We start from the raw sequence: 54,142 nt of genomic DNA, 5'->3' as shown, positions 1-54,142 counted from the left end.
CCCGTCCAGTGGGCGAAGGTGGCCGGGCGGCGCGGCGGCGCGGCCACGGGCCGGGATCTGCTGGCTCCCAGCACACCTCGCGCAAGCTGACCCTGCGCGACGGTGCGCCCGGATGCGACATCCCGAGCATGCCGTGACCACAACGGCGCGAACACCTGAACAACGAGGACCGACTGAACATCTACAAGAGTGCGTGACGGGCGGGCGTTGCGCAAGAGCCAACCGGCACGTGCTTGTGGAGCGGGTGCCGGGGTGGAACGGGACGCTGGACCCGGCGGCCATCGGGAACGCCATCGTTGATCCACTCGTCTCGCGGCGCGCGAGGCGGGAGAGGCGTTCGGCCGCCCGCCCGGCCGCCTGATGGGGCGGCGACCGGGCCGGAAAGGGCGGGCCGGACGGGGGATCAGGTCATGCGGACCCTGTCCCGGTCGAACTCCCCGTCGCGGGCACCGGCGAGGAAGGCGTCCCACTCGGCGCCGGTGAACGCGAGCACGGGGCCCGCCGGGTGCTTGGAGTCGCGCACCGCGATTCCCTCTCCCAGCGGCGCGACCTCCACGCACATACCACCGGCCCCGTTGCTGTAGCTGCTCCGGCGCCAGGCCAGCTCGGCGGGATCGCGCGGATCGGGCTTCGCAATTCTGGTCATCTCAGTTCCTTAGCCACCGAAAGTATCATCCTGACGGACTCCTCCGGCCGCAGCGCGGCGGCCAGCAGATGATCCATCTTCAACTTATAGCGTCGGACATCGGTGGCGCGCTCTATGTACAGGCTGCCGGCGGCTTCCTCTATATAGACCACTTCGTGGTCTTCCGAGTTCGGGAACCCGAGTATGGAGAAGGCACTGCCGAGCCCGGCGTGGGCCCCCACGCTGAACGGGATCACCTGAATGGTGACGTTCGGGAGTTCGGACTGTTTCGCGACGAACTCGAGCTGCGCACGCATCACCGCGGGCCCGCCGATCTCGCGGCGCAGCACCGCCTCGTCCAGAATGACCCACAGGCGGGGATGATCAGGCGTGGTGAGCCGCCGCTGCCGGTCCATCCGCAGCGCGATCTTGCGCTCGATCTCCTCGTCGCCGATGTCCGCGGCGTCGGCGCGGATGACGTGGCGGGCGTAGTCGCTGGTCTGCAGCAGGCCATGCACGAGCTGGGACTCGTACACCTGGATCGACGCGGCGTCACCCTCGAGCCCGATGTAGATCTCGAACCAGGTCGGTACCACATCGTGGTATGAGTGCCACCAGCCGTGGCGGCGCGACTCGCGGGCCAGCGCCATCAGCGCGTCGCGGCGCTCGCCGTCGGCCACGCCGTACAGGCCGAGCAGGTCCGTCACGTCCCGGGTGCGCAGCGGCACCCTGCCGTTCTCCATCCGGCTGACCTTCGAGACGGAGCAGCGCAGGACCTGACAGACGTCCTCGACGGAGACGCCGGCCGCCTCCCGCAGGCGCCGGAGCTCGGCGCCCAGGCGTCGTCGTCGCACGGTCGGACCGCCACTCGTGGCCATGGTTCGTCCCTCGGTCGGTTCGGAGTGTTGGACGCATCCTGCCACTGGATCGCCACTCCTCATCCACAGTGTGCGGCTCTGGGTAGTTGCACTCTTACAGAAGCCGATGCAGATGCGACGGGTGGGGGCGCTTTTGCCTGCCTCACCTCACCATGAGTGGCGAAGTCGAGTCTCTGGGTGAGAGTTTGGGCGGGGGACGGTCCACGAGGAGCGGTTGATGGCGATCAGACGGGGCATGCCGAGCGGCCCGTCCGACCGTGCCCGCCCGCGCCGCGCGGCGACCGACCGCCCTTCCCCGTGCCCGCCCGCCCGAGGGGACCGCCCGGATCGTCGGTGGCGTCGCCGGCGCGGCCGGGTGCCCCGGCGCCGGCCCCGGGCGGTCGCGGGCCGATCTCCCCCCGAGGTCGGCCCAGTCCCGGGACGGGCGGCGCTGGCGCGGTCGCAACCGAGTTATCAGGGCAGTAATGGCTGAAAGGCGCGACAATGGCGACTCGCCGATTTCAGGTCTACGACGGGGACGGTGAGCTGGTGGCCACCTTTCCGGAATGGGAGGCGGCCCACTCCTGGGCACACCGCCGGGCCGCGGAGCCGGCCGCCCGGAATCCGGTGCAGATAGAGGACCGGGTGGAGCGGCGGACCTGGACGATCGACACCGACCAGTGCCGGATGACGGTATGGCGCCGCCGCGTGGAATACGGGTACTGCGGCCGGACGGACGCCCACCCGGCGCCGGACGCGCGCAGGCCGGCCTACCTCTCCTGATCCGCCGGCGGAATTCCGGCCGGACGGAGCTCGCCGCCGGTCTCGTCCCGGACGTTCGCCGGTTGGCCGACGCCCGCGCGCAGCGTCTCGAAGATCGCGACCCCCTGGCCGACGAGGCCACTGGCGATCTCCCCGATGCCGTCCGCGCCGTTGAGGACCGTGACATTCGCGCCGGCGAGCCCGGCCGCCGCCTGCCGGACGATCTCCGGCAGCTGGTCGATGAGCATCCGGTCGAGGGCCACCCGGTTGTGGGACGCGGCCGCCTCGGCCTGGACGCGGATCTTCTCGGCCTCGGCGAGCGCGAGGACGCGGACCTGTTCGGCCTGGGCCTGCGCGGGCCTGACCACCTCGGTGACGAGCTGCTGCTGACGCAGTTCGGCCTCCTGCTCGGCGAGCTGCGTGCGCGCCTCGACGACGGCCCGCTGGGCCTGCGCCTCGGCCAGCGGGCCGGCCTGCCCGGCCTCGGCCTGGGCACGCTCGATCTCGGCCCGGTACTGCGCCTGCACGACCGCGGTCTGGCGGGCGTACTCGGCCTGTGCCCGCTGGGAGCGTTGCTCGGCCTCGGCGGCGGCCTGGTTCGCCTCCGCCTGGGCGACCTGCGCCTGGCGCTGGATGGCCGCGTTGTGCGGCGCGGCGATCGCCGCGATGTAACCGAGCCGGCCGTCGTCGATGGACTGGATCTGCAGCGCGTCGATGGTCAGCCCGATGCGGGCCATCTCCTCCTTGGAGCCGTCGAGCACCTCGGTGGCGAGCTTCTGCCGATCCCGGATGATCTGCTCGACCGTCATCGAGCCGATGATCGAGCGAAGGTGCCCGGAGAAGATCCGCCCGGTCAGTATCTCCATCTGCGCCTGGTCGGACAGGAAGCGCTGCCCCGCGTTGACGATGCTCTCCTGGTCGTTGCCGACCTTGAATGCGATGACGGCTCGCACGTTGAGCGAGATGCCCTGATGGGTCACGCAGGTCTCCTGTACCTCCGCCTCGCGCATGGCGAGCTTCAGGAAGCGCACCTTGCGGAAGAACGGCAGGATGAAGGAGCCGTGGCCGGTGACGACCTTGAAGGGCATTCCGCTGCGACTCTTGCCACCGGAGATGAGCATCGCCTCGTCCGGGGATGGAACACGGTAACCGAACACGACCGCGCGCCTTTCGTCAGAGATCGCCGCCGAAGACGGCGGCGGGATTCAGCCACGGCACCACCTCGACGGTCCGCGGCCCGGCCGACCCGACAACCAGGACAGACGCCCCCCTGGGCAGCGGGGTGTCGGACTGCGCCAGGAAGGTCTCGATCCCCCCGCGGATCCGAACCGCCACCTCACCTGGGCCGTTCTCGCCCCGGGTGGCGACGGTGAGGACACCGACGCGACCGATGACGGCCGGGTCGCCCACCATCAGGTCCCCCTCCTGTGGCAGGTAGCGGGCGCGGAAGGCCGGAATCGAGTGGTCGATGCAGGCGAGAATGAGAGTACAAGTCGTGCTCGTCCGGATCAGGCGGTCGGCCTGTCTGCTTCCCGATTGACCCGCGGCGGCGAGAAGAGCTCGGCCGGCCCTGATCCCGGCGGCCCGGGCACCGCGTGCCGACGCCGTCGGCGTACGGCGGAACACCCGCTGGCTCGAACGTCCGGTGGCGCTGTACGGTGACGCGGTCAGCGTACGGTCGTCCCTGAGGAGGTGAGCCCGATTACCGCGGTATCAGGGCGGGCGCCCACCTCGCGCGATCATCTGGGGTCTGACCGGGCCCGGTGATCGCCGAAGGCGCCCATCGGCGTCTCCGGAAGGTCAACCGTGTCCTCGTTCGCGTCCTCCGCGTCATTCCCCGCACCCGATTCCTCGCCTGACTCCTCACCAGGTCCCACACCCGAGGTCGCGCCGGCTCACGAGCCGGGCGTGGTCGTCCGCCGGCTGCGCGCCGCCGGGTGCGTCTTCGCCGAGGAGGAGGCCGCTCTGCTCGTCGGCGCCGCCCGCGGCCCGGCCGAGCTCGCCGCGATGGTGCGCCGGCGGGTCGCCGGCCAGCCGCTGGAGCACATCCTGGGCTGGGTCTGGTTTCACGGTCTGCGGATCCAGGTCGACGTGGGGGTCTTCGTACCCCGCCGCCGTACCGAGCACCTGGTCCGCCTGGCACTTGATCGACTCGATGCCGGTGCGGGAACCGATCCTGATATCGGCGTCGGCGCGGGCGTGGGCGATCGGGACGGTGCGCGCAAGCGGGAACCGGTCCGGGGGACGGGCGCTGTCGTGGTCGACCTGTGCTGCGGCTCGGGTGCGGTCGCGGCCGCGATCGTGGCCGCCCTGCCCGCTGCCGAGGTGCACGCGGCCGACGTCGAACCCGCCGCGGTGCGCTGCGCCCGGCGCAACCTGCCCGCGCGGGCCGGCCGCGTGCACGAGGGCGACCTGTACGCCGCGCTGCCCACCGGCCTGCGGGGACGGGTGGACGTCCTGATCGCGAACGCGCCGTACGTGCCGACGAACGCGATCGGCCTGATGCCGCCCGAGGCACGCGAGCACGAGCCTCGGATCGCTCTCGACGGCGGTCCGGACGGCCTCGCCGTGCTGCGCCGGGTGGTGGCCGAGGCGCCGCGGTGGCTCGCGCCGGGCGGCTGCGTGCTGCTGGAGACCAGCGGCGGCCAGGCGGGGACGCTGCTCGACGCCGCCGGTCGGTTCGGTCTGACCGGTCGCGTGGTCACCTCCGCCGAGCTGGACGCCACCGTCGTCGTCGCGTCCCGTCCCCGGCCGCCGACGCGCTAGCTCGGGGAGGTGGCACCGGCGGGTCGGGTGGTCCGCGGGGCCAGCGGCAGGCCGCCGGGGGCCAGCCGGCTGCCCACCCAGCCCGCGGCTGCCGCCGCCGGCCACAGCCGGGTCGCGGCGTTACGCGCCCGGATGCCGGTCCACGTCGCCGGAATGAGCAGGTGGGAGGCCTGGTCGACGCCGCGGTGACGGCGGTCGACCAGCCGACGGTGCCTGCCCTCATACCGGCGTAGCGCCGCGCGATGGTCGTTCGGGGTCGCGGCCAGCTCCTCGGCGAGGGCGAACGCGCCCGCCATCGCCAGCGAGGAACCGTCGCCGAACAGGGACACGCAGCAGGCGGCGTCGCCGACCAGCGTCACCCGCCCGCTCGACCAGCTCGGCATCTGCACCTGGCTCACCGCGTCGAAGTACAGGTCCTCGGCGGCGTAGGCCCGCGCCAGCAGCTCCGGCGTGCGCCAGGAACCGGTGCCGAAGGCGGCGGCGAGCAGGAGACGGTGCTGCTCGATGTCGCGATGGTTGAAGTCCGCGAGTTCCGGCCGGCGGAAGGCGAAGAAGGCGGTCTGCCCGTCGGACGTCGGATGCAGCGCGACGGCCCGGCCCGGCGTGTTGTGCATGACCACCTCGCGCTCGTGATGCGCCGCGGGGCCGGCGAACGGCACCGTCGCCAGATACAGGCCGAGATGACGGGCGTAGTTGCGTTCCGGGCCGAAGGCGAGGCCGCGCACCGCCGAGTGCAGCCCGTCGGCGCCGACGACGAGGTCGAACCGGCGCGGCCGGCCGTGTTCGAACGTCACCTCCACGCCGTTGTCGTCCTGCGCGATCCCCGCGACGGAGTCGCCGAAGACGAACTCGGCGTGGTCGGCGCTGGCCTCCTGCAGGATCGCGGCGAGCGCGCCGCGGGGCAGCTCGACGTCCTGCCCGCCGGTGGACCGGGCGAGTGCCCGCAGGTTGATCCGGCCGACGGTGTTGCCGGCCGCGTCGACGAACCGCATGCCGGAGACGTTTGTGCGGGCCGCCCGCAGCCGCGCCGTGATCCCCATCCGCTCGGCGACCCGCAGGGCCTGCCCGCGCACGTCCACCGGGTTGCCACTGGCGCGTTGCCACAGCCCGCGCTCGACGACCGTCGGCCGGAATCCGTGCCACGCCAGCCAGTAGGCGAGCGTCGTCCCGGCGATGCCCGCGCCGGACACCAGCACCGTGCGGTTGCTCACGCGTCCTCCGCAGGTCGATACAGATCGGAAAAGTCAGCGTACGACCCGTTATCAATGCTGATCAAAGAACGATCTGCCGGTGTGATGAACGTCGGCCGGGGGCGCGGCGAATGGTTCGCCGTGCGTGGGGATTCCGCTTGACGGTCTGTTGGCCCGGGGCGAGGGTCGAAGGACGCGCCGGGATGGTCCGGCGGTGTCGGGACTGCCGGGGAGGCGCATCATGCCACGAACCGTTCTGGTACCAGACGCGGTGCATCCGATCACGATCGAGCCGACGGGCCGGCGCGTCGTGGTCCGGGTCGGCGCTCATGTCGTCGCCGACACCTGCGCGGCTCTCACTCTGCGTGAGGCCAGCTACCCGCCCGTCCACTACCTGCCGCTCGCCGACGTCGACGCCAGCGTCCTGCGCCCGAGCGACACCTCGAGCTACTGCCCCTACAAGGGAGAGGCGAACTACCACACCGTCGAGACACCCGACGGCGTCCGGCTCGACGACCTGATCTGGGGCTACGAGCAGCCCTACCCGGCCGTCGCCGCCATCGCCGGCCATGTCGCCTTCTACCCCGACCGCGTCACCATCACCGTCACCGACCCAGCCTCCTGAGTCCGTCGCCGGGCACGGCGAGGAGCTGCCTGCGGCGCCGGTCTCAGGGGTGCTGGTGACAGATCGCTGTCGATCTGCGGGAGGCGTGGACCAGGCCGTATCTGGGCGGCCGTCTCATGTCAGGGCCGCGACGTGGTCGAGGGCGTGGCGCAGGTGGCGGCCGAGGGCGGCGCTGCCGGTATGGCCGGAGTCGGGGACGGCGATGAGCTCGGCGTCCGTCCAGGCATACGCGAGTTCCTCGGCCGTCCGAATGGGCGCGGACAGGTTCTGACTGCCGTGGATCAGCACCCCGGGAATACCGGCCAGGCGGTTCGCCTCACGCAGCAGAACGCCCTCGTCGAGCCAGGCGCCGTGGGAGAAGTAGTGCGCGCAGATCCGGGTCAGCGCCAGACGGGCCCGCGCCGGTCGGCCGCCGTACGCGCCAGGCCGCCCGTTCGATTCCTGGGAGATCACCGCGTCCTCCCAGGCGCACCAGGCGTCGGCGGCCCTCGCCCGCACCGCCGGATCCGGGTCGTTCAGCAGCCGCGCGTACCCGCCGACGAGGCGCAGGCCGGCGCCGGCACCATTCTCGGCGCGGTCGGCGGCCGGTAGCGCGGCGCGGAATCGCTCCCATTCGGTACGGAAATGCCGGGCGACGCCGTGGTAGAGCCAGTCGATCTCCGAGCGGCGGGTCGTGGTCACGCCGACCAGCACGATTCCCGTCACCCGGGACGGATGCCGCTGGGCGTAGGCGAGGGCGAGTGTCGACCCCCACGACGAGCCGTACAACACCCACGTGTCGACGCCGAGGTGCCGGCGCAGCCGCTCCATGTCCGCCAGCAGGTACGCGGTGGTGTTGTGCCGTAGCTCGGTGTCATGGTCGCCGGCGTGCGGGGTGCTGCGACCACAGCCGCGCTGATCGAACAGGATCACGCGATAGCGCCGCGGGTCGAACCAACGACGGACGCCCGCCGAGCATCCCGACCCCGGCCCCCCGTGGACGACGAGCGCGGGCCATCCGTCCGGGTTGCCGCACGCCTCCCAGTACACGAGATCACCATCACCGACGTCGAGAAACCCCGACGCGTACGGCTCGATCGCCGGATATCGCGCGTCCACTCGTCCATTGTCCCGGCACCGGCGGGGCGGGAGCCCGGGTTGCGGGGCGACCTAGGTTGCGTCCTGGGTTGCGATCTTTCCGGGTGTTGTCGCGACCGTTCACGGCAGCCCGTGTCGCATAATCTGGGCAAAACGGACGGGAAGTCGCGAATTCGCGACACGGTACCGCTGCCCCCCGCGCATACTTCCCACCCGCGGGACCTGGCGGTGGGGTAGGCGAAGGAGAGGACGGCGGAATGGGCGCCAGCGTGGTGGAACAGCGGGGTTTCCCGGTGCGGTTCGGATGGGGCGCGGAGGATCTGGCCGTGCTCACGCCGGTGAGCGACGCCGTGGTCATCGTTGACGTGCTGAGCTTCACCTCGGCGGTGTCGGTCGCGGTGGGTCGGGGCGCCCGGGTGTGGCCGTACCGGTTCCGCGACGCCTCCGCGGCCGCGTTCGCCGCCAGCCTCGGTGTCCAGCTGGCCGCGCCCCGTACCGCGGCCAGCAGCCCCGGCCGGTGGACAATCTCGCCGGCCGGCCTCGCCGAGATCCCCGCGGGCACCAGGTTCGTGCTGCCCTCGCCCAACGGCTCGGCGCTGTCGGCCGCTGCCGCCGTGCACCCGAGCGTCACGGTTGTGGCGGGCTGCCTGCGCAACGCCGCCGCGGTAGGCGGTTGGCTGGCGGGCCTGGTCACCGCGAACGCGGCGAACGCGGGGCGCACGGTCGCCGTCATCGCGGCCGGCGAGCGCTGGCCGGATGCCGCCGGGCGCCCGCACGCCGGACCGCTGCGCCCCGCCATCGAGGATCTGCTCGGCGCCGGAGCCGTCCTCGCCCGCACCGTCGAGCGAGCCGCGCTCTCCCCACGCAGGCACCTCTCGCCGGAGGCGCGCGCCGCTCTCGCCGCCTTCCGGGCCGCCGCCGAGGCCGACCCGACGTGCGACGCGGCGGTCGGCGAGACATGCTCCGCCGACGCCCACGCCGTGTCCGCCGACGCAGCGTCCTCCAGCGGCGGTGCCGGGCTGCTCGCGGACCTGCGCGAGTCGGTGTCCGGCCGGGAGCTCGCGGCCGGTGGCTGGGGCGCGGACGTGGTCGCCGCCGCCGACCTCGACGCCGACGACGTCGTCCCCGTCCTCACCGACGGCGCCTACGACCGCCTGCCGGAATGGACCACCAACTGAGCACGGACCACCAACTGAGCACGGACCACCCGCTGAGCCCGAGCTACCCGCTGCGCACGAGCGATCCGCTGATCAGGCCAATAGCTCAGTGGGAGGACGGCGCCCAGGGGCCGACGCCGCCGACCCGTTCGATCGTGTAGCGCACGACGAATCCCGGGCCCTTCGGCGCCGGAAAGGTGGCGTCGGGGGACATGTAGACCTTGGCCAGCCGGTCGAGCAGCGGCCAGGCGTCATCGCCGAAATCCACCGTCGCCCGTGCGTGCACCACGGCGTACTTCCGCAGGAACGCGTCCGGCTCGGGCGGAGCGAGGAAGGACAGCACCACCCGCGGATCACGTTCGATGTTGCGCAGTTTCACGTACCTGGCCATATGGCCGCTGACGATCTCGTCGCCGTCCAGGCCGACCCAGATGACGGTGACCTGGGGGCTGCCGTCGGGATTCGTCGTGCTCAGGTGCGCGAACGGCCCACCCTCGATGACCGTCTTCAGCTCAGGCGACAGATCGCTCACGTCCAGACCCTTCCAGTGCCTCGCGGAAAGAACGATTCTGCGTGCGCGGCGGAGGCAGCGGCGGGTGCCGTCGGTTCTCGGCGCGTCACGCCGGTGGCAACACCCGGATCGGCTCGGTCATTTCGCCCGCGCCCGGTGGCTCGGTGGACGGTGGCCCGCGTTGCCAGGACGCTTGCCACGACGCGCCGCGGCTACGCGCACGACGGCGGTCACAATCGAGACGCCGCCGAGCAGGCCCGGCCCATGCGGTCAGGCCCATGCGGGCTTCTGGGCATCGCGCACCGCGCGAACGGCGGCGACCGCGTCGGCCGCGGTCAGCCCGGTGAAGGCACGGCTGCGGTCGATATCCGCGAGTACTTTTTCAAGGCTCGTGGAGGCGAGGGTTCCTCCTGCGGGCGTAGCGGAGAAACGAGATCCGGTCCGGACTCATCCGTGGGTCTTGGCTCCGCGCGTCGGCGGAACTGGCCGGGTGGGATGCCGAGCTCGCGCTTGAATGTCTTCGCGAAGGCGAACTCGGAAGAGTAGCCGCAGCGCGCGGCCACGGCGGACAGTGCGAGCTCGGTCTCCCGCAACAGCCGCGCGGCCACCGTCATCCGCCACCAGGTCAGATACGCCAGCGGCGAGCGGCCGACGAGGGCGGTGAAGCGCTGGGCGAACACCGTCCGGGACAGCCCGGCGCGGGTGGCGAGATCCCGCACCGTCCACGGCGCGCCCGGCTCGGCATGGATGGCCTGCAGAGCGGCGCTGATAGCGGGATCGGCGAGCGCGGCGGACCAGCCGGTCGCCCGTTCCGCGAACCAGGCGCGCAGCAGGTAGAGCAGCAGTAGGTCCAGCAGTGCCGCCACGCTCGCGCTCGCGCCGGCCTGCGGTGCCTCGGCAACCTCCGCGCCGAGCAGATCCACCGCGGTGCGCAGCCGAGGATGGCGCCCGACTCGCGCGGGCAGGTGGATGACGTCGGGCAGGTCCGCCAGCAGCGGATGCGGCCGGGACTGGTCGAGCACGTAGGCGCCGCAGAGCAGCTCCGTGACGGCGCGACCGGCGCACGGCTCGGCCCCGGCCGTAGGCTTGTCGCCGCCGCCGGTCTCTTTGCGGCTGTCACCCGCTTCGTTGCCGCTGCCGCTGGCCTCGTTGCGGCTGGCCTCGTCGTCGCGTGCGGCTGCGGGCCGTCGGGCGTCAGGCTGGAAGTCGATGAGGGGGCTGGCGGGATCGTCGGCGAGGGCGTGCCCGGCCTCGCGGGGCAGGAACACGATGTCGCCGGTGGACAGCGGCAACGGCTCGGCACCCGACCGCAGCAGCCAGCAGCTGCCACGCAGCACGACGTGGAAACCGGCGCCTTCGGCCGGCGGGAACCGCATGCCCCAAGGCGCCACCAGCCGGGTGGTGGTCGAGTGCGGGCGGCCGGCGCGCATCATCGTCACCGAGTCGCTCAGCACATCCACAGGGCAAGCCTATGCCCGTCCCGGCTCCTTTGTTCGTCCTCGAGTTCGGACGAACGAACAGGAAATCCGAACGTGCTGACATGGATCGTCCGGGTCGCTGCCTCCTACGGTCGATCTCGTCGGGCATTCCCCGGCCTCGACCGACCGCTACAGGGAGACCAGATGACGATCGCGCTGCACGGTGCGAGCGGGTTTACCGGCCGACTCGCCGCCGCCGAGCTGGCCCGCCGCGGACTCGACGCGGTGCTCGTCGGCCGCGACGCCGAGCGGCTGCGCCCGGTCGCGGCGCGGACCGGTTTCGAGGTGCGGATCGCCGACATCGGCGACGAGGATGCGCTGGCGGCCGGGTTCAAGGGCGTCGACGCCGTGGTCAACACCGCCGGGCCGTTCGCCAAGCTCGGCGCTCCGGTCGTGCGGGCCGCGATCGCCGCCGGCGCCCACTACGTCGACACCACCGGCGAGCAGCACTACCTGCGTGACCTCTTCGACACTTTCGGTGGTGCCGCCACCGCCGCCGGGGTGTCGGTTGTGCCGGCGATGGCCGATGACGGCGGCCCGAGCGACTTCCTCGGTCATCTGGTCGGCGAGGCGGCCGGACCGGTGGACGTCATGACGGCCGCCGCCTGGTACCGCGACGGCGTCCTCAGCCGCGGCACGCTGCGCTCGTTCGACCCGGTGCTGATGTTCAGCGGCGCGCTGCGCTACCAGGACGGCTCTTGGCTGGCCTACGGCGACCCCAGCCACGCGAGCTGGCGTTTCCGGGACGCGGAGGCACCCGTGCCGGTCGCCAAGGCGGCGCTGCCGGCGGTCGCTACGGTGCCGAGGCACGTGACGGTCCGGACCCTGGAGGGCGTGCTGGGCGCCTCGTTCGACGGGCTGGCGGACGCGCTCGACCCCGCGGTTCTCGAGACGCTGCCGGAAGGGCCCGACGAGCAGCAGCGGCAGCACGGGAAGTGGACGATCTCCCTGGAGGCGGTCACGGCCGGCGGGCACACCGTGCGGGGCGAGGTCGGTGGCGTGGACGCGTACGGGACGACCGCGGTGATCGCGGTGGAGGCGGCGCGCCGACTGGTGACGGACGGTGCGGCGGCGGGCGTCCTGGCGCCGTCACAGGCCTTCGACCCCGAGTCGTTCCTGGGATTCCTGGCCGACCACGGCGTGCGCTGGCAGCTCGGCGAAGTCTGAACCGGGCTGATCCGGCCGGGGCGGAACGCGCCGGGGTGACCGGCTAGTCGACCTCGCGAAGAACCTTTTCCATGGTTTCCAGCCGGCCGCTCATCTCGGCCAGCTGCTTGTCGATGGCCGTCAGCCGGGTCGATGGTCAATGTCCGCGCGGCGGCTGCCACTGCCTCGGGGGTGAGCGTGAAGGCGAAGGGCGTGACCTCGTAGAACTTCATCGCCTTTCCGTCCTCCGATATCTCCATGCGCGGCTTCACCAGGCCGACGGCCTCCAGCCGCCGAAGGTGAACCTGCAGGAGAGGCCGGCTTATCCGCAGGTCCCGGCGATTTCCTGGCGTCGGGTCGCTGTGCGTGAGGTCGCTGGCAGGGGTTGCGTCACGGCACACCGGAAACCGCGTCCCGCATGGGCGCCGTGCTTCCCTGGATCGCCCTGGCGATCTTCGGGGCCGGGGTTGGACCCTACGGTTGGGTGAGGTCGACCGTCAGGGGGAAGGGAACCGCGGTCTCGACGACGCCGGCGTGGACGTCACCGGCGCGGTAGGTGCGCGACGCAAGGTCGAGCACGTAGGTGTGGACGAGCGGGACGCCGGTCGCGGACGGCTCGATCCGCCAGTAGAACTGGATGCCGGCCCGGGCGTACTGCTCCGGCTTGAAGATGCGGTCGGTGGTCTCGGAGCCGGGCGAGACCACCTCGCCGACCAGCAGGATGTGCTCGGTGCGCATCGGCGCCGCGCCGACCGCGCTCGCCTCGTACACGACTATGTCGGGCCGGCGCACGGTGAGCGGCACGTCCTGCAGCCGGACGTCGAAGTCCAGGTCGGCGAACCACTCCGGCGCCCCCGCCGCCTCCATCGCGACGGCGACCTTCTTGGCGATCCGGTTGTGCCGCAGGGAGGCGCTCGGGACCATCACGACCATTCCGTCGACGATCTCGATGTCCCGCAGCTGCTCCTCGGACAGCGCGTCGTACCGCTCCGCCGTGATCTGCTGGTGCATCCAGGCAGGCGGCACCGTCTGCGCGGTCATGGCGCACCTCCCAGATCCGGCCCGGTCTTCGATCCTCGACCTTCGGCGTCAACGCCCTGGTGCAAGCGTAGCGCGCCCGTTGGGTGGAGACGGGCTGACGGCTCGCCCGAAAAGGACGCATGCCGGCCCGAGCCCCGGTCAGTGATGTCGGTGGGAGGAAGGGGTGCTGTGGTGGAGGGAGCTGCCACTGCGGTGGGTTGAGCCGCCGCCGCTGTGGCCGGCGACGAGGATGACGATGACCGCGATCACGATCAGCGCGGCGATCACCGCAAGGGCGATCTTCACCTTGCTCCACGGGCGTTCGCCGTGTACCTCGCCGGTGCGGGCGTTGACCAGGACCTGCCAGGTCCGGCCGGCGTAGACGTAGGAGGCGATCCACACCGGGAGCAGCATCAGCTTGAAGGTGACGTCGCTGTACCGGGTGTTGACCGAGTGCACCTGCTGTTCGTCACCGCCGATGTCGCGGCGGCAGTCCTCGGTGATGACCGGCGCCATCCGCTTCTTCGCCTCGGTGAGCCCGTCCTCCGGCTCGACGTCGTACCGCAGCGCGAAGTGCCCGGCCAGGTACTCCTGCTGGAACGGTGCCGCCGACTCCAGCGGCCAGGGCGCGAGGTCGTCGACCTTCTGCTCCGGGAGCACCTCGCTCGCCGGCACCAGCACATCGTCGAAGGCACGCCCGACCGTGCCGCGCGCCGGGTGCCAGGCGGTGCGCTGTACCTGCCGGGTCTGCTGCTTGCCGTCGCCGTCGGTGTAGCTCTCGGTGACGTAGTAGTGCTCGCCGCGCTGGCCGGTGTAATCCGAGACGGTCTGCGAGTCGAACGTCCAGTGCGGCAGGTAGGTGCTCTTCAGCGACTCGGTGTCGGACACCTTCTTCAACGCCGACGGCGCGAACCAGCGCGACGAGGTCCACTTCTTCACCGACGCGCGGACGGCGCCGCGGTCGAGCTCGAACGGCAGCACCCCCTCGGGCACGATCTGTCCCGACGCCGCCGGGTCGATGACCAGCGGCGCGCCGCAGAACTGGCAGACGCTCGCCGTCTCGTTCGTCTCCGTCCGCGCCGAGCAGCGCTGGCAGACGAAGACGTACGACCCGATGCTGCCCACCGGCTTGCGGGCGATCGTCGGCAGATCCGCGAATGCGATCTCGCGGATCTGGCGGCCGTTCGACGTGATCTCCTGCCGGAATCCGCAGTACGGGCACTGCATGGCCGTCGCACCTGGGGCGAACTCCAGCCGCGCCCCACAGCCGCCGCACGGGTAGGTCGTCGCCGCGACCGGCGCCTGCTGCGCGGACTGGTCGGTCATCTGTCTTCCCCCACGATCATCGGCACCACGCCCCTCGCCGCGCGTCCCTCGTGTCCGCGCGCGCTCCACCCGGTCGCGACAGGGCTGTCAGCCCTGCGGCGGCAGCGGCGGCGGGACGCTGGCCAGCAGCGGCGCGACCTCCGACACCTGGCCGGCGGGCGTCCACTGCGCCATCCCCGTCTTCCAGACGAGCGTGTCGTGACGCACCTCGCCGGCGCCGACCCGCTGCGCGAGCTGGGTGCGGTCGAACGGGCCGAGCTGCTGACCGTTCACGCCGACGAACCACTGCTCGGCGGTCGGCAGCGGCGGCGGCCCGGGCGGCGCGCCACCGGCCGGCGGACCCGCCTGCGGCGCCGGCTGCCCCTGATACGGCTGCTGCCCCTGGTAGGGCTGCTGGCCCTGATACGGCTGCTGCGGCTGATACGGCTGGTACTGCGGCTGGCCGGTCGCGCCGGCGGCGCGCTGGCCGAGGGCCATGCCGAGGCCGATGCCCAGGCCCTCGCCGGCGCCGCCCTGGTTGTGCGCGGCTGCCTCGATCGCCTGCGCCGTCTGGAACTGGGTGTACTGGTCGAGGTTGCCGACGATGCCCATCGAGCTGCGCCGGTCGATCGCCGCTTCGACCTCGGGCGGCAGCGAGATGTTCTCGATGATGAACTTGGGGATCGACAGGCCGACCGGAGCCAGCTCCTTGCTGAGCGCCGAGGCCAGCGCGGCGCCGATGGTGTCCTGCTGGGTGGCAAGGTCCAGCATCGGCACCCCCGAGTTGGCGAGCGCGTTGCCCAGGCGTCCGACGATGACCTGGCGCAGGTACTCCGAGACCTCCTCGGTGCGGAACTGCGGGTCCGTCCCGGCGAGCTCGCGCAGCAGCGCGGGCGGGTCGATCACCCGCAGCGCGAACGCGCCGAACGCGCGGAGCCGGACCATGCCGAACTCCTTGTCCCGGACGATGACCGGGTTCTGGGTGCCCCACTTCAGGTCCGTGAACTGCCGGGTGTTGACGAAGTAGACCTCGGCCTTGAACGGCGAGTCGAAGCCGTACTTCCAGCCCTTGAGCGTGGACAGGATCGGCATGTTCTGTGTCTTGAGGGTGTACATGCCGGGCTGGTAGGAGTCGGCGACCTGGCCCTCGTTGACGAACACTGCCGCCTGGGACTCGCGGACGGTGAGCCTGGCGCCCATCTTGATCTCGTTGTCGTGGCGCGGAAAGCGCCAGACGATCGTGTCGCGGCTGTCGTCGGTCCACTCGATGATGTCGATGAACTCGCCACGGATCGCGTCCATGAAGCCCATGCGTACTGCCTCCCCGCCGAGCTACCCGGCCGTCGCGCGAACAGGCCGTCCCACCGGCGGGCCGCCCCCCGGACAGGCCGTTCCCGCGCGGCGCGAGGCCGCCCGCTTTCGCTGTCCGGACGGCACCTTATCCCCAGATCGTGCCGTTCGGGGCGCCTGTCGTGGGGGCGACGCCGACCGTCAGATCGTCACCTGGCGCAGGCTGGTGAAGCCGCCGGCCGCCAGGGCGATCGTCAGGGCTGGACTTCCCTGCTCCAGGCGGCGAGGCCCGCGAGGAATCCCGCCCGGTCGCGGGGGGAGAGGGTGTCCAGGGCGCGCAGCAGCGGCGCCGAGCGGGTGGCGACGAAGGACTCGACCGCCGGCCGGAACTCCTCCCGCAGCGACACCAGCGTGCGGCGCCGGTTGGCCGGGTCCTCCGTGCGATCGATCAGGCCGGCCTCGCTCAGCCTTCCGACGAGCTCACTCGCGGTCGACAGCGAGACGCCCAGCAGGGCGGCCACCTCGGTGACACTGAGCCGCTGCCCGCCGGCCAGCTGGGGCAACACCGAGCCGTGCCGAGCGGTCAGTCCGTGCGCGTCGAAGGCCTGCCGCAGCTGCGGCGGCATCTCCGCGCGGGCGCGCTGGAAGTAGGCCGCCAACAACGGCACATGTCGCAGCGCCTCGCGCTCCTGCGTCGTCGGCGGGCGCGGCTGATCAGCCGTCGACACCTCCGTGCCGTCGCGGGCTCCCCGGTCTGATCGCACGCTACGATCGTAGAAGATTCGGATTTCCAAACTATTTGGCGATGTGAAGCGAGGCGGTCCGTGCGGGAGCGCCTTCCACCGAAAGGACTCGCACATGCGTTCCAGCATGGGACGCCGTCTGCTCCCCGGTCTGATGGCCGGAGTCTCCACGGCGCACATCCGATGACCCTGACGACCTATGGCGACGTGATGGCGGACGCCCTCGACCGTCTCGACGACCTCGGCTACGAGCGGGCCGGTCAGGCCGACCTGGCCAACCACGGGCCGATGGGGGCCGAGGTGCTGGCCGTCCTCGGCCACGGCGACGCGGTCCCGGGCTGGGTGGCCGCCTACCGCGCCGCGATGCCCCATCACGACCGACCGACTCGCCGCCATGACCTGGATCCGGCGGACGAGTCCTCCTGGCGGCCGGCACTCGGCGCCATCGACCGGGCTGGCGACTGGGAGTACCTGTTCCGCCGGGAGCTGGCGGCGGACCCCTGGCGAGACGTGCTGGTCCGCTGGTGGCCGCGGCTCCTGCCCGGCCTGCTGTCCCGACTGACCCATGGGTTGATCCGCACCGCGCACGCGGTCCGCGGCGTCGCCGCCGCCGACGGCGCGCCGGACCCGCGGCAGCTGACCGAGCTGGCCCGCGGGCTCGCCTACTGGGCCGCCCGCTTCACCCCTCTGCCCGGAAACCCCCGGCTCGACGGACGCCTCGACGTGGCCGCCGCCGTCGCCGCGGTGCCCCGCACGCCCGCCGACCCGGCGCTCTCACCGGGCGAGCTGCTGCGTGACCGCCTGCGCCGGCTCGACGAACAGCCCGGCTATCACGACGCCCTGACCGCGCTGCGCGCCGAGCAGGCGCAGGTGCTGCTCAGCGAGCTGACGGCGCAGTTCGCGGGCCTGTGCCTCGTCCACACCGGCTCGTCGCCGGTGCCCCTGATCCACGCCGTCACCGCACCTGCCGCCCTGCGACTCGTCCTGCCGTATCTGCCGCCGGAGCTGCACGAGCCATCCGTCGCCACCATGTGGCAGACCCACGCGGCACTGCTGATGGTGTTCACCGGCGACGCTCGCGAGGAAGGGTCCGCCCGCGCCCGGGCCGCGGAGGTCGGCGTTCCCGCGCACGACGAGCTGATCCACCGGGCCGTCGAGCACGGTGACGAACATGTCCTGAAGTTCACCGAGGCCTGCCTGCGCGAACATGCCCTCCACCCCGATCCCCGCTACCTCGCGGCTGCCACCGCCGTGCGGGACCGCATAGCCCGCTATCCCGCGCGTGCCACGAGATAGGACGGCGGGCCATCGATATCTCGACGGAGGCGGACTTCCCACAGGCGGGAAGTCCGTGCGGGAGACGGCGGCACCGTGTCGCGAACACCGTGTTTCCAGTCCTGTTTGTCCGCCTGTTCCGCGACACGGACCGGGGCGAAGCCGCGCGGATCAGCCGTCCGGGGCATCCGCGGGAGCGACGCCCGGTGGCTCGATGCCGGCGTCGAGGGCGAGGACGATGGCCGCTGCGCGGTCGCGGACCTCGAGCTTGCCGAAGATGCTGCTGACGTGGGCCTTCACAGTGCGTTCGCTCACGTGCAGGTCGGCGGCGATCTCGCGGTTGATGGCGCCCCGGGCGATCGCTCGCAGCACCTGGCGTTCGCGGTCGGACAGCCGGGCGAGGCGGCGGCGCACGCCTGGATCGGCCGACGGCGCGCGCCGCACCGCGGTGAGTAGGCGTTCGCTGGCCGCCGGGTCGATCCACGAACCGCCCGCGGCGACGAGCCGGATCGCCCGCACGATGTCGTCCGCCGGCCGGTCCTTGAGGATGAAGCCGCCGGCTCCCGCGGCCATCGCGCCCCACACGACCTCGTCCTCGGTGAACGTGGTCAGGACCAGCACGGGTGGCGGCGAACCGCGGCGGGCGAGCTCGTGCATCGCCTCGATGCCGTCCATCCTGGCCATCCGGACGTCGAGCAGGACGATGTCCGGACGCAGCGCGCGAACGGCGTCGACCACCTGGTCGCCGTCCGCGCACTCGCCGACGATCTCGATGCCCTCCTCGGCACGGAGCACCAGCGCGATCCCGGCTCGGATCAGTTCCTGGTCGTCGACGAGCAGCACCCTGATCGGCGCCGGCCGTCCCGGCCCGCCCGATGCCGATGCCGATGCCGATGCCGATGCCGCCGAGCCTGATGCCGTCGTCATGCTCCTGACTCCCGTCTGGGATCGCTGATCCTCGAGTCACCGTCCGGGACTGGCTCGGTGTCCGGTCCGCCAGCGGCCGGCGGGGTGATGCCGAGGCCCAACGGGATGCTGGCCGAGAGCCGCCACTGATCCCCGACCGCGCCGGCGGCGAACTCCCCACCGAGCGCCCGTACGCGCTCCGCCATGCCGGTCAGCCCCAGACCGGTCGGCTCGCTGGTCCGGCCCAGGCCGGTGCCGACACGACCAGTGGACGGCAGGTCGTTGTCCACGGCCACGCGGACGGCGTCGGCGCCGATCGTGACGTCCACCCGGGCCGGCATGCCGGGGGCGTGCCGGGAGACGTTGGCCAGCGACTCCCGTGCGGTCCGGAACAACACCGAACCGGCGACCGGGCCGACGTCGTCGAGGTCGCCGGTCACGCGCAGCCGCACCGGAAGGCCGCCGCGTCGGTAGCCCTCGACGAGGGCGTCCAGATCGTGGGCGTCCGGCAGCGGCCCCGAACCGCTGGCGGAGCTCCCGCCGGCCTCGCGCAGCAGACCGACGGCCTGGCGAACGCCGTTGATGCTCTCGCGCCCGACCGCCTCCGCCCTGGCGAGCGCCTCGTCGGCCGCCAGAGGGTCGCGCCCCATCGCCCGGCGCGCACCGGAGATGTTCAGCAGCACGACGGCGAGGGAGTGGGCGACCAGGTCGTGGACGTCCTGGGCGACGCGGCGGCGTTCGTCCGCGGCGGCCACCGTCGCGAGCCGGTGCTGTGCGGCGGCGAGCTGGAAGGCGAGTTCTCGCGTCCGGCGCAGGAGATATCCGGTCGCCGCCCCGTAGAGCGCGGCCGCCACCCAGATGACGGAGCCCGCGTCCAGATGCCCGCCGGCGACCTGCTCGGCCGCACCGCCGTACTCGAGGAGGGCCGACAGCCCCAGCACGCCGAGCATGGCCAGAACGTTCAGCGGCAGCGACGCGCTGCGCAGGGCGACCCAGCCGGCGACGGCGATCGGGATCAGCATGGCCAGCTTCGCTCCGCCCAGTCCGATCACCGCGCCGACGGCGCCGAAGCTCACGGCGACCACCAGCACTGGTGGCAGGCGCACCCCCGCGGCTTCGAGTGCGAACGGCGCGATCGCGAGACCGACGAGACCGAGCAGCCTGACATCCGGCGCGACCGAGATCGCGCTGAGCGCCGCCATCACCCCGATGATCCCGTAGACGAGCAGGTTGGCGATCTGGACAGTGCGCAGTACCGCCGCGATGGCGGCGACCCGCTCCGGATCCGGCTCCGGTCCTCTGGTCGTCACCGAGCCCACCGCCCGTTCCCGCCGCGCTCGTCTGACCTGCACGATACGTGGCCACATCACGGCCGCGCCGCCCTGCCGGTGGAGCCGTCGTGGCCGGTCCGACGCACGGCACGGGACGCCCGTCGGCCTGGCGTCACAGGCCGGCGAGCATGCCGCCGTCCACCACGACGGACGTCCCGGTCAGGAAGCTCATGTCCGGGGAGGCCAGGGCGAGCGCGGCCGCGGCCATCTCCTCGGGGCGCGCCAGCCGCCGCAGCGCGTCGACGTTGGCCGCCCCGAACGCCGCCTTCGCCTGCGCCCACTGGGCGTCGGTGACATTCGGGGGCCGCCGCGCGTCGGCGAGCCCCGTGTCGGTGGTGCCGGGCGAGAGCGCGGCGACCCGGATCCCGTCCGGGCCGTAGTCGAGCGCGGCCGTGCGCACGATTCCGGTGACGCCGCCCTTGCTCGCCGAGTAGGCGCCGAGGCCGGGGCGGCTCGCGAACTCGTTCGCCGACCCCGTCACGACGATGACGCCACCGCCGGACCGTTTCAGATGTGGCACCTCGTACTTGATGGCCAGGAAGACCCCCCGGGTGTTGGTGTGCGTGACGTCGTCCCACTCGTTGACGGTGAGCTCGTGCATCGGTTTCGCGATCTGGATGCCGGCGTTGTTGAACGCGACGTGCAGCCCGCCGTACAGCTGGGCGACCCGGTTCACGAACGACTCGACCTGCGCGGGGACGCGCACATCGGCCTTGATGTAGGTCGCCGTGCCGCCCGCGGCCCGGATCTCGCGTTCGACCTGACGCCCGAGGTTCTCGCGACGGCCGCAGAAACCGACCTTCGCGCCCTCACGGGCGAAGGCGATCGCCGCCGCCCGCCCGATCCCGGACGTCGCACCCGTGATGACGACGACCTTGTTCGCGAACCGCCGCATCGGTGCCGGCGGCGGCGCGGCCTGGGCGGCGGCGGCCGGGGTGGGAGACAGGGCCGTGCTGGCCAGCTCGGCGGTCAGGCCGGCGGCCGCGCCGGTGAGCAGGAGGCGGCGCCCGAGGGTGGGCGTCCTGCCGTCGTCGTCGCTCATATCGCCTCTCGGTGCGTCTGGTGATTGTTCGGACGCACCGAGTAGCTCACACATCGCCAGTGTGCCGCATCGCGCTGGAGGTCATGGCGTTCCGCCGCCTGGTCCATCGACGACGCGGCCGCTGGGACAGTCTGGGATTGGACCCTGGCACACCCCCGACGGGTGGACGCCAGCCGCCGGCGGGGTGTCAGTCCTGCGGGTTCCAGGTCCAGGCGGGCACCTCGCGGATGGGGTGCAGATCGGCGTCGGTGGCGGCGCGGGAGTTCTGCTGCGCGACCTGGGCGCCGAACTCGACGTGCTCGCGCACCGCCGCGCGGAAGGGCGCGTCGTCGGGCAGCCCGGCCTCGTCCAACACCGTCAGGTACATCTCGACGAACCGCTCGCGCTGCTCGTCGGTGATCTGGAGGCCGCGGTGCACATCGATCAGGTTCTGGAACCCGACCTCGCGGGTGTAGCGGTCCGGCCCGCCGAACGACTCCGCGGTGAACCAGGTGAGATGGTCGACGTGGGTCGGCACCCGCTCGCGGAAGACCGTGCTGAGCACCGGATCCGCCAGCGCCCGCTGGTAGAACAGCTCCTCGAGCCGGTGCAGGGCGGCGTCCCCGCCGGCGTGCTCGTACAGCGTCTCCGGCACTTCGTGGCTCTCCGGCACGGTTTGGCTCTCCGTCATGTCGCCGTGGGTCTCCGTCCCGTCGTGGTCCGGTCGTCGCGGTGAGGTCGCCGCCGCGCTGTCCCGCACGGTACCTGGATGGAACGCTAGGGCGATGTCCGCGGTCGGGGAAACAGAACTTTTCGGTGGCGCCACAGCCGACGCCGGTCGATCGTCCGAGCCGTCCGCCGGCGCGCGCGTCGACCTGCGGCTGCTGGACTACTTTGTCGCCGTCGCCGAGGAGCTGAACTTCACCCGCGCCGCGCGCCGGCTGAACGTGGCCCAGCAGTCGCTCAGCAGCGCGATCGCGCGGCTGGAGACGCAGGTGGGATTCGCCCTGTTCGAGCGTTCCAGCCGTGCCGTCGGGCTCACCGAGGCCGGGACGCGCTGGCTGCCGCACGCGCGCGACCTGCTCGCCGCCGCCGACCAGTGTGCGCGGGTCGCGCGGGACATCGCTGCCGGCGTGGCGGCCACGCTGCGCATTGGTCTGGCGGCCACCGCTGCCGTCGAGATCACCCCGAGACTGCTGAACGCCTACGCCCGGCGGTATCCCGACGTCCAGCTCGTCACCACGCATCACGGTTTCGAGGACCCGACCGGCGGACTGGTCAACCGGACCAGCGACGTCGCGATCGTCCGGCCGCCGTTCACCGGCCTCGGGCCCGGTTCCGGGTTGGAACTGCTCGTGGTCGCCACGGAGGCGAGGTTCGTGGCCCTGGAGGCCGCACATCCGCTCGCGAGCCGGCGCAGCGTGACGTTCGACGAGATCGCCGACCTGCCCTGGATCGACATCGTCGGGTCGGATCCCGTCTGGTGCGGCTTCTGGCGGGCCAGCGAGCGGCGCACCCGGCCGCCCCGGATCGGCGCGCGCGGCCGCACACTGGACGACCTGCTCGACGCCGCCCGCAGCGGCCAGGCAGTCGGCCTTGTCCCCGCCTCGATCGCCCTCGCCCAGCGCTGGCCTGGGCTGGCCTTCGTCGAGGTCACCGACCTACCCGGCTCGGACATCGCCCTGGCCTGGCACTCCACCGGCCTCCCGGCGCCCGCCCGCGACCTTGTGGACCTTGCCGCCGCGTTCCTCACCAGCGAGGACGACCGCCGCTGACGTGGACCGCCGAGGCTGTCCGCGCGGCGGTCCAGTGCGATGTTGGCGATCAGGCGGTGTTCCTGGACGGTGCGCTCGTCAGATCGGCGCCGAGTGAATGGCGAGGAGGATCAGGGGCCGAAGGCGTCGAGGCTCGGGAGCGCGGCTCCGCGCTGGTCGAACATGGCCAGATTCGCCGCAGGGGGTGCCTCGCCGGGTTTCGGGGGGACGGTGAGCCAGCCGGGTTCCCAGGCGAGGAACCCCAGGCCGCGGCCGTCGGGTACCTCCCGCAGGAGCTGGCGCAGCTGTGCGAAGTACCGTTCCTGCCCCTGCGGGTTCGGCGGGAGTGTGTGCGCGTCCGGAAGCTGGTCCGCCGAGGTGACCCAGTCGCCCGGCTTCGCGCCGGCCAACGTCCACGGGTAGGCGGTCTCCGTGATCAGGATCTTTCGCTGGTAACGCGTGGCGAGGACGTTGAGATTCCCCCGCAGGCTCGCCAGCGAGCCGTTCCAGAACGGGTAGTAGCTCAGGCCGATGATGTCGAACGACGTCACGCCGGCCTGGATCAGACTGTCAAAGAAATACCGCGAACGGCCGAGGTCACCGCCGCTGTCGATGTGCAGGACGACTGGCAGGGACGTCCTTGACGCGCCGGCGCGCGCACCCTCGATGGCGCTGTTCACCAGGGCGGCGAGGTTCGACCATTCGGTGGGTGTTCCGTCCCGGACCGAACCCAGTGGCCAGAGCATTCCGTTGGTGATCTCGTTACCGATCTGGATCATGTCGATCGGGGTGCCCTGGGCGGCGAACCTCGCCACGAGGTCGTGGGTGTAAGTCCTGACGGTGGCGGTCATGGCGGCGAGATCGGCGCCGCGCCAGGCCGCGGGTGGCTGCTGCGCGTGCGGATCCGCCCAGAAATCGGAGTACTGCGGCGCCAGGAGAATCTTCAGGCCGGCTTTCCTGGCTCGCCGGGCCAGTGACAGGGCCGATTGTTCGTCGCTGTATCCGGCGGGCGGATTCACCCACACCCGCAGTCTCGCGTAGGTTCCGCCGCGGCCGGCGATGATCCGCTCCAGGGGAAGCTGCCGACCGCCGTCGGAGAGCGTCGTCCCGGCGGCCTCCTCCTGGCGGGTGAACGAGATATCCGCGCCACGAACGGACAGGACGTCGGACGGGCTCGCCGTGCGCGACTGAAGGAGCAGGAACAACGCCGCCACCATGGCGACGGCCACCGCCGCGATCGCCAGATGGGCCACCCGCACTCGTCCCCCGCCCCGAGATGTCCGCTTTCTACTGCAATGGCCGATCCTGACGTCGGTCGATGCCGAGAGTAGCCCAGGCAAATCTCCTACTCGCAGAGTCGCGGTTCGGTCGCTTTCTGTCGAGAAGTTGTCATGTGCTGGACGATGTCATAGTGTCCCATTCTGTCCGAGACAGGTCGACCGTCAGGCGACCTTCCGTCGGACCCGGGGGGCGCATCGTGGGGCGAGCCGACGTGTCAACAGGTCATTCTTCCGGTCGACCGTTTGTGACCTGATCACTCTCGGTTCCGGTTAGGATCAATGGCTTTCGGATCTTTGGTGCCCTTCGATGGCGCAGGTCGATCGCCTTCTCAAACTGCGTGAACGGACCTGATTGCGGGCCTGCTGGGCCTGCGGGACGTCCTTGCCGGGCCGGCGGGACCGCCGCCGGCCGTTTCTTCGTCGCGCATTTATCCGCGTGCTGATCATGGGGGAGAGCGGTGCGGAACGCGCTGCGTGAGGACACGTCGGCGGACCATCCGTCCACGGGTGTGGGGCAGCTGACTATTCCGCTCCAGTACCGCCTGCCGGAGCGCGACCACCCGGACGGCCCGCACCGAGGGGCGGTGGCCCGGGTCCAGGCGGCCAAGGTGCTGGACCGGCGGCAGACATGGCAGTATCGCCTGATTCTCGCGGTCTGGCTCGGTGCCGTCGTCTTCTTCTGGCAGTGGTGGCTCCAGGCCAGCAACGTTGGCTCGCTGCCGTTGTTCGTGCTCATGTCGCTCTCCTTCTTCTACGTCGGCACCTTTTTGTCCACCATGTACATGGTGTTCGTGGGGAACATGCGCCGGCCGGTACCCGTGCCGGTGCGGCAGGCGGAGCGCGCCAGCCGGATCGGTCGGGTGGCCGTCATCAGCCTGACCGTCCCCGGCTCCGAGTCGCTGGAGATCGTGCACCGCCAGCTGGTCGCGATGAGCCGGATCAGGTACCCGCACGACAGTTGGATCCTCGTCGACAAGGTCCACTCGCCGGAGATACAGAAGCTCGCCGGTGACATGGGAGTGCGGTACTTCTGCCGGCATGACCAGGGCCGCTGGGGAAAAGCCGGCGTCGTTGGCTGGAACCGAAGGTTCCCACCGTTCCAGCGCAAGACGAAGGCCGGCAATGTCAACAGCTGGCTGGACGCCCACGGCCATCGCTACACGCACTTCACCCAGCTCGACATCGACCACATTCCGAATACCGACTACCTGGACCAGGTCCTCGGCTACTTCGCCGATCCCGTGGTGAAGTGGGTGCAGGCACCGAGCGTCTACGGCAACTTCGAGTACTGGACGGCCCGGGGCGCGGCCGAGCAGGAGCTGGGGCTCCAGGGCCCGCTCCAGATGGGTTTCTACGGATTCTCCCGGACGCCGTTCATCATCGGCAGCCACTGCACGTACGACACGGCCGCGATCCTGGAGATCGGCGGATTCCAGCCGACCCGGGCGGAGGATCATCTCGACACCGTCTGCCTCGCGGCGCGCGGCTACGAAGGGGTTTTCGTTCCCGATGTTCTCGCGGTCGGCGACGGGCCCGAGACGTTCGAGACCTACCTGTCGCAGCAGTTCGCGTGGGCGTACTCGATGATCGAGGTGCTGCTGCGCCACACGCCGCGGCTGCTGCGGCGATACCGGCCGCGCCAGGCGCTGCAGTTCCTGTTCGCGCAGACCTGGTACACGTTCTGGTCGCTGTCGATGCTGATACTGTTCGTGCTGCCGCTGGCCGCGCTGGTCCTGGACTGGCGCATCGCGCGGGTCCATTACCTGGACTTCCTGGCCCACAGCGTGCCGATCACCGTCGCCGCGACGCTGATCTGGATGTGGAGCCGACCCTGGCACGTGCCCGCCGGCATCCGCCTGACCTGGCGCGGGGTGGTGCTGCACGCCGCCCGCTGGGTCATCGTCCTGTCGGCGCTCGTCCAGGTCATCCTGCGGGTCAAGAAGCCCTACATGATCACGAAGAAGGGTGTCGGTGCGGACGGCGCGGCCCTTCCGCTGGGGCTGGTGGCGCCCTACATCGCCATGGTGGTGCTACCGCTCGCATCCTGCTGGTACTACCTGGCCGTGTACGGCTCGGGTGCCACGGCGGGCTATCTCCTGTTCGCCTTGCAGGACGCGCTGGTGTTCCTGCTGGTGCTGGTGTTCGTCCTGGCGCAGGAGGTGCGTTCCGCGGCGGCCGGTGAGCCCCGCCTCGCCGCCCGGCTGCGCTGCCAGAGCCGTCCGCTGGCGACGACGACAACGCTCACGGTCGCGCTGGTCGCCACCGCGGTCGCCTGCTGGCCTCCGCTGTGGACGGCCATCTCCTCGTGGTGACGAAGTGACCGGGGGGACATGACCTCGTCCGGCGCGGCGGCGCCGCCCCGGACGCGGACCCGGCCCAGTGCTGGCTTCGCGACACGATTCGCGCCGCCATCACCCAGCCGCGGGTCATGGAGGTGCCGCCGCGCGTTTTCTGATTGTCAGGGTGCTACAAAGGGCCATGGCGATGTTGACGCGTGGCGCCCGGCTGGCGGGCCTCGTTCCGCTGGTCCTCGCGGCCGCGGCCTGCGCCGGAACCGGCGTGTACGGAGCCGCCGGCGGAGCCGGCGACAACCCCGGAACACCTGGCGGAACTGCCACCGTGGCGCTGCGGGTGGACCGAATCGGCGGATTCGTGACACCGGCGATGCTGGCCACCCGGCTGCCGGTGTTGGCGGTCTATTCCGATGGCCGGGTGATCGACGAAGGCCCGCAGATCGAGATTTTCCCGCCACCGGCGCTGCCGAACATTCAGCTTCGGCGAATCTCGGGTGCCGATGTGCGCCGGCTTGTCGACCGGGCGGTCGCCTCCGGCGTCGCCGCGGAACGGGACTTCGGTCAGCCTCCCATCGCGGACGCCCCGTCGACCCGGTTCACCATCCAGACCGCGGACGGCATCCGGACGGCGGAGGTGCCCGCGCTGCTCGAGGCGGACGGCTCCGGGCTGACGGCCCACCAGCGTTCGGCGCGGCGGACGGCCCGAAGTCTGTACGACGCGCTCACCGACCTGCCGGGCACGCTCGGGGCGGGCTCGGTCAGTGAGTCGAGGCCGTATGCGCCGACCGCGGTGGCCGCGATCTCCGAGCCATGGACCGAGCCCTGCTCGCCCTCGGCGCCAGCCCTGTCTCCGTCCCCTGCTTCGAGCGCAGCCGCATCGCCGGCGCCGGGTGCGGCCGCGGGTGCGTCGCCGTCGGCTGGCGGCGCGCCGGACGGCTCGTGTGGCGCGGACCCGACGCGTCAGAGCCCGCGGCCCTGGCCCGGGCCGACGCTGCCAGGCGAACCGCTGGGGGACGGCGTCGGCCTGAGCTGCGTGACGGCTGACGGCGACCGGGCCACGGCGCTGCTGGCCGCGGCGCGCACGGCGGCCACGACCACGCCGTGGACATCGGGTGGCAGGCAGTGGCGGGTGAGCCTGCGCCCCCTGCTGCCGGAGGAGTCCAGCTGCGCGGACCTGCGGGCGGGCGGCTGAACCGCTGTCGGCTCGTGGCGGACAGGCCGCCCGGAGCGCCGTCCGGACAGCAGCCCGCCGCGTGATCAGGACCGGGTGAAGGTCACGTGGGTGACGCCGCTCGGGGTGGTCACCGACTCGACCGCGAAGCGCTTCTCCACGCCTTCCAGACCGTCCCAGAGCCGCACACCGCGGCCGAGGATGATCGGCACGACGACGTGCAGGTGGTCGATCAGGTCCGCGGCGAGGAACTCGTGGACGGTCGTTGGTCCGCCGCCGATGCGCACGTCCAGGCTGTCGGCCGCCTCGCGGGCCTGGCGCAGTGCCTCGGCGGGGGTGGCGTCGAGGAAGTGGAAGGTCGTCCCGCCTGCCATCGCCAGCGGTGGGCGGGGATGGTGGGTGAGTACGAACACCGGAGTGTGGAACGGGGGCTCGTCGCCCCACCAGCCCGTCCAGCCGTCGTCCGGCCAGGGGCCGCGCTGCGGGCCGAACTTGTTGCGCCGTTGCGAGTCATAAGGCATGAGTAAGCCTCTGTCTCGCAGCCGCCTCTTGCGGGGCGGCGGTCCCGGTCTGACCGGCCGTGGCCGTGCCGGGTTCCCGTTTCACGGCCACCGGCCCGCTTACGCGGGTCTTATGGTCGGCTCCACGGGCGTTTACCGTCTCCGACCCACTGTCGGCGACGAGGTTACGTAGATTGACCGCGGCGTTGGCGTCGCGGTCGCCTGCCAGTCCGCAGGACTGGCAGGCGAAGGTGCGGTCCGACAGGGTCAGGCTTGGGTTTCGCCAGCCGCAGCCGGAACACGTCTTCGACGATGGGTACCAGCGGTCCGCGATGTGCAGCCGCGAGCCGTACCAGCCGGTTTTGTAGGTGAGCTGGCGGCGGATCTCGGCCATCCCCGTGTCGGCCACGGCGCGGGAGAGCCGCCGGTTACGCACCATCCCGGCTACGTGCAGATCCTCGACGACGATCGTGTCGTAGGACCGGGCGAGCCGGGTGGTGAGCTTGTGCAGCCCATCGCGGCGCTGGTGGGCGACGTGAGCGTGGATCGTCGCGAGTCGGGCCGCGCGCTGCCGGCGGCCGGCGCTGCCCGGTTTCGACCGGGCGTAGGCCCGCGACGCTTTTCGCAGCGAGCGGGTCAGCGGCTTCGGGTTGGCGACCTGCTCGCCGGTCGAGAGCACGGCAAGGTGCTTCACGCCCGCGTCGACGCCGACCGTACCGCCGGCACGCTGCCGGGGCGACGGGCTCTCGGGAACGTCGCGGTCGACCTGCACGGTGAACGACACGAACCAGCGGCCGGCGGTCCGGGACACGGTCGCGCCGAGCAGCCGCGCCGTCGGCGAGCCGTGAGGTGAGCGCGCCCATCGGCTCGTGGACCTTCACCCGACCGATCCGGGGCAGCTTCACATACCGGTCACCGGCCGGGCCGTAGGCACCGGTCGTGTACCGGAACGAGCCCCGGGCCTTCCCGCGCTTTTTGAACCGGGGGAAACCGACCCGACGGCCCCCACGGGCGCCCTTCCTCGAGTCGGAGAAGTTCTTCAACGCGCGGGCGAGACGGTCCAGCCCGGCCGAGTACGCCTCCTTCGAACACTCGCCCCACCACGGCGCGACATCATGCTTGGCCGTGTTCCACGCCAGCCGCAGCGCGGGCAGCGTCCACGGCACCGGCGTGAGCTGATCGCCGCCCTGGCCGTACGACATCTCGGCGTCGCGCTGAGCGAACGCGGCCTTCACCCGGGCCACACCCCAGTTGTAGGCGAACCGGGCCACCCCGGCGTGACGGGACAGCTTCACGGCCTGGGCGTCGTTCGGGTCGAGCGCGAACCGATACGCCTGCAGCGTCCTCACCCGGCGTCCTCGGTCGCGGCGGCGACCGCCCGGCGGGCACGATCCGCGGCGGTCTGGCGGCCGTACAACCGGGCGCACAGCGACGTCAGGATCTCCGTCATGTCCCGGACCAGATCATCGTCGACCTCGGCCGGGTCGACCACCAGCAGCCGCCGGCCCTGCGCGGACAGCACGGCCTCGACATCCTCGGCGCCGAACCGAGCGAACCTGTCGCGGTGCTCCACGACGATCGTGCTCACCCCCGGGTCGCCCAGCGACGCGAACAACTTCCCGCGGTCGCCGTTCAACACCGAACCGACCTCGGTGACGACCCGGCCAACAGGTAGGCCCTGCCCGGCCGCCCATACGGTGACCCGGGCGACCTGCCGGTCCAGGTCGGCCTTCTGGTCAGCGGACGACACCCGGGCGTACACCGCCGTCACACCGGATGGCACCAGCCGTGTCTCGACGTCGCCGACCAGAATCAGGCCGCCAACCTTGCGGGCGGGGACCGGGAGCGTGCCAGCCGCGTACCAGCGCCGGGCGGTCACGTACGCGACGCCCTGCGACTCGGCCCACTCCTTCAGGTTCACCTGACCATTATAGGCGCCTGGAGCAGCCTATTGAGTGCTGCTAGTCAGCAGTTCACAACCCTGCCGGTTGGAGGGTTCCGGCGCACCGCGTCGAGTGCCAACGTGAGCAGACGGTCAGCCTGACCGACATCATCGCTGCGGGCAGTGGCGAGGGCGATCCCGACGACGAGCTGGATGAGGTCACTCGAACTCAGGTCCGGGCGGGCTGCCCCGGTCCGCTGGGCGTGGCCAAGGAGGTCGGCGGCCGCGTCCGTGATGACCCGGTGACAGTCGACGGCCGACGCCTCGGGGCCCTCCAGCATGAAGGCGCCGGCGAGCCCCTGGTTGAGGCGTGCGTGGTCGAGGAGCAGCCGCAGCCAGGCGGCCAGTGCGTCGCCCGGGGACTCGTTGGCGGACAGCTCCGCCGCCCGCCGGCACAACGTCTCGATGCGGCTGGCGAGGACGGCCCGCAGCAGGGCGGCGCGCGTCGGGAAGTGCCGGTAGAGGGTTCCCTGCCCGACGCCGGCGCGGCGAGCGATCTCGACCAGGGATGCGTCGGGTCCGGCTTCGTCGAACGTCTCGCGCGCGACGGCGAGCAGGTGTTCTCGGTTGCGCCGAGCGTCGGCGCGGGTGGGGCGTTGCGCGGGAGTGCGCCCAGCCGTCATCATCCCTCCCTTCCGTCGCCGGACATGGACAAACGGACATGCTGTCCGTATCTTAGTCACGAATAAGCGGACAGACTATCCGCTTAGTGGCTGAAGATCGAAGGGTAGCGATGGACGAGGATCAGAGGCACGCGCTCGGTCAAGTCGGCATCTGGACGATGGCGTTCGACGGTCAGCCCGTCGGTCGCGTGCGGGAGGCCGCCGCGGAGATCGAGGAGCTGGGCTACGGCGCGATCTGGTTCGGGGAGTCATTTGGCCGTGACACGGCGAGCCAGGCGTGGCTGCTGCTGTCGGCCACCCAGCGGATCACCGTCGCGTCGGGCATCGCGCACATCGCGTTTCGCGACCCGATCGCCATGGCGACCATGACCCGCGCGTTGGGCGAGGCATTCCCAGGGCGTTATCTCCTCGGCCTCGGCGGACATCGAGTCGACGACACCATCCACACCCTGGACGGCTACCCCCTACCCGCGTCGGGTCGGGCGGTGTCGTCCATGGCCTCCTACCTGGCGGCCATGGACGCGGTCCCCGTCCACGGCCCGTCGCCACGCCCGGCCCCGCGTCGGGTGCTGGCCGCGCTCGGTCCGAAGATGTTGTCGCTGGCAGCGGAACGGACCTGGGGGGCGCACCCGTACTTCGTGCCCGTCGAACACACCCGGAGGGCACGAGAGATCATGGGCTCGGCGGCGTTCCTCGGCGTCGAGCAGGCGGTCGTGCTGGACTCCGACGCCGACCGGGCCCGCGAGGTCGCCACGGCGCACGTCGGTGCCTACGGGTCCATGGCTGCGCACCACGCCGCGAACATCCGGCGGCTGGGCTTCGATGAGACCGACATCGCCGGCCCCAGCCGTCGACTGGTCGACGCGATCGTCGCCCATGGAGATGCCCAGGTGATTCAGGACCGCGTACGTCAGCACTTCGACGCGGGCGCGGACCACGTGTGCGTTCAGATCCTCACCGCGGACCCCGCCACGCTGCCGGACCGCGAATGGCGTGAGCTCGCCCCGGTCCTGCGCGGCCTGGCGCCCATGTCGTAGGAGGTGTGGGCAGGTCGACCAGTTCCAGATCGGCAGGAGGGCCGAACCGCGCGGCCATGATCGCCCGCATGGCCCAACATCCAACCTCACGTGGTGCTGTCGACCGTCGGACGAGGCGTCGCGCCACCATCAGCGGAGGCGGGACAGCGCGGCTGTCACTTCCTGGGCGTCGAACCTGGTGGGGTCGAGGTCGGCCGGGTTGTCGAGGCCCAGCCATTCCAGCCGCTCGTGGTGCTCCGGATGAGCGGGATCGTCCAGGATCTCCAGGAGCGCCCCGTAGCCCCAGACGCCGCCGCAGTCGTCCGGCGGGGCCGCGCGACGCCCGCCGGTGCAGCGCGGATACCGGACGGATGGGTCGGGATCGAGGATCTTCTCGAGGACGATCTGATGCTCCCAGTCGTCGCCGAAATCGTAGGTATAACCGATCTTTGCTTTGACGTCGGGAAGCACCTGCTCCAGCGACACCGGCCTCTCGGCGTGCTGGCCAAGATCCGCGTCCGGCGTGCCGAACCTGCCGTAGGGCGTCTCGAAGACGTGCAGATGGCTGTCGTCCCAGCCGAACGCTGCCTGGAGGATGGCGTGCAGGCGGGTCAGGCTGGTGTCGGCTGGCACCTCCAACCGTCGCCAGATCGGTGGTTTCGCGCCGCGTAGCCCTATCTTGACCTGGTAGATCGGGGCCTGCTGCTCCTTGGCCCGCTTCGGCTTCTTCGGAAGCGGCGGTGTCGGCGGACGGCCCACCGCCGGTAGGCCGGGCCGTCCGGTCAGGTTCGCCAGCAGGCCCGTGGCGACCGCGGCCGGGTCCATCCCCCGCTCGTCCAGCATCCTGACGAGGCCGGCCATGCCGCCGAACACCTCGATCCCGTCGTCCTCGTCGTCGTCCGCGTGCGGCGCGGGTGGCTTCCGAGGGGTCGGGAGCGTCGCGAGGCGCGAGCGCAGCACGAACGCCAGCGCCTCGTACGGCGGCCCGTCCTCGCCGTCCTCCTCACCGAAGGGGATCGCGTCGTCCTCGCCGAACCGGAGGAAGGGGGCGGCTTCCTCGTCGTCCTCGAACGGGAGCTCGCCGTCGTGCACCGCCCGCGCGTCGAGGGCGTTCTCGACCTGCCAGCGGAACTCCTCGGCGTCCAGCGTCTCGGTTCGTAGCCTGACCTTGTCCTTGCGAGCCGCGGCGGTGATCTCCTCCAGAACCCTGGGAAGGTCCTCGGCCGGGAGGACGAGGAGGTCCGCGGCCTCACCGCAGGCCGATGGGTCGACATGTACCAGGAACGCGTGCGGCCGGCCAGCCCGTTCGACGGTGCAGCTCAGGAAGACGGCGACGCCTTCGTCGTCGTACCGGCGCTGGAAGTCGCCGGCCACCAGCGGCGCCGTCAACTCGTCCGCCCATCGCGGCCGGGAGACCCCGGCGGCGGCGAGCCGGCCGGCGGCGGCATCCGCGGCGGCACTGACCGGCCCCGACGCGACGGAACCCACCGCCAGCAGCACCGCGAGAGCGTCCCCGGTCGCCGCGGCCTCCAGTCGCGGCACGATCTCCTGAAGGAACGCCGTCCCGACGGAGCCTTCGGTGAGGACGGAGCCTTCGGTGAGGGCGTCAAGCACGGCCAACGTCGCACCGGCCACCTCCGCCATCAGCGGGTCGTCGTTCTCGCGGAGTACCCCGCCCATCTCGAGCATGTCGGCGGTGAACGCGCGCAGCTCCGTCTCGCTGTCGTCATGAGACCGCGGAGACTGGTCACGGATGTCCGGCACGGAGGACAGTGCGGGCCGCGATGTGCGCCTGGCCGGTGCCGACTCCTTGGGGGAGGGCTTCTTTCCGTTCTTGCGACCGCGGCTCACGGGGCTCATGCCCCAAGTCTGCATGCACCCGGTGGTGCCTGCTGGTCGGTGGGGCCAGATAGCCGCCACGCACGAGGATGTACAGGACCCGGCGCCACGCGGGGCCCGGTGAGCGCCGACCAGCGGATTCCGCAAGGGCGGCACGCGATACGGTCGGGCCGGTCCTGGCCCCATGAGCTGACCCCGGCTCCTCCATCTGTTCCGGACTGGGACTCGACACCTCCTCGGGAGCACGCCATGGGCCTCATCCACATCGAGATGTTCGCGACCCTCGACCTCGTCGGGCAGGCGCCTGGCGGCCCCGACGAGGACCCGGTGGGGTTCACCTACGGCGGCTGGCAGGCGCCCATGGTGGACGAGCTCACCGGGGCGCAGATCGCCGCCACGTACGAGGGCACGGACGCGTTGCTGCTCGGCCGGCGGACGTACGAGATCTTCGCCGGCTACTGGCCGCACCAGGAGAGCGGCGGCCAGGACAACGAGATCGCCACGCTGTTCAACAGCGTCCCGAAGTACGTGGCCTCCCGCGGCCGGCCCGACCTGTCGTGGGCCGGGTCCAGCCAGCTCGGCCCGGACCTCGCCGGCGCGGTGCGCGAGATCCGTGACCGGCACGAGCGGGTGAAGGTCGTCGGGAGCCTGAACCTGGTGCAGACGCTCCTGCGGGAAAGGCTCTTCGACCGTCTCGACCTCTGGCTCTACCCGATCGTGCTCGGCGTCGGGAAGAAGGTGTTCGACGGTGGCGCGGTGCCCACGAACGTCACGCTCCTCGAACCACCGGTAGCAAGCCCGAAGGGCACCGTGTACCTGCGCTACGGGCTCGCCGATGGCACGCCCGGGACGGGGGACATGAGCGCGCCTGATCGCGGCGCGGGGCACGACGACTGAGGCCACGACCCGCGGCGACGTAATACGTCGTGGAACGCGGAGGGCGGGTGGCCCGTTCCTGGGTCCGCGCGCCTGATCCGGCGGGCCGGTCCATCCGGCCGCGTCGTACTCATCCCGGGCCGGCGACTCGCGCGCCTGCGGCACGTTCATAGGCGCGCAGCGTGCTGGTTATTTATCTTTGTGGGTCCTCCGGCTCAGCCGATGTCGATCTGGAAGAGGAAATGGCCGTCCTGGGCGTACACCTGTCCATGTCGACTGGTTGGAACGCGGCTCGGGCGCCGATCGAGGAGATGGTGATGACGACGCCCTGCCGTTCCAGGAGACTCGGCAGGAGCGCCCGGCCCGCGGGCATCTTCAATACCATGCGCATCACGGGCGTCCGAGATCGGGGGACGGCCGGGTGAGTTTCTAGTCGCCGTCTGGCGGTATGACCCCGTCATCGGCGGCGAGCCGGCAGGATGTCAGAAAACCAAACATGCCCGTACCGTCCTTGCGCCGGAAGAAGTCCACCATCTCGGTGTTGAACTCGTGGCGGCGTGCGGCCGGGACGCTGATGGCGTCCATCCCGTGGGACATGAGATGACCATTCATCAGGTAGCGGGCGGTGCGTTTGTTGCCGTCGTAGTAGAACTGCTGAAGCGAGCAGAAGAGAAAATAGGCGATCGCCTGCTCGAACTCGGCGTCGATCTCGGCGGCCAGGAATTCCAGCCCCTGAGAGAGGATGCGACGCAGGTTCTCGCCACCGCGCTCGGTAGCGGGTGGCAGGTAGCGACCATGCTGTCCGAGGCTGACGCCCGGGGTGAGAGTCTCCTTGCCCTCGCCGCGGAAGTGGCCTGACTCCAGTGCCTCGTCCCGGGCGAGGAGGAACTGGAGCCTGTCGGAGATCTCTTTGGAGAGCCGGAACTCGCCCGTCCTGACGAGCCGGGCGAGTTCGTTCGCCGCCTCGGCGAGGTTCAGGATCTGACGTTCGTCGCTGACCTTCCGTCCGCCAACGGTGATCCCGTCCAGGAGTGTCTGGACTTCGGGGTAGGTGAACGGGTTGCCCTCGAGCACTGCGGCGTCCCACACGTACTCCGGCAGCGACTGGCGAAACCGCCAGACGGCGCGCTCGACCGAGAACCGTGGAATGTCCCGCCGTACGGCGGACCGGTCCCAGGTGAACCCCATCGCAGCCAGCATCGCCTCGATCGTCGCCATGATCGCACCTCCTCGGAGCCGCGCGCGACCGGCATATGTCGCCAGCCATGTCTGTGATCCAACGATACGGGGACCGCGGCATGCCAGGTCGGGAACGGTACTGGCCGAAGCGCGTGTTAGACCAACTTGTTGATCAGGTGATGCGGGCGGGCTCTCCGCCCGGACTGGCCGCGTGGGCGGCTCGCGCGAGTGCCGCGACGGCTGGTGACGTGCTGTGAGCGGGCCAGGCGAGCAGCTGTCGGCGGCCGGGCGCGGTTCACCGTGTGGTCAGCGCGAGGTACCCGTCCTCGAGGGCGGGCTCCACCGGCCGGGCCCGCGGGTCCGGCGCCGCGGGTGCCACGACCCGGTACCGCGTGCCGCCCTCGTGCGGCAGCGCGGACACGACCGTGCCCTCGGCTGGCGGCGGCCCGTCGGTGACGATCGACCACACCTGGCCCCGCGCGCGGTGAGTCAGCTCGTCCACCGTGCCGCGGAAGGCGAGCCGGCCCCTGGCGAGCACCGCCACGTCGCGGCAGGTCTGCGCGATGTCGTCGACGATGTGGGTGCTCAGCAGCACGGTGCGCTGGCCGGCGAACTGGGACAGCAGGGTGCGGAAGCGGATCCGCTCCTGTGGGTCGAGTCCCGCGGTCGGCTCGTCCACGATCAGCAGCCGTGGGTCGGCGAGCAGTGCCTGCGCGATGCCGACCCGTTGCCGCATCCCGCCGGAGAAGCCGCGCAGCCGGCGGTCGGCGTCCCCGGTCAGGGCGACCACCTCGAGCAGTTCCCCGACGCGCCGGCGGCGCGCCATGCGGTCGTCCACGCCCTTGAGCAGCGCGACGTAGTCGAGGAACTGGCGCGCCGTCAGGTCGGGATAGACACCGAGGTCCTGCGGCAGGTAGCCGAGGCCGCGCTGCACGGCGGTGCGCCCCGCGCCCGTGCTCATGTCGTGCCCGCCCACGGTGACCTGGCCGGACGTCGGCCGTACCAGGCCGGCGAGGATGCGCATCAGCGTGGTCTTGCCTGCGCCGTTCGCGCCGAGCAGCCCGAACATGCCGGTGGGCACGGTCAGGTCCAGGCCGTCGAGGGCGGCCACCCCGCCGCGGTACGTCTTCGTCAGGCCGGAGATCTCGATCCGCATGGGGTTTCCTCGGTTCGTCGGTTCGTCGTCGTTCAGCGGGTGTCAGGCTCGGCGGGCGCGCACCGCGTGGCCTCCGGCGAGTGCGGCGGCCGCGAGCACCAGCAGCACCGTGATGGACAGCCAGGCGGTCGTGGGTGTCGGGTCCGGCCGCAGGAAGTTCAGCGTGGCGCTGGGTACCGGGCCGGCCCAGGTGTCGTCGCCGTCGATGCCGTGGAAGTCGAGCAGCGCGTCGAGCGGGTAGCCGCCGAGAGGGTGGATGAGGGTCCGCGCGAGCGTCGGCATCATGTCCGGCGCGGCGACGTTGCCCCAGAGCCAGTAGCCGACGAAGATCACGCGAAACAGCGGCGCCGGCATGATCAGGGGTACCGTCAGCGCGAGGGCGGCCACGAACAGCAGGCCCGGCGCGATCACTACGGCGCAGGTGGCCAGCGCCCAGCCGAGCGCGTGCGGGGCGCCGGTGTGTACCGCGTACACCGCGGCGAGGCCGAGGTACACCGCCAGGATCGGTACGGCTGTCGCGGCGGCCGTGCCGAGGTACTTGCCGACGAGCCGGGCACCCGGCCGGGCGGGCGTGGCGTCCAGGACCGGGGCCACCCGCAGCCGGTCGTCGCGGATGAGCCGGTCGGCGAGCAGGCAGCCGTACCCGATCGACAGCAGCGCGAGCACCTGGACCGCCAGGCCGACGACGGCGGTCCGAGCTTCGGCCGGTCGCTCGCCCTTGTCGAACAGGTCACGCAGCAGACTGCCGCCGATCAGCAGGAACAGCGCGACGGTCAGCGCGGGCACGATCCACACCGCCCGTTTGCGGATCTGCATGCGGAACTCGTATCTCAGGCTCGCGCCGAGCGTGCGCGCCGTCTGGCTGGTCATTCGTCCTCCTCGCCGATGAGCCGTTCGGAGCGGGCCAGCACGACCAGGGCCAGCGCGACGAGCGTGGCCGCCGCGCCGAGCAGCGCCAGCCGGTTCTCGGCCCAGTCGCCGGGCACCGCGCCGCGGGTCGTGGCGAACAGGTAGAGCAGCCGCCCCGGCAGGTGACGCTGCGCCAGGTCGGCGAAGAGTTGCTGGAGCGTCCAGAGCGTGGTGACCAGTGCGCCGGCCGCCGCCGGGGCGCGGAACACGGCGCCCGCCGCGAAGCCCACGGCTCCCAGGCCCGCGGTCGGCGCCACCCAGGTGAGCTGCCCGGCGAACGGCCCATGACTGGCCGGCCAGCGCGCCCACCAGCCGGTCGCGACCAGCAGGGCCGCCGTCAGCCCGGCGACCACAGCGGCCCAGCCCAGCGTCATCGCCATGCGCCGCAGCAGCGTGACGCGGTAGGGCGTAGGCGCGGCGAGCTGCAGCTCCACGGCCGGGTCCCGCCCGACCAGCGAGGCGCAGGCGACACCGGCGGCGAGCGGCACGGCCATCTCGCACGCGCCGAGCAGGATGCGGGCGGTCGTCGCTTCGCCCGGCCGGGGGTTCGCGAGCGCGGCCGAGACACCCACCGCGACGGCGATCGGCGGACCGAGCAGGGCCGCCCATCCCGCCCGGCGTGCCTCGTACCGCCAGAGCGTCAGTGGTCTCACATCGGGTGAGTAGCGCGCCAGCCACCGTTCGGTTCACCGTCGTACGGACCGAGGCGCCCGGCCATCATCACCGCGGCGATCCCGAACACGGCGCTCACGCCGAGGACCGCCGCGTTCGTCGACCAGGCGTCCACGATGAACCTCGCCAACCAGGCGTCGCCGGCGAACACGCCGCCCGCCAGCACCCGGACCACCCACAGCCCGATGGCTGCGCCGAGCGCGACGTCCGGACCGAACCGGACGGCGACGAGCAGGCTGACAGAGGACAGCAGCGCCATCGGCCCGAGCCAGGCGGCGATCAGCGCGTGCAGGCTCGCCGCCCCGCTCGCCGCCCCGCCCGCCCCGGAAGCGGTCAGCGCGACGGAGGCCGCCACCGCGAGCGCCAGGTCGTACCCGAACACCAGCGCGAGACGTACCAGCAACAACAGCGGGCCGGCCGTCGGGGTGGCGGCGACCAGTTCGGCGGCCGGGTCCCGTCGTGACCGGTACGTGCCGGCGACACCCGCCGCGGCCACGATCGGGGCGACCAGCGCGAGCACTATGTCGGCGCCGGTCGCGGGCCGCGTAACGCCCACCGCCTGAAACAGGACGACGGCCACACCGAGCGCCATCACCAGTGCCGAGGCGACGGGCACGGCCAGCCGGATCAGCCGGGCCTCGGCAACGACCAGCGCGGCGGCGTACCGCGGGCGTCTCGCCCAGGGACCGTCGCCCGGTGGGTCGGCGGGCCCCTCGATCGCGCTCCGGGTCAGCGCGGCCCGCACCAACGACGCGGTGTCCGGTGCCGCGTCGCCCGGCGCCGAGGCATCCGCGATCGCCCGCCAGGCGGCGAGGTCCGCGCGGCAGCGCGCACAGCCCGCCAGGTGCGCGCGGACTCGGTCGCGGTCCGCGCCGCGCAGCGAGCCGGCGGCGTACGCGGGCAGCATCTCGTTCATTCGGGCACCTCCTGGGCGGTGAGCGCGGCGGCGACGGCGGCCCGGGCGTGATGCAGCCGGCTCTTCACCGTGCCGACGGGGATAGCGAGCACCTCGGCGACGTCGGCGAGCGGCAGACCGGCCACGAACACCAGGGCGATCACGTCGCGGTGGTGTTCGGGCAGCCGGTCGATGGCCGCGGCCACCGGCGTGCCGCCCGCCGCCGCGATCGCCAACTCGTCGGGGCCGGCGCCCTGGTCGGGCCGCTCGGGCAGGGGGACGCCGATGGTCTCCGGGCCGGACCGGCCGCGTAACCGGTTGTGCGCCTGGCGGCGGGCGACCCCGAACAGCCATGTGGTCGCCTTCGAGCGGCCCTCGAACGCGGCGGCCGACCGCCAGACCGCCAGCATCGTGTCCTGGAGGATCTCCTCGGCGGTCATCCGGTCGCCGGCCAGCCGGTGGAGGTAGCCGAACAGCGTGCGGGCGTGCCGCTCGTAAAGCCGGGCCAGCGCGCCGGCGTCGCCGGCGGCGACCGCGCGCAACAGCGCCTCGTCGCTGCCCGGCTCGGGCCGCGCCATCCGCTCACCTCCTCCGCCTGAAGGTAGGTAGCGAGCGGAGGGGCGAACGGTTCACCACCGGGCGGAGCGGACGATCTGCCCGGCACTCGGGTAGCCGGAGCCGAGCAGATGCTCGGCGAGCAGCAGCCCCCGCCGCTGCGGCCCGGCGTGGATCTCCTCGAGCGCGGGCCCACAGCCGGGCGGTGAAACGGGCGATGTGTTGCGCGACGACCTCGGCGTGGTCCTCCAGGGCGAAGCGCCCGGTGTCCAGAATGTTGATTTCGGCGTCGGGCAGGTCGTCACGGTAGGCGTGCGCGCCCGCCTCCGGGAAGATCTCATCGTTGGCGCCCACAGGTGCGCGAACGATGCCGAGGGTGCGCGATCGAACCGCGACAGGCTTTAGGTCGTGCTCATTCCTCCGTCGGCGATCATGTTGGCGCCGGTGATGTAACTGGCGTCCGGGGAGGCCAGGAAGGCGACGAGGCGGCCGACTTCCTCCGCGGTGCCGATACGCCCGAGGGGCAGCTTGGCGGCCATGGTGTTCCTGAAGTCGTCTAGCGCTTCGGCGTGGATGCCGCTCTTGTCGAGAGCGGGTGTCTGGATCATGCCGGGGCTGACCGCATTGACACGAATGCCGTGCGGCGCCAGGTCCGCGGCGAGAGTGCGTACCAGCGCAAGCTGGGCGCCCTTGGTCGCGGCGTAGACCGCCATGCCGGGCTGGGCCTTGTCGGAGACCACCGAGCTGGTGAAGATCACCGAGCTACCTGTCCCGAGCAGCGGCAGAATTCTCTGCAGTGTGAAAAGTTGCCCCTTGACGTTGATGTCGAAGTGCTGGTCGTAGCTTTCCTCGTCGAGGGTTTCCAGCGGTGTGAGCCGCGCGATTCCGGCGTTGAGGAAGGCAAGCCGAAGGGTGCCGAACCGCTGCCGTAGTTCGGTGGCGAGCGCCTCGGCGTCGGCGATTGAGCGGGCGTCGGCGCGGAACACGGTGACCTCCCCTGGCAGAGTGCGTCTGGCTTCCGCGAGGGTGTCGGGATTGCGGCCGGTCACCAGAACGGCGTAGCCGTGCTCGTGGAGCACGCGGGCGGTGGCGAGGCCGATGCCGGTGGTGCCTCCGGTGATCAGCGCTGCCGGGGCCGGGCTGGGCTGGATCATGCTCTGCTTCTCCAGGGTGGGGTAAGGAAGACCGACGTACGGGCGTGCTGCTCAGGGAATCCAGGCGCCGGCCGCGTCGGCCGCAAACTCGGCGAACGACGTCGCGGGCCGGCCGGTTGCGGCGCTGACGTCGCCGGTGACCGCCTTCATGACGCCGGAGGTGATGGCGAACCGGAACGTCTCGCTCACGTACGCGGCGAATTCGGCCGGCGCCCCGGAGCCGAGCAGGGCGTCGCGGATCGCGTCCGGGCCGGGGTCGACGTAGCGCACGTGTCTGCCCGCGGCCGCTGAGATGTGCGCGGCCGCCTCGGCGAAGGTGATCGCTTCTGGCCCGGTCAGGGTGTAGCCCTTGCCTTCGTGACCGTCTTCGGTCAAGGCCGCCGCGGCCACTTCGGCGATGTCGCGGGCCGACACATGACTCACGGGGTAGTCGCCGAACGGCATGGCGAGCTCGCCCCGTTCCCTGATCGAGCGGGCGAGCCCTGACCAGTGGTTTTCCGAGAAGTTCTGCATGAACGCGGCGGGCCGCAAGATCGTGGCGGGCAGCTCCGAACCCTCCACCAGCAATTCGGCACGGCGCAGCGGATCGTCGGGAGGCGCCTGGTCCACCCCGAACGAGGACAGGTGTACCAGCCGCCGGACGCCGCTGGCCGCCGCGGCGTGGACGAACTTCTCCATCTGCGCCGACGCGTCAGCCACGGTGCCGGTCAGGTGAGGGCTGACAACGTAGACGGCCTGCACACCGGCCAGCGCCGCTCGATAGGTGCTCTCGTCGAACCAGTCGAAGCGCACCGGCTCGACGCCACCGCGGGCCGGCGCGGGAGTGCGGCTCGCCGCCCGCACGGCACTCCCACGCCGTCGCAGCATGGGTATCAGGCGGCGGCCGGTCTTCCCGGTCCCTCCGGTCACCAGAACAGTCGTGGCCACATGAGCCTCCGTGGTCGGTTCTCGCTGGGTCCGTGCCACGCTATAGCTCGTCATTGAGTTATCCAATGACAGATCACGCCAAGAAAATATCTGTGAAGCTCACTTCGATATCCTTATGGGCATGGACACCCAGATTTTGGCGCCACCCAACACGCGTGCTCGTTCGGCTGACGTGGTCGCCGACATCGCGGCCGACGTCGTGGCCGCGACCCGGCGCGGCAGCGCGCTGTACTCCCGGAACCGGTTCTGCGCGCCGTGGGGCATCCGCATCCCGGCCGGTGCGCTGGCCAGCGTCCACGTCGTCACCGCCGGAGCCTGCTGGCTGACGCCGGATGACGGCGAGCCCGTGCACCTCGCCCGGGGCGATGTGGTTCTGGTCCCGGCCGGACTGGGTCACTGCCTCGTCGACAGCCCCGGGCGGCCCGCGCTCGCGATAGAAGACCTGATCGGCGGACCCCTGGGCGAAATGGCCCCCAGGGACCTGGCGATCGCGGGCGACGGCCCGGTAACCGGCCTGCTCTGCGGTGGATACCTGCTCGAGGCCGACCTCCGCCACCCGCTCACCACCCTGCTGCCGCCGATGCTGCACATAACCGCCGGGCGGGCACGGGGAACCGGCCTCCCCGCCGCGGTCGACCTGCTTTCCGCCGAGTCAGAGCGAGCCGGCCCCGGGACGGCGGCGGTCATCGCATCCCTCATCGACCTGCTCTTCGTCTACGTCCTGCGCGCGTGGCTCGCTGACCGGGGCGAAGCCGAAGCCGGCTGGGCAGCCGCGCTCCATGACCCGGCGGTCGGCGAGGCGTTGGCGATGATCCACATCAGCCCGGGTCGGCCTTGGACCGTGGACATGCTGGCCCGCGCCGTGCGTGTGCCGCGGGCGACATTCGCGCGCCGCTTCACCATCCTGACCGGCCAGTCCCCCATGGCCTACGTGACCATGTGGCGCATGACCACGGCCGCCCAGCTGCTCCGCGACGACCGGACTCTGCCGCTGCGTGAGGTCGCGCGACGCGTCGGGTACGACTCCGAATTCGCGTTCGCCCGCGCCTTCAAGCGGATCACTGGCGACGCCCCCGGCCGCTACCGCGCAGCTCAGAGGGCGCCAGGACCGGCCGGGCGATAGCGGCGGTGCCCGGAGAGCTATCGGGCCAGCGAGAGTCGCCCGTCTGATCTCCGTCCCCGTCGTCGGCGGACCGTCAAGCCGCCCGTCTGGCATCGGAGCATCTCTTGGCGTTTACGCATCCAGCTCGTCCGAGTGCGCCGAAAGCTCCTGACAAAGGACCCCTCGAGATCAGCCCTTCAACGCGGTGACGACGGCCCGGGCCGTTTCGGCGAGCAGGGAATCGGCGGCGGTGGCGGTCTCCTCAGGCCTGTCGGACAGCACCGCCATCACCAAAGGCCCGCCGGCGTCCGGCCAGGTGATCGCGACGTCGTTCAGGGTGGCGAATCGTCCGGCCCCGGTCTTGTCTCCCGTCGTCCAGCTCGAAGGTAGGCCAGCGCGGAGTCGGGTCGTGCCGGTAGTGTTCGCGATCAACCAGGTCTTCAGCTGTGCCCGTTCCGGGGCCGGCAGGGCGTCCCCGAGGAGGAGGGCCCGGTATCCGGTGGCAATGGCCAACGGTGTCGTGGTGTCGCGGGGGTCACCACGCGTCGCGCTGTTCAGGTCGGGTTCCCATCGGTCCAGTCGCGTGGACTGATCGCCGAGCGACCGGGCGAACCGGGTGATCGCGGCCGGACCGCCGAGGAGTTTCAGGAGTTGGTTGCCGGCAGTGTTGTCGCTATGAGTGATGGCTGCGTCGCAAAGTTCGGTGACGGTCATTCCAGTAGCAACTCTGGTGCTCGTCACCGGAGAGTTCGCCACGATGTCGGCGGCGGAGAAGTGGATGGTGCGAGACAGGTCCCCGCCGCGTAGCGGGTGCGCTCGCAGCACCGCAGCGACCGCATACGTCTTGAAGGTCGAGCACAGCGCGAAGGACTCGTTCTCGCGATGGCGAACCGACCGTCCGGAGGCGGTATCGATCGCGAAGACGCCCAGGCGCGCCCCGTAGCGGCGTTCCAGGTCGACCAGCGGCGCGTCGTCGGCGACGTCCCGCGGGGTGGGCGTCGCCGGACGCCGTGGCGAGGACACGCCGGCAGAACCGGTGGAACACGCGTCTACCAGGAGGCCCGCGAGGCTCGCGAAGGACGCGGCCAGGAGCTGCCTTCTCTTCAGATGGGACATAAGATCGGGACCTTCTCTGCGTTGCCTGGCGGATGGGATCACGATGGCGACGGCCGGGTCCTGGAGGCCTTTCGGGCCGCTGAACGGACAATGCCGTGCCGCGAGGGCTCACCGGGCGGTGACGGTGAGGGGCACAGCTGTCCCGGCGGGCTTCACCTCGGGACCGCCCAGCCGCCAGGAGACGCTGAGGTCGCGGCCCCGGGTGACGGCGGCGGGCAGGGTGACTCGGAAACGGAAGTCCTGGCTGGCCTTCGCTTTCAGAACGGGCACGGGCCGGGTGTTGAGGCGATAGGCGGACGTGGTGTTCACCGCCTCCCGGGTGGCGTCCCCCAGGGAGAACAGTTCCTGGGTGTAGACGACGCCGTCGAGGTCCATCGGTGCGCCGGTCGGGTTCGTCAGCCGGATCACGTAGTCGATCGTCGCGTCGACCGGAGCCGTCATCGCGGCGGGACTCACCAGGGCCGCGGTCAGCCCGGCGAGCGCGTAGTGGGGCGCGGTGACCGGATTGAGCTCATCCCATGCTCCGACCGACAGGAAGGTGCGCAGTCCGGGGTGGATCTCGCTGGAGGAACACTGCGGCGTGGTGGCCCGGGTGACGGGAGCCGTCAGGATTCCGCCGCCGTGCGGCAGGGCCAGCCGTAGGGTCTGCCGCCCCCGTGAGCCGCAGTAGGGGACCGACCAGTCGAGGCGCAGTCCCGCGCGCTCGCCCGGATTGACCTGGGTGATCTGTCGTTCACCCTGCTCGTTGATGTTGTTACTCATCTCGACCCGGGCCGGCTGGTCGTCGACCAGCAGTTCGGCGTTGCTACGCCCGGACAGCGTGCAGGGCCGCGTGGAGACGTTCGTGGCCTCGACCATGCCCATCAGGCCGTGTGGACCGGCCCGTCGGATGGCGCGCGACTCCTGGTCCTCGGCGCTCGGGTCCAAGTGTGGGGTCCGGTCCTGCCAGGCGGGCAGGACGGCGGCAAGGTCGGAGGCCTGGCAGCGATGGTCCGTCGTGATCGTCCGGCGGGGGTGGGCCGGCCGGGTGAACTCCGAGTCACCCGCCCGCTCGTCCACCCACGGGACCGTGGCGTCAGCCGCGAGGGTGGCCGGCGCGGACACCCTCGGCGGCAGCGGGGTGACGCTCGTGTCCGGGCCGCGGCCGCATCCGGCGAGCAGCCCACACGCCGTCAGGGCCACCGCCATGGTCAGCGGTGCGATACCTGCGCATATGCCCTCCATGCGGTCGAGTACATCCCGTGACTCCCGGGTAGTCATGAGTACAAGCACTCATAGCGCGGCGTGACGACGTGCGAATGCCTGCTGAGCCGTGGTGGCCTGCAGGACGATGTTGCGGTTGCCGACGCCGAACGTCGGCTTCTGGTAGATGCCCCACGTAGCGAATGACGTGCGGGTCGCGCATCCGAGGGCGGCGGCTGACATTGTCCCCGAGGCGGCCGATCTGCTGGCGAACGACCTTGGGCGCCGTCGCCGACATGCGCGCCAATGGGTCCTACGCCTGGTGACCGGGAACCACGGTGCCCGTCTCGTAGGCGACGACAACGAGTTGCGCCCTGTCCCGGGCACCCAGTTTGGTCAGCAGGCGACTGACGTGCGTCTTGACGGTAGCCAGGCTGACGAACAGGGCAGCGGCGATCTCGGTGTTGGACCGTCCCGAAGCGACCTGGATGAGGACTTCCAGCTCGCGTTCGGTGAGCGAGGCGCGCAGTCCATCTGGGAGATCGCGGGGCGCGGCTGGCGCCCGAACTCGGCGATGAGCCGCCGGGTGACAGCGGGCGCCAGCAGGGCGTCCCCCCGGGCCACGATCCTGACTGCCTCGAGAAGGTCCTCCGGCCGGGTGTCCTTGAGCACGAAGCCGCTGGCACCACCGCGTAGAGCCGCGAAGACGTGCTCGTCCTGGTCAAAGGTCGTCACTACCAGGACGCGCGGAGCGGCCGTGCCGCTATCGGCCGCGATGACCCGCGTGGCCGGCCCGACGAGCGATCTCCACCAGGGACGCCTCGGGTCCGGCTTCCTCGAACGCCTCTCGCGCGACGGCGAGCAGGTGGTCCCGATTGCGTCGGGCGTCGGCGCGGAGGGGGCGCTCCGGGGAAGTTCGCCCAGCCCCCATCGTGGCTCCTCCCTCCACCCGCCGCGGCCAACCGGACAGGATGTCCGTAATGTAGCGCAGCGGAAACGGATAGGCTGTCCGGTTAAGGATGGGGGATTGCGGTGGAACAGGATCTGCGGCACACGCTCGGCAACGTCGGCGTCTGGACGATGGCGTTCGACGTGATTCAGGACCGAGTACGGCAACACCTGGATGCGGGCGCGGATCACGTCTGCGTCCAGGTCCTCACCGCGGACCCCGCCGCGCTTCCGGTCCGTGAATGGCGTGAACTCGCCCCGGTTGTGCGCGGTGTCGCGCCCGGAGCGTAGGCCACACCCGTGAACCGCGCCCGGAGCGCACCGAAACGGCGACCGGGAACACAGGTCTGACCCGCAGCATCATGGGCCCGATCGGTACTGTCATGTCGTTGGGGGTCGGTGGCGAGTGACAGCTCAGGTCGCGGTCTGGCCGTCCATCGTCTCGCGAAGGATGTCGGCGTGGCCGGCATGCTGATTGATCTCGGCGATGATGTGGATCAAAACACGGCGGACGCTGTGGCGCGTGCCCGGCTCGTGCCACGGCGCCGCCGGCAGCGGCTGGGTCGCCGACAGATCGGGAGTGGTCGTGACGATCTCGTCGGTCCGTGCGGCGATCCTCGTGTAGTCCGCGATCACTCCGGCCAGAGTCTCGCCCGGCTGCATCTGGAAGTCGTTCTGGCGCCGCAGGGCCCACGCCGGGTACTCCCGCGCGGTGCCGGTCATGAAATCCTCCCAGGCGACGCCGTCCGGCAGCGTGTAGTCCATCGCCGACGGCCCCTCGAGGACGAAGCGCATCCAGCCCTCCTCGCCGGCGGCGACATGCTTGATCAGTCCTCCCAGACACAGGGCACTGACCGTCGGGTGCTCGCCGGCCTGCTCGTCACTGATCCCGCGGGCCGTGTTGAGTAGATTGGTTCGTGCCACGGCGAGCTCGGCCAGCAGATCGGCGCGCTCGGCGTCGAGGACAGTGGCGGGTGTGGTCGTCATGGTGATCGTCCCTTCCAAGTGGTCGCCGTTGTCGGCTCTGACACCACTGTCGGCGGAGAAGCGGTCAGTTTCGGTCCGCTTCTCCGGGCAATCTCATGGGCATGTCGACGACGTCCGGGCGCCTGCTCGCCCTGCTCTCGTTGTTGCAGGCGCGTCCGGACTGGCCGGGGGCGCTGCTGGCCGCGCGGCTCGAGGTCAGCCCGCGTACGGTGCGCCGCGACGTCGACCGCCTTCGTGAGCTGGGCTATCCGATCCGAGCCAGCAAGGGCCCCGCCGGCGGCTACCGACTGGACGCCGGGGCGGAACTACCTCCGCTGCTGTTCGACGACGAACAGGCCGTCGCCCTGGCCGTCGCGCTCCAGCTCGCCGCCACGTCCGGTGCCGGCATCGAGGAGGCGGCGGCCCGCGCGCTCAGCACCGTCCGGCAGGTCATGCCGGCACGGCTGCGCCACCGGGTCGACGCGCTGCGAATCACCGCCGTCGAACGCGGCGGAGCCCGGCCGAATCCGCGAGTCGAGCCGACCGTGCTGGTGACGCTCGGCGCCGCCGTCCATGCCCGGGAGGAGCTGCGCTTCGACTACGCCGTGCCGGCACGGTCGGAGTCGGAATCGGAATCGGAATCGGCCGACGTCGTCCCACCGCGACGGGTGCAGCCACATCATCTTGTCACCTGGCGCGGACTTTGGTATCTCGTCGCCTGGGACCTGGACCGCGACGACTGGCGCACCTTCCGCGCCGACCGGATCAGCCCACGCACGTCGACCGGGCCACGGTTCACCCCACGGCAGCTGCCTGGCGGGGACGTCACGGCTTACGTCGCCGCTCGATTCCAGGGCCCGTTCGGCCCGGAGCGTTGGCCATGCCGGGGCGAGATGATCGTCGAGCTGCCCGCCGCCTTCGTGTCCCAGTACTCCCAGGACGGGATCGTCGAGGAGCTCGGCCCGAACCGCTGCCGGCTCGTCGTCGGCTCCTGGTCGTGGCCCAGCCTGGCCGCCGCCGTCGGCCGGTTCGACGCCGACATCCAGGTGGTCGGGCCGCCCGAGCTCACGGACGCCTTCGCCGCCCTGGCCCGCCGTTACGCCCGCGCCGCCGCCGGCTGACGGCGCCGGGCGCCGCGGGGATGCTGCTGCCTCGCTCTGGCCGGCTCGCGGGCGTTGACCCGGCGCGGAGGACTGGCGACGATCACCGTATGGCGAAGTCCTCGGTAGCTGATTGGCTGCCCGTCATCCTGGCCGACTTCGCTGGCACGCCTGTGGCGGACTTCGATGTGCGGCTGATCGACTTCGACCCGGCGCGGCCCGGCGACCTCGCGGCGCTCATCCCGGACATCCAGACCTGGGCCATCCCCTCCGACCCCACCGCCCACCGGCTGCTGTTGAAGGTGGCCATGAAGGCGCCCGACTGGTTTCCCGAGGGTCGGGTGCCCACCAGGCTGATGACCCTCGACTGGCCCGCGGGTGACCCGGAGGAGCTCACCGTCGAGATCGCCTCAACGCTCCAGGACCACGTCATGGATGAGCTCAACACCACCTGGCCCGAGGTGGCCGTCGACGGGCGGACGGTCGTTCTCGAGCCTCGGCTCGGCCCCGACGGGACGCCACGATGGGAGGGCCGCGGTGTTGAACCCTGCCCGTTCGGCCGACTCGCCGACCGTCTCGCGTAGGCGGCACTGGCGCTGGTAGGCGGGGTGCGGTAGGACGAAATAGTGATGGTGACGCGGTAATTGCGCTTCGCAATGAGCGAAGACGCGGGCCATTATGCGCTCAGCCCCGCGATCACCACATCGATTGCTCTGCTTATGGTCTGCGGTGTCGTCGGAGTGGTGGCGGCTGCCTGGGCTAGTCCTCGGACCAGGAGATAGACCTCGTCGGCCCCGACGTCCCTGCGGATCGCCCCTGACCGCGCCGCGCGGTCCAGGAGATCCTCGACGGTCGCGCGTAGCTTGTCCGCCGACTGGCGGACACTCGGCGGGAACTGTCCGTCCGGCATCTGGGACGCGAGGGTTAGTTTCGTCGATCCGCCCTCGACCATGGTTCGCAGCAGGTCTCGGAACGCCTGTCCGGAGTCGGCTCGGTCAGCCAGGGTGGATGCCCGCTCGTTGAGCAGGTCAAAGTGGCGGATCAGGGCTGCCTCCACCAGCGCGGCCTTCGTCGGAAAGTGGCGGAACACGGTCGCGATGCCGACCTCGGCGCGGCGCGCGACGTCCTCGGTGGAGCCGGCCGCGCCGTGCTCGCCGAACACCGCTTCGGCGGCGGCCAGGATGCGCTCCCGGTTGGCGACGGCGTTCCTCCGCACGACTCACCTACCTCCTGTAACGGCCGCCCGTCCTGTCAGGGCCACCCGTCCTTGTCAGGCCACCCGTCCTGTAGCGGAGTCTAGGCTTCGCTAAGGTAGCGGAGTCACGACTTCGTTTTGGAGGTTCGATGGTACCGAGGCCTGCACCAGCCGACATCGTTCGCCTGGTCACCGCCGGCGTGAGTCGGCTGGTTTCCGGTGACCTCGCGCCGGACGAACGGGAGCGCCAACTCGACGCGCTCGCCGGCCTGTACGGGGAACGGACGGACGTCCGGCACCCGTTCGCGCCGTCTGGTGATCAACCGCTGCGCACTCGCGCCGAGTTGCGCCAGCACTTCGCAGGGTCAGCCGAGCGAGCAGCCGGCGTCTGGTCGTTCGCACCTACGGACATGGTCGTGCATCAGACGGCAGATCCCGAGGTGGTCGTAGCGGAGTTCGCCTACGTCGGGACGGCTGACCGGGGCGAGTTCGCTGTGCCGTGCGTGTTCGTGGTCCGGGTCCGTGACGGACAGATCGTCGAATCCCGCGACTATGGTGACCACGTCGGCTTCGCCCGAGCATTCGGCCGGCTCGAGCCTTTGGCGCGGGCGCTCCTTGACGATGCCGGTCCCGCGCCCGTCAGGCCGACGAAGGCCCAGTTGAGCCGGGGCCTCGCGCTTCGCATGCATGCGGCGTTCAACGCGCTCGACCTACCGGCGGTCGACGAGATCTTCGCCGCCGACTTCTACAGCCACCCGCTCCAGTCCCGCGGGCCCGGCATGGTCAAGGAACGGTGGCTCGCCATGCGCGCAGCCGCACCGGAGCTGCGCACGAAGGTTGTTGGCCTGATCGCCGAGGACGACCGCGCGGTGATCCGGTCCCTGCTGACCGACAAGACCGGAGAACTCATCGAGATCATCCGCGTCGCTGACGGACGGATCGCGGAACTATGGGGCGCTCGTACCGGTCCCGTCGTGCCATGACCCTGCGTCGGGACCGGACGGCCGGCACGGATATGAAGGATCGGCTTACGCCGCCTGCATTCGGTGATCGGCACCGGCATCGATCTTCGTTGCCGACCACGGGCCGAGCTGAGGTTGACCTCAACGGCTCTTGAGGTTCGACACTGGCGGGCATGACCTTCTCCGGTGGCACCGCGGTTGTCCTGGGTCCTGGCGGGCTCGTCGGCACGGCCTGGCTGCTCGGGTTGGCAGCCGGGCTGCGCCGCAACGGTGTGGACCTTGCCGACGCCGATCTGATCGTGGGGACCTCGGCGGGTGCGATCGCCGGGGCGATTCTGGCCACCGGCGGCGACCCCCACCGCCTCGCGACCCCGTTCGGCCCGTCCGGACTGCCCGGCTCGCAACCGAGCCCGGACCCCCGGCTGATCGCCGAGGTGTTTACCACCCTCGGCGATCGTGGGCTCGACCCGGCCGAAGCCCGCAGCCGAGTGGGCCGAATCGCGCTCACCGCCCCGACCGTTCCCGAGGACGTGCACGTCGCCAGCATGAGATCCCTGATCGGCCCAGTTGGCTGGCCGCAACGGCGGCTGCTGATCACCGCCGTGGATCTGGAGACCGGTCAGCCCGTCGTCTGGGACCACACCAGCGGGGTTCCGTTGCCCGTAGCCGTCGCGGCGAGCTGCGCCATGCCAGCCGCCTACCCACCGGTCACGATCGGCGGCCGCCGGTATATCGACGGCGCTCTGGGCGGCGGTTCCCACGTCCACCTCGCCGCCGCCGACGCGATCGTGATCATCGAACCGCTGGCGCACTGGTTCGGTTCCTCCGCGGTGCCGGACGGCGCCGCCCTCGCCGCGCGGGTTGTCCCTGACGAGGCGGCGCAGAACGCCTTTGGCCCCGACCTGGGTGACCGGACCCGCTGGCAGCCCGCCTACCAGGCCGGTATGAACCAGGCTCCCGACGCCGTCACCCGCATCCGGCTGACCGTGTAGATCGCTGCTAGCCGCGCGGCGAGCGGTGTCGCGCACGGCTGAGAGTGAGCCGGCCACGCAACCGGATGCCCTCGTTGTGATCACAGCTCATGACGGTTAGACGGTATCGGTGCATGCCCAGGGCGTCCCGGGGCCGCGCAGCGCGGCCCGACTGTCTAGATCGTTATGATGTCGATGAGGTCTTCGAGGCCGGTGAGGCCGGCGGCGTTGCGGGTGTAGATGCTGGCTTCGTGGGCGTGCGCGGTCGCCGCGATCAGCAGGTCCATTGTTCGGGCGCGCGGCTGGCGTCCGACTTCGACGACGCGGGCGGCGAGTCGTCCATAACTGTCGGCGACGGCGTCGTCGACAGGTAGCGGGTCGAACCGTCGTTGCAGTGCGCTGAGGCGGGCCAGTCGGTTCGCGCGGGCCTCGGAGGTCTTCGCGACAAGGACGCCGAACTGGAGTTCGGCGATGCTGATGACACTGACCGCGAGTTCGCCGGGGATCGGCGCCACGTCGGTGGCGACCAGCACGCTGGTGTCGAGGACGCCGCGACTCATCGACCCTCCCAGGGGTCCGAGACGGCACCGTCGACGAGATCACGATCCGCGGGCCAGTCCGCGTCGGTGGGGAGGGTGAAAAGATCCGCGAGGTCGTCCCAACGCCGCCACGCGCGCGGGGCCACCGGGCCAAGGAGTGCCGCCGGCCGGCCGGAAACGGTGATCGTCATCCGTTCGCCGGCCTCGGCGCGCCGCACCAGCTCGCTGGCGTTCTGCCGCACCTCACGAAGTCCTATCTCGTTCACCTCCTCAACGTAGCACATGTGCTATGAATGCTGCCGCTCCGAGCCGTGAAGGACTTGGTCCGCGGTCGCGGTGCTCGATGCGTTCGGCCCGTCCCCGATATCGCGAGTTCGTGACTGAGTGGGCGGACGGTGGCCTCCAGCCCGACGCCACCAGCCCGTGCGTCGGTGCGGCACATCGGGCAGCGTCGTGAACACCTGGCTGGAGGCCGTGCCGGTCACGCGCGTAGGACCGGCAAATCGGACAAACAGGGAATGGCGGCTCGGCGTGGGGCGCGGCGGTGTGCCTCCGAGCAGGGTGTCGGTGGCGGCCGAGCGCAGCCGGCACCGTCCACGAGCCACGGCGAGACGACATACCACGGTAGTTACTACTCCGGTATTCTGGCGTGGTGAAGGTCGACAAGATGAGCGTCTCGTTCGACGGCGAGCTGGGTGACGCGGTTCGGGACGCCGCTCGGCGCGCTGGCGTCGGGCTGTCGGCCTGGCTCGCGGTCGCGGCTGCCGCGAAGCTTCGAGCCGATGCCCTCGCGGAGTTCCTCGACTCGTGGGAGACGGCGAACCCGGCGTTGACGCCGGAGGAACTGGCGCGGGCCGAGCGGGAGCTGGGCCTGCGCGCGGATCAGCCGGCGGCGTGAGCGCCCTCGTTCTCGACGCGGGCGCGTTTCTGGCTGTCGAGCGCGGCGATCGGGAGATGGTGGCCCGACTCCGGATCGCGCAGCAGCGGGACATCGGCCTGCGGAGCAACGCCGTCGTCGTCGCCCAGGTCTGGCGGGATCGCGCCGGGCGGCAGGCCGCGCTGGCCCGCCTCCTCCGCGCAGTGGAGGTGTGTGCCGTTGATGAACGGACCGGCCGCGAGGCCGGTGTGCTGCTTGGCCGAGCCGGTACGTCTGATGTGGTTGACGCGACGGTGGCCCTGCTCGCCCGTCCGGGTGACCGCATCCTGACCAGCGACCCCGAGGACATCACCCGCCTTGTGCAGGCAGGCGGGGTACCAGCTGCGGTGGTGCGCTGCTAACGACACGAACGGAATAGCGTGTGCGGTGACGTGATCACCCGGCGCGGCGACGTGACAGCAGACAGCCAGCCACGCGGCGATCACCATGGCGGTATGCCGACCGCGCTATCCGATCTGGAGGGGACCGGACGCTCGCCCGCGCGCGGCGGAGGTCGCTGCGGCTCGCAGACCCTCGATGAGGAGGTCGAGCTCGTGGGCGAACTCGACCCGGCAACCTATGTTGATGAGCGCTGGCAGCGTCCGGTGCAGATTCGGCAGGGCATCGGCGGTGACATGCCGGGTGAACCAGTCGGTGATCGGCTCGGATCGTTCGCTGGAGGCACCCGGGTCCGTCGAGTCGACCAGGACGGATCCGAACACGAGGCCGAGTAGCCCCCGGTACCGGCGCACGGCCTCCTGCTCGGTGAGGCCGGCATCCAGAAGCGCGCCGAGCATCGCGTCGATCACCCGCAATGACCCCAGCGACCGTGGGTTGGCCTGCTCGGACGCCAGGGCGCGCACGACGACGGGATGCGCGCCGAACGCCTCGTAGGCGGCGGCGGTGAGCAGGCGGATCCGCTCGTCCCACGGCAGGCCTGGATCCGGCAGCGCGATCGACTCGAAGACCCGGCTTGCCAGGCCGTCAAGGATGTCCCCCTTGTTGGCCACGTGGTTGTAGAGCGACATCGCCTCCACGCCGAGCCGGGCGGCAAGCCGGCGCATCGACAGCCCCGCGAGCCCCTCGGCCTCAGCGAGTTCGATCGCGGCGTCGAGGATCCGCTGCCGTGACAGTCCCTCACCTCGTAGCGGTCCCATCAAATACCTCCGGAGGGGACTGCTGCCTTTGGGCGGCAGGGGAATCCGGTATGGACCGCGATGGTTAGATGGACCGCGCTGGTATAGTCGCCGGTGTGGTGCGGCAGGTGACCGGAGGGGCGGGTGGGGTCTATGATCTCGGCTTCCATGTCGTCTGGTGC

The 54,142-nt window shown here is 71.2% G+C and carries 54 protein-coding genes and 4 pseudogenes; 18 read left to right on the top strand and 40 right to left on the bottom strand.

Annotated features, from left to right (window positions below; all coding sequences use genetic code 11):
• Positions 1-403: 403 nt before the first annotated feature.
• Both AC6EXY_RS19760 and AC6EXY_RS19755 read right to left on the bottom strand, forming a co-directional pair.
• A complete protein-coding gene (locus tag AC6EXY_RS19760) occupies positions 404-646 on the bottom strand; it encodes a DUF397 domain-containing protein (protein WP_101836490.1) in 243 nt (80 codons plus the stop codon).
• Complete coding sequence (locus AC6EXY_RS19755) at positions 643-1,503, bottom strand: helix-turn-helix domain-containing protein (RefSeq protein ID WP_101836489.1); 861 nt, start codon at positions 1,501-1,503, stop codon at positions 643-645. The genes AC6EXY_RS19760 and AC6EXY_RS19755 overlap by 4 nt, the downstream gene beginning before the upstream one ends.
• A gap of 483 nt (positions 1,504-1,986) precedes the next feature.
• On the opposite strand from AC6EXY_RS19755, the gene AC6EXY_RS19750 reads away from it, so the two are divergent.
• A complete protein-coding gene (locus AC6EXY_RS19750) occupies positions 1,987-2,265 on the top strand; it encodes a hypothetical protein (protein ID WP_101835986.1) in 279 nt (92 codons plus the stop codon).
• Here the strand turns inward: AC6EXY_RS19750 and AC6EXY_RS19745 are convergent.
• Together AC6EXY_RS19745 and AC6EXY_RS19740 are read right to left on the bottom strand one after the other, a co-directional pair.
• Positions 2,253-3,401, bottom strand: coding sequence for an SPFH domain-containing protein (locus AC6EXY_RS19745; protein WP_101835984.1), 1,149 nt, complete (start codon positions 3,399-3,401; stop codon positions 2,253-2,255). The genes AC6EXY_RS19750 and AC6EXY_RS19745 overlap by 13 nt on opposite strands.
• Before the next feature lie 16 nt (positions 3,402-3,417).
• On the bottom strand, positions 3,418-3,657 hold the full coding sequence (locus AC6EXY_RS19740; RefSeq protein ID WP_101835982.1) for an NfeD C-terminal domain-containing protein: 240 nt from the start codon (positions 3,655-3,657) through the stop codon (positions 3,418-3,420).
• A gap of 495 nt (positions 3,658-4,152) precedes the next feature.
• On the opposite strand from AC6EXY_RS19740, the gene AC6EXY_RS19735 reads away from it, so the two are divergent.
• A complete protein-coding gene (locus tag AC6EXY_RS19735; RefSeq protein ID WP_499817726.1) occupies positions 4,153-5,010 on the top strand; it encodes a putative protein N(5)-glutamine methyltransferase in 858 nt (285 codons plus the stop codon).
• Here AC6EXY_RS19735 and AC6EXY_RS19730 read toward each other — a convergent pair.
• Positions 5,007-6,221, bottom strand: a complete 1,215-nt coding sequence (locus tag AC6EXY_RS19730; RefSeq protein ID WP_101835979.1) for an FAD-dependent monooxygenase — start codon at positions 6,219-6,221, stop codon at positions 5,007-5,009. The two genes, AC6EXY_RS19735 and AC6EXY_RS19730, sit on opposite strands and share 4 nt — an antisense overlap.
• A 220-nt stretch (positions 6,222-6,441) precedes the next feature.
• On the opposite strand from AC6EXY_RS19730, the gene AC6EXY_RS19725 reads away from it, so the two are divergent.
• Positions 6,442-6,825 carry a DUF427 domain-containing protein gene (locus AC6EXY_RS19725; protein ID WP_101835977.1) on the top strand — a complete coding sequence of 128 codons (384 nt, stop codon included), beginning with the start codon at positions 6,442-6,444 and terminating at the stop codon, positions 6,823-6,825.
• A 114-nt stretch (positions 6,826-6,939) separates the two neighbouring features.
• Here AC6EXY_RS19725 and pip read toward each other — a convergent pair whose 3' ends face one another.
• Positions 6,940-7,923, bottom strand: coding sequence for a prolyl aminopeptidase (gene pip, locus AC6EXY_RS19720; RefSeq protein ID WP_101835975.1), 984 nt, complete (start codon positions 7,921-7,923; stop codon positions 6,940-6,942).
• Positions 7,924-8,159: 236 nt separating this feature from the next.
• Between pip and AC6EXY_RS19715 the strand changes: the two genes are divergently transcribed.
• Positions 8,160-9,080, top strand: a complete 921-nt coding sequence (locus AC6EXY_RS19715; protein WP_499817727.1) for a 2-phosphosulfolactate phosphatase — start codon at positions 8,160-8,162, stop codon at positions 9,078-9,080.
• An 85-nt stretch (positions 9,081-9,165) separates the two neighbouring features.
• On the opposite strand, the gene AC6EXY_RS19710 is transcribed toward AC6EXY_RS19715, so the two are convergent.
• Both AC6EXY_RS19710 and AC6EXY_RS19705 read right to left on the bottom strand, forming a co-directional pair.
• Complete coding sequence (locus tag AC6EXY_RS19710; protein WP_101835972.1) at positions 9,166-9,591, bottom strand: PPOX class F420-dependent oxidoreductase; 426 nt, start codon at positions 9,589-9,591, stop codon at positions 9,166-9,168.
• 398 nt (positions 9,592-9,989) lie between these two features.
• Positions 9,990-11,030 (bottom strand): annotated as a pseudogene (locus AC6EXY_RS19705) (AraC family transcriptional regulator); the annotation flags it as partial.
• Positions 11,031-11,192: 162 nt separating this feature from the next.
• Here AC6EXY_RS19705 and AC6EXY_RS19700 point away from each other — a divergent pair.
• Positions 11,193-12,215 (top strand): saccharopine dehydrogenase family protein, encoded by a 1,023-nt coding sequence (locus tag AC6EXY_RS19700; protein ID WP_101835968.1) that lies wholly within the window; start codon positions 11,193-11,195, stop codon positions 12,213-12,215.
• Between the two features lie 453 nt (positions 12,216-12,668).
• Here AC6EXY_RS19700 and AC6EXY_RS19695 read toward each other — a convergent pair whose 3' ends face one another.
• The 4 genes from AC6EXY_RS19695 to AC6EXY_RS19680 form a co-directional block, all read right to left on the bottom strand.
• Entirely contained in the window at positions 12,669-13,235 is a 567-nt protein-coding gene (locus AC6EXY_RS19695) for a Uma2 family endonuclease (RefSeq protein ID WP_101835966.1), read from the bottom strand.
• 138 nt (positions 13,236-13,373) lie between these two features.
• Positions 13,374-14,540 (bottom strand): TFIIB-type zinc ribbon-containing protein, encoded by a 1,167-nt coding sequence (locus AC6EXY_RS19690; protein WP_101835964.1) that lies wholly within the window; start codon positions 14,538-14,540, stop codon positions 13,374-13,376.
• Between the two features lie 87 nt (positions 14,541-14,627).
• A complete protein-coding gene (locus AC6EXY_RS19685) occupies positions 14,628-15,830 on the bottom strand; it encodes an SPFH domain-containing protein (RefSeq protein WP_101835962.1) in 1,203 nt (400 codons plus the stop codon).
• A gap of 233 nt (positions 15,831-16,063) precedes the next feature.
• Positions 16,064-16,573 (bottom strand): MarR family winged helix-turn-helix transcriptional regulator, encoded by a 510-nt coding sequence (locus AC6EXY_RS19680; RefSeq protein ID WP_243408128.1) that lies wholly within the window; start codon positions 16,571-16,573, stop codon positions 16,064-16,066.
• Positions 16,574-16,735: 162 nt separating this feature from the next.
• On the opposite strand from AC6EXY_RS19680, the gene AC6EXY_RS19675 reads away from it, so the two are divergent.
• A complete protein-coding gene (locus AC6EXY_RS19675; RefSeq protein ID WP_101835960.1) occupies positions 16,736-17,848 on the top strand; it encodes a questin oxidase family protein in 1,113 nt (370 codons plus the stop codon).
• 150 nt (positions 17,849-17,998) lie between these two features.
• On the opposite strand, the gene AC6EXY_RS19670 is transcribed toward AC6EXY_RS19675, so the two are convergent.
• From AC6EXY_RS19670 to AC6EXY_RS19655, 4 genes are all read right to left on the bottom strand, one after another.
• The gene (locus AC6EXY_RS19670; protein ID WP_101835958.1) at positions 17,999-18,754 is read right to left on the bottom strand and encodes a response regulator transcription factor; all 756 of its coding nucleotides are present in this window, start codon (positions 18,752-18,754) and stop codon (positions 17,999-18,001) included.
• Complete coding sequence (locus tag AC6EXY_RS19665) at positions 18,751-20,043, bottom strand: sensor histidine kinase (RefSeq protein ID WP_243408127.1); 1,293 nt, start codon at positions 20,041-20,043, stop codon at positions 18,751-18,753. The genes AC6EXY_RS19670 and AC6EXY_RS19665 overlap by 4 nt, the downstream gene beginning before the upstream one ends.
• A 133-nt stretch (positions 20,044-20,176) precedes the next feature.
• Complete coding sequence (locus tag AC6EXY_RS19660) at positions 20,177-21,106, bottom strand: SDR family NAD(P)-dependent oxidoreductase (RefSeq protein ID WP_101835954.1); 930 nt, start codon at positions 21,104-21,106, stop codon at positions 20,177-20,179.
• Positions 21,107-21,293: 187 nt separating this feature from the next.
• Positions 21,294-21,776 carry a group II truncated hemoglobin gene (locus AC6EXY_RS19655; protein ID WP_101835990.1) on the bottom strand — a complete coding sequence of 161 codons (483 nt, stop codon included), beginning with the start codon at positions 21,774-21,776 and terminating at the stop codon, positions 21,294-21,296.
• 94 nt (positions 21,777-21,870) lie between these two features.
• Here AC6EXY_RS19655 and AC6EXY_RS19650 point away from each other — a divergent pair, with 94 nt between their 5' ends.
• The gene (locus AC6EXY_RS19650; RefSeq protein WP_101835952.1) at positions 21,871-22,860 is read left to right on the top strand and encodes a LysR family transcriptional regulator; all 990 of its coding nucleotides are present in this window, start codon (positions 21,871-21,873) and stop codon (positions 22,858-22,860) included.
• Between the two features lie 110 nt (positions 22,861-22,970).
• Here AC6EXY_RS19650 and AC6EXY_RS19645 read toward each other — a convergent pair whose 3' ends face one another.
• Entirely contained in the window at positions 22,971-24,092 is a 1,122-nt protein-coding gene (locus AC6EXY_RS19645) for a glycoside hydrolase family 53 protein (RefSeq protein ID WP_243408126.1), read from the bottom strand.
• Positions 24,093-24,577: 485 nt separating this feature from the next.
• Between AC6EXY_RS19645 and AC6EXY_RS19640 the strand changes: the two genes are divergently transcribed.
• Positions 24,578-26,431: a glycosyltransferase family 2 protein gene (locus AC6EXY_RS19640; RefSeq protein WP_101835950.1), complete on the top strand. Its 1,854-nt coding sequence runs from the start codon at positions 24,578-24,580 to the stop codon at positions 26,429-26,431.
• Positions 26,432-26,603: 172 nt separating this feature from the next.
• The gene (locus AC6EXY_RS19635) at positions 26,604-27,605 is read left to right on the top strand and encodes a cold shock domain-containing protein (RefSeq protein ID WP_499842384.1); all 1,002 of its coding nucleotides are present in this window, start codon (positions 26,604-26,606) and stop codon (positions 27,603-27,605) included.
• Positions 27,606-27,670: 65 nt separating this feature from the next.
• Here AC6EXY_RS19635 and AC6EXY_RS19630 read toward each other — a convergent pair whose 3' ends face one another.
• From AC6EXY_RS19630 to AC6EXY_RS19615, 4 genes and pseudogenes are all read right to left on the bottom strand, one after another.
• The gene (locus AC6EXY_RS19630) at positions 27,671-28,105 is read right to left on the bottom strand and encodes a dihydrofolate reductase family protein (protein WP_499817729.1); all 435 of its coding nucleotides are present in this window, start codon (positions 28,103-28,105) and stop codon (positions 27,671-27,673) included.
• Positions 28,095-29,433 (bottom strand): annotated as a pseudogene (tnpB, locus tag AC6EXY_RS19625) (IS607 family element RNA-guided endonuclease TnpB). Before tnpB ends, AC6EXY_RS19630 begins: the two are co-directional and overlap by 11 nt.
• Positions 29,430-30,005, bottom strand: coding sequence for an IS607 family transposase (locus AC6EXY_RS19620; RefSeq protein ID WP_499817730.1), 576 nt, complete (start codon positions 30,003-30,005; stop codon positions 29,430-29,432). Before AC6EXY_RS19620 ends, tnpB begins: the two are co-directional and overlap by 4 nt.
• A 44-nt stretch (positions 30,006-30,049) precedes the next feature.
• Positions 30,050-30,649: a TetR/AcrR family transcriptional regulator gene (locus AC6EXY_RS19615; protein ID WP_207770404.1), complete on the bottom strand. Its 600-nt coding sequence runs from the start codon at positions 30,647-30,649 to the stop codon at positions 30,050-30,052.
• A 110-nt stretch (positions 30,650-30,759) separates the two neighbouring features.
• Between AC6EXY_RS19615 and AC6EXY_RS19610 the strand changes: the two genes are divergently transcribed.
• Positions 30,760-31,686, top strand: coding sequence for a TIGR03620 family F420-dependent LLM class oxidoreductase (locus AC6EXY_RS19610; RefSeq protein ID WP_101833087.1), 927 nt, complete (start codon positions 30,760-30,762; stop codon positions 31,684-31,686).
• Positions 31,687-31,815: 129 nt separating this feature from the next.
• On the opposite strand, the gene AC6EXY_RS19605 is transcribed toward AC6EXY_RS19610, so the two are convergent.
• Positions 31,816-33,525 carry a plasmid pRiA4b ORF-3 family protein gene (locus AC6EXY_RS19605; RefSeq protein WP_499817731.1) on the bottom strand — a complete coding sequence of 570 codons (1,710 nt, stop codon included), beginning with the start codon at positions 33,523-33,525 and terminating at the stop codon, positions 31,816-31,818.
• 228 nt (positions 33,526-33,753) lie between these two features.
• Here AC6EXY_RS19605 and AC6EXY_RS19600 point away from each other — a divergent pair, with 228 nt between their 5' ends.
• Entirely contained in the window at positions 33,754-34,401 is a 648-nt protein-coding gene (locus AC6EXY_RS19600; protein ID WP_101833089.1) for a dihydrofolate reductase family protein, read from the top strand.
• Between the two features lie 408 nt (positions 34,402-34,809).
• Here AC6EXY_RS19600 and AC6EXY_RS19595 read toward each other — a convergent pair whose 3' ends face one another.
• From AC6EXY_RS19595 to AC6EXY_RS19560, 8 genes are all read right to left on the bottom strand, one after another.
• A complete protein-coding gene (locus AC6EXY_RS19595) occupies positions 34,810-35,598 on the bottom strand; it encodes a Fic family protein (protein WP_101830252.1) in 789 nt (262 codons plus the stop codon).
• A gap of 256 nt (positions 35,599-35,854) precedes the next feature.
• The gene (locus tag AC6EXY_RS19590) at positions 35,855-36,715 is read right to left on the bottom strand and encodes an ABC transporter ATP-binding protein (RefSeq protein WP_101830251.1); all 861 of its coding nucleotides are present in this window, start codon (positions 36,713-36,715) and stop codon (positions 35,855-35,857) included.
• A gap of 42 nt (positions 36,716-36,757) precedes the next feature.
• Positions 36,758-37,585: an ABC transporter permease gene (locus AC6EXY_RS19585; protein ID WP_101830250.1), complete on the bottom strand. Its 828-nt coding sequence runs from the start codon at positions 37,583-37,585 to the stop codon at positions 36,758-36,760.
• Complete coding sequence (locus AC6EXY_RS19580; protein ID WP_101830249.1) at positions 37,582-38,277, bottom strand: hypothetical protein; 696 nt, start codon at positions 38,275-38,277, stop codon at positions 37,582-37,584. The genes AC6EXY_RS19585 and AC6EXY_RS19580 overlap by 4 nt, the downstream gene beginning before the upstream one ends.
• Positions 38,274-39,212, bottom strand: a complete 939-nt coding sequence (locus tag AC6EXY_RS19575; protein WP_101830248.1) for a zf-HC2 domain-containing protein — start codon at positions 39,210-39,212, stop codon at positions 38,274-38,276. Before AC6EXY_RS19575 ends, AC6EXY_RS19580 begins: the two co-directional genes overlap by 4 nt.
• On the bottom strand, positions 39,209-39,769 hold the full coding sequence (locus AC6EXY_RS19570; RefSeq protein ID WP_101830247.1) for an RNA polymerase sigma factor: 561 nt from the start codon (positions 39,767-39,769) through the stop codon (positions 39,209-39,211). The genes AC6EXY_RS19575 and AC6EXY_RS19570 overlap by 4 nt, the downstream gene beginning before the upstream one ends.
• A 378-nt stretch (positions 39,770-40,147) precedes the next feature.
• Entirely contained in the window at positions 40,148-40,900 is a 753-nt protein-coding gene (locus tag AC6EXY_RS19565; protein ID WP_101830246.1) for an SDR family oxidoreductase, read from the bottom strand.
• 51 nt (positions 40,901-40,951) lie between these two features.
• Entirely contained in the window at positions 40,952-41,881 is a 930-nt protein-coding gene (locus AC6EXY_RS19560) for an NAD(P)H-binding protein (RefSeq protein WP_101830245.1), read from the bottom strand.
• A 67-nt stretch (positions 41,882-41,948) separates the two neighbouring features.
• Here AC6EXY_RS19560 and AC6EXY_RS19555 point away from each other — a divergent pair, with 67 nt between their 5' ends.
• The gene (locus AC6EXY_RS19555) at positions 41,949-42,950 is read left to right on the top strand and encodes an AraC family transcriptional regulator (RefSeq protein ID WP_101830257.1); all 1,002 of its coding nucleotides are present in this window, start codon (positions 41,949-41,951) and stop codon (positions 42,948-42,950) included.
• Positions 42,951-43,118: 168 nt separating this feature from the next.
• On the opposite strand, the gene bla is transcribed toward AC6EXY_RS19555, so the two are convergent.
• The 4 genes and pseudogenes from bla to AC6EXY_RS19535 form a co-directional block, all read right to left on the bottom strand.
• Positions 43,119-43,952 carry a class A beta-lactamase gene (gene bla / locus AC6EXY_RS19550; protein ID WP_499817732.1) on the bottom strand — a complete coding sequence of 278 codons (834 nt, stop codon included), beginning with the start codon at positions 43,950-43,952 and terminating at the stop codon, positions 43,119-43,121.
• A 201-nt stretch (positions 43,953-44,153) separates the two neighbouring features.
• Positions 44,154-45,269 (bottom strand): hypothetical protein, encoded by a 1,116-nt coding sequence (locus AC6EXY_RS19545; protein WP_499817733.1) that lies wholly within the window; start codon positions 45,267-45,269, stop codon positions 44,154-44,156.
• A gap of 271 nt (positions 45,270-45,540) precedes the next feature.
• Complete coding sequence (locus tag AC6EXY_RS19540; RefSeq protein ID WP_341477184.1) at positions 45,541-45,717, bottom strand: response regulator transcription factor; 177 nt, start codon at positions 45,715-45,717, stop codon at positions 45,541-45,543.
• Positions 45,718-46,014: 297 nt separating this feature from the next.
• Positions 46,015-46,158, bottom strand: a pseudogene (locus tag AC6EXY_RS19535) (TetR/AcrR family transcriptional regulator); the annotation flags it as partial.
• 158 nt (positions 46,159-46,316) lie between these two features.
• Between AC6EXY_RS19535 and AC6EXY_RS19530 the strand changes: the two are divergent.
• Positions 46,317-46,466: pseudogene (locus AC6EXY_RS19530) on the top strand (TIGR03620 family F420-dependent LLM class oxidoreductase); the annotation flags it as partial.
• A 123-nt stretch (positions 46,467-46,589) separates the two neighbouring features.
• On the opposite strand, the gene AC6EXY_RS19525 reads toward AC6EXY_RS19530, so the two are convergent.
• Positions 46,590-47,162 (bottom strand): DinB family protein, encoded by a 573-nt coding sequence (locus tag AC6EXY_RS19525; RefSeq protein WP_499817734.1) that lies wholly within the window; start codon positions 47,160-47,162, stop codon positions 46,590-46,592.
• A 101-nt stretch (positions 47,163-47,263) separates the two neighbouring features.
• Between AC6EXY_RS19525 and AC6EXY_RS19520 the strand changes: the two genes are divergently transcribed.
• Positions 47,264-48,262 (top strand): helix-turn-helix transcriptional regulator, encoded by a 999-nt coding sequence (locus tag AC6EXY_RS19520; RefSeq protein WP_101830255.1) that lies wholly within the window; start codon positions 47,264-47,266, stop codon positions 48,260-48,262.
• Positions 48,263-48,351: 89 nt separating this feature from the next.
• Entirely contained in the window at positions 48,352-48,825 is a 474-nt protein-coding gene (locus AC6EXY_RS19515) for a hypothetical protein (RefSeq protein ID WP_101830242.1), read from the top strand.
• A 92-nt stretch (positions 48,826-48,917) separates the two neighbouring features.
• On the opposite strand, the gene AC6EXY_RS19510 is transcribed toward AC6EXY_RS19515, so the two are convergent.
• A complete protein-coding gene (locus AC6EXY_RS19510) occupies positions 48,918-49,457 on the bottom strand; it encodes a TetR/AcrR family transcriptional regulator (protein WP_101830241.1) in 540 nt (179 codons plus the stop codon).
• 128 nt (positions 49,458-49,585) lie between these two features.
• Here AC6EXY_RS19510 and AC6EXY_RS19505 point away from each other — a divergent pair, with 128 nt between their 5' ends.
• Together AC6EXY_RS19505 and AC6EXY_RS19500 are read left to right on the top strand one after the other, a co-directional pair.
• Entirely contained in the window at positions 49,586-50,419 is an 834-nt protein-coding gene (locus AC6EXY_RS19505; RefSeq protein WP_101830240.1) for a nuclear transport factor 2 family protein, read from the top strand.
• 152 nt (positions 50,420-50,571) lie between these two features.
• The gene (locus tag AC6EXY_RS19500) at positions 50,572-51,390 is read left to right on the top strand and encodes a patatin-like phospholipase family protein (RefSeq protein ID WP_499817735.1); all 819 of its coding nucleotides are present in this window, start codon (positions 50,572-50,574) and stop codon (positions 51,388-51,390) included.
• 155 nt (positions 51,391-51,545) lie between these two features.
• Here AC6EXY_RS19500 and AC6EXY_RS19495 read toward each other — a convergent pair whose 3' ends face one another.
• On the bottom strand, positions 51,546-51,929 hold the full coding sequence (locus tag AC6EXY_RS19495) for a type II toxin-antitoxin system VapC family toxin (protein ID WP_101830238.1): 384 nt from the start codon (positions 51,927-51,929) through the stop codon (positions 51,546-51,548).
• Entirely contained in the window at positions 51,926-52,192 is a 267-nt protein-coding gene (locus tag AC6EXY_RS19490) for a type II toxin-antitoxin system Phd/YefM family antitoxin (RefSeq protein ID WP_243407172.1), read from the bottom strand. The genes AC6EXY_RS19495 and AC6EXY_RS19490 overlap by 4 nt, the downstream gene beginning before the upstream one ends.
• Before the next feature lie 383 nt (positions 52,193-52,575).
• Here AC6EXY_RS19490 and AC6EXY_RS19485 point away from each other — a divergent pair, with 383 nt between their 5' ends.
• Positions 52,576-52,806, top strand: coding sequence for a hypothetical protein (locus AC6EXY_RS19485; RefSeq protein WP_133150561.1), 231 nt, complete (start codon positions 52,576-52,578; stop codon positions 52,804-52,806).
• Here the strand turns inward: AC6EXY_RS19485 and AC6EXY_RS19480 are convergent.
• Both AC6EXY_RS19480 and AC6EXY_RS19475 read right to left on the bottom strand, forming a co-directional pair.
• Positions 52,791-53,273: a hypothetical protein gene (locus AC6EXY_RS19480; RefSeq protein ID WP_165818224.1), complete on the bottom strand. Its 483-nt coding sequence runs from the start codon at positions 53,271-53,273 to the stop codon at positions 52,791-52,793. The two genes, AC6EXY_RS19485 and AC6EXY_RS19480, sit on opposite strands and share 16 nt — an antisense overlap.
• Positions 53,274-53,291: 18 nt before the next feature.
• Positions 53,292-53,981 carry a TetR family transcriptional regulator gene (locus AC6EXY_RS19475; protein ID WP_101830235.1) on the bottom strand — a complete coding sequence of 230 codons (690 nt, stop codon included), beginning with the start codon at positions 53,979-53,981 and terminating at the stop codon, positions 53,292-53,294.
• Positions 53,982-54,142: the final 161 nt, after the last annotated feature.

The sequence above is a fragment of the Frankia sp. RB5 genome (assembly GCF_059816245.1).
The sequence above is the reverse complement of the archived record's forward strand: the minus strand, read 5'-3'. Positions and strand labels throughout refer to the sequence as shown.

What these genes read in the sequence shown, in the direction of transcription:
- AC6EXY_RS19610 (WP_101833087.1), top strand. Translation starts at nt 30,760, where the DNA reads ATGGACGAGGATCAGAGGCACGCGCTCGGTCAAGTCGGCATCTGGACG.
- AC6EXY_RS19695 (WP_101835966.1), bottom strand. Translation starts at nt 13,235, where the DNA reads ATGACCGCGCAGACGGTGCCGCCTGCCTGGATGCACCAGCAGATCACG.
- AC6EXY_RS19725 (WP_101835977.1), top strand. Translation starts at nt 6,442, where the DNA reads ATGCCACGAACCGTTCTGGTACCAGACGCGGTGCATCCGATCACGATC.
- AC6EXY_RS19545 (WP_499817733.1), bottom strand. Translation starts at nt 45,269, where the DNA reads ATGGAGGGCATATGCGCAGGTATCGCACCGCTGACCATGGCGGTGGCC.
- AC6EXY_RS19515 (WP_101830242.1), top strand. Translation starts at nt 48,352, where the DNA reads ATGGCGAAGTCCTCGGTAGCTGATTGGCTGCCCGTCATCCTGGCCGAC.
- AC6EXY_RS19685 (WP_101835962.1), bottom strand. Translation starts at nt 15,830, where the DNA reads ATGGGCTTCATGGACGCGATCCGTGGCGAGTTCATCGACATCATCGAG.
- AC6EXY_RS19755 (WP_101836489.1), bottom strand. Translation starts at nt 1,503, where the DNA reads ATGGCCACGAGTGGCGGTCCGACCGTGCGACGACGACGCCTGGGCGCC.
- AC6EXY_RS19670 (WP_101835958.1), bottom strand. Translation starts at nt 18,754, where the DNA reads ATGACGACGGCATCAGGCTCGGCGGCATCGGCATCGGCATCGGCATCG.
- AC6EXY_RS19660 (WP_101835954.1), bottom strand. Translation starts at nt 21,106, where the DNA reads ATGAGCGACGACGACGGCAGGACGCCCACCCTCGGGCGCCGCCTCCTG.
- AC6EXY_RS19700 (WP_101835968.1), top strand. Translation starts at nt 11,193, where the DNA reads ATGACGATCGCGCTGCACGGTGCGAGCGGGTTTACCGGCCGACTCGCC.
- AC6EXY_RS19520 (WP_101830255.1), top strand. Translation starts at nt 47,264, where the DNA reads ATGTCGACGACGTCCGGGCGCCTGCTCGCCCTGCTCTCGTTGTTGCAG.
- AC6EXY_RS19605 (WP_499817731.1), bottom strand. Translation starts at nt 33,525, where the DNA reads ATGAGCCCCGTGAGCCGCGGTCGCAAGAACGGAAAGAAGCCCTCCCCC.
- AC6EXY_RS19595 (WP_101830252.1), bottom strand. Translation starts at nt 35,598, where the DNA reads ATGGCGACGATCGAGGCGATGCTGGCTGCGATGGGGTTCACCTGGGAC.
- AC6EXY_RS19600 (WP_101833089.1), top strand. Translation starts at nt 33,754, where the DNA reads ATGGGCCTCATCCACATCGAGATGTTCGCGACCCTCGACCTCGTCGGG.
- AC6EXY_RS19485 (WP_133150561.1), top strand. Translation starts at nt 52,576, where the DNA reads ATGAGCGTCTCGTTCGACGGCGAGCTGGGTGACGCGGTTCGGGACGCC.
- AC6EXY_RS19475 (WP_101830235.1), bottom strand. Translation starts at nt 53,981, where the DNA reads ATGGGACCGCTACGAGGTGAGGGACTGTCACGGCAGCGGATCCTCGAC.
- AC6EXY_RS19655 (WP_101835990.1), bottom strand. Translation starts at nt 21,776, where the DNA reads ATGACGGAGAGCCAAACCGTGCCGGAGAGCCACGAAGTGCCGGAGACG.
- AC6EXY_RS19490 (WP_243407172.1), bottom strand. Translation starts at nt 52,192, where the DNA reads ATGTGCTACGTTGAGGAGGTGAACGAGATAGGACTTCGTGAGGTGCGG.
- AC6EXY_RS19715 (WP_499817727.1), top strand. Translation starts at nt 8,160, where the DNA reads ATGGGCGCCAGCGTGGTGGAACAGCGGGGTTTCCCGGTGCGGTTCGGA.
- AC6EXY_RS19690 (WP_101835964.1), bottom strand. Translation starts at nt 14,540, where the DNA reads ATGACCGACCAGTCCGCGCAGCAGGCGCCGGTCGCGGCGACGACCTAC.
- AC6EXY_RS19650 (WP_101835952.1), top strand. Translation starts at nt 21,871, where the DNA reads ATGTCCGCGGTCGGGGAAACAGAACTTTTCGGTGGCGCCACAGCCGAC.
- AC6EXY_RS19565 (WP_101830246.1), bottom strand. Translation starts at nt 40,900, where the DNA reads ATGATCCAGCCCAGCCCGGCCCCGGCAGCGCTGATCACCGGAGGCACC.
- AC6EXY_RS19675 (WP_101835960.1), top strand. Translation starts at nt 16,736, where the DNA reads ATGACCCTGACGACCTATGGCGACGTGATGGCGGACGCCCTCGACCGT.
- AC6EXY_RS19635 (WP_499842384.1), top strand. Translation starts at nt 26,604, where the DNA reads ATGTTGACGCGTGGCGCCCGGCTGGCGGGCCTCGTTCCGCTGGTCCTC.
- AC6EXY_RS19750 (WP_101835986.1), top strand. Translation starts at nt 1,987, where the DNA reads ATGGCGACTCGCCGATTTCAGGTCTACGACGGGGACGGTGAGCTGGTG.
- AC6EXY_RS19500 (WP_499817735.1), top strand. Translation starts at nt 50,572, where the DNA reads ATGACCTTCTCCGGTGGCACCGCGGTTGTCCTGGGTCCTGGCGGGCTC.
- AC6EXY_RS19740 (WP_101835982.1), bottom strand. Translation starts at nt 3,657, where the DNA reads ATGGTGGGCGACCCGGCCGTCATCGGTCGCGTCGGTGTCCTCACCGTC.
- AC6EXY_RS19525 (WP_499817734.1), bottom strand. Translation starts at nt 47,162, where the DNA reads ATGACGACCACACCCGCCACTGTCCTCGACGCCGAGCGCGCCGATCTG.
- AC6EXY_RS19560 (WP_101830245.1), bottom strand. Translation starts at nt 41,881, where the DNA reads ATGACGAGCTATAGCGTGGCACGGACCCAGCGAGAACCGACCACGGAG.
- AC6EXY_RS19760 (WP_101836490.1), bottom strand. Translation starts at nt 646, where the DNA reads ATGACCAGAATTGCGAAGCCCGATCCGCGCGATCCCGCCGAGCTGGCC.
- AC6EXY_RS19630 (WP_499817729.1), bottom strand. Translation starts at nt 28,105, where the DNA reads ATGCCTTATGACTCGCAACGGCGCAACAAGTTCGGCCCGCAGCGCGGC.
- AC6EXY_RS19555 (WP_101830257.1), top strand. Translation starts at nt 41,949, where the DNA reads ATGGACACCCAGATTTTGGCGCCACCCAACACGCGTGCTCGTTCGGCT.
- AC6EXY_RS19575 (WP_101830248.1), bottom strand. Translation starts at nt 39,212, where the DNA reads ATGAACGAGATGCTGCCCGCGTACGCCGCCGGCTCGCTGCGCGGCGCG.
- AC6EXY_RS19590 (WP_101830251.1), bottom strand. Translation starts at nt 36,715, where the DNA reads ATGCGGATCGAGATCTCCGGCCTGACGAAGACGTACCGCGGCGGGGTG.
- AC6EXY_RS19615 (WP_207770404.1), bottom strand. Translation starts at nt 30,649, where the DNA reads ATGACGGCTGGGCGCACTCCCGCGCAACGCCCCACCCGCGCCGACGCT.
- AC6EXY_RS19585 (WP_101830250.1), bottom strand. Translation starts at nt 37,585, where the DNA reads ATGACCAGCCAGACGGCGCGCACGCTCGGCGCGAGCCTGAGATACGAG.
- AC6EXY_RS19570 (WP_101830247.1), bottom strand. Translation starts at nt 39,769, where the DNA reads ATGGCGCGGCCCGAGCCGGGCAGCGACGAGGCGCTGTTGCGCGCGGTC.
- AC6EXY_RS19480 (WP_165818224.1), bottom strand. Translation starts at nt 53,273, where the DNA reads ATGGTGATCGCCGCGTGGCTGGCTGTCTGCTGTCACGTCGCCGCGCCG.
- AC6EXY_RS19495 (WP_101830238.1), bottom strand. Translation starts at nt 51,929, where the DNA reads ATGAGTCGCGGCGTCCTCGACACCAGCGTGCTGGTCGCCACCGACGTG.
- AC6EXY_RS19505 (WP_101830240.1), top strand. Translation starts at nt 49,586, where the DNA reads ATGGTACCGAGGCCTGCACCAGCCGACATCGTTCGCCTGGTCACCGCC.